Origin of the sequence: Neisseria sp. HMSC073G10, assembly GCF_001812605.1 — a bacterium.
GTDB lineage: Bacteria > Pseudomonadota > Gammaproteobacteria > Burkholderiales > Neisseriaceae > Neisseria > Neisseria subflava_A.
Window position 1 is genome coordinate 19,649 of sequence record NZ_KV809528.1, and the last position, 55,677, is coordinate 75,325.

The 55,677-nt window shown below is 49.9% G+C and carries 57 protein-coding genes, 1 other RNA gene and 1 pseudogene (1 of these 59 running past the window's edge); 29 read left to right on the top strand and 30 right to left on the bottom strand.

Features of this window, described 5'->3' with window-relative positions; all coding sequences use genetic code 11:
* Window positions 1-60: 60 nt before the first annotated feature.
* From efeB to efeU, 3 genes are all read right to left on the bottom strand, one after another.
* On the bottom strand, window positions 61-1,326 hold the full coding sequence (gene efeB / locus HMPREF2865_RS06045) for an iron uptake transporter deferrochelatase/peroxidase subunit (protein ID WP_070646416.1): 1,266 nt from the start codon (window positions 1,324-1,326) through the stop codon (window positions 61-63).
* Between the two features lie 134 nt (window positions 1,327-1,460).
* On the bottom strand, window positions 1,461-2,627 hold the full coding sequence (gene efeO, locus HMPREF2865_RS06050) for an iron uptake system protein EfeO (protein ID WP_070646418.1): 1,167 nt from the start codon (window positions 2,625-2,627) through the stop codon (window positions 1,461-1,463).
* 12 nt (window positions 2,628-2,639) lie between these two features.
* Complete coding sequence (gene efeU, locus HMPREF2865_RS06055) at window positions 2,640-3,464, bottom strand: iron uptake transporter permease EfeU (protein ID WP_049322979.1); 825 nt, start codon at window positions 3,462-3,464, stop codon at window positions 2,640-2,642.
* Window positions 3,465-3,846: 382 nt separating this feature from the next.
* Between efeU and HMPREF2865_RS06060 the strand changes: the two genes are divergently transcribed.
* From HMPREF2865_RS06060 to HMPREF2865_RS06070, 3 genes are all read left to right on the top strand, one after another.
* Window positions 3,847-5,022 (top strand): cytochrome-c peroxidase, encoded by a 1,176-nt coding sequence (locus HMPREF2865_RS06060; protein ID WP_070646420.1) that lies wholly within the window; start codon window positions 3,847-3,849, stop codon window positions 5,020-5,022.
* Between the two features lie 139 nt (window positions 5,023-5,161).
* Complete coding sequence (locus HMPREF2865_RS06065; protein WP_094192864.1) at window positions 5,162-5,491, top strand: FKBP-type peptidyl-prolyl cis-trans isomerase; 330 nt, start codon at window positions 5,162-5,164, stop codon at window positions 5,489-5,491.
* Between the two features lie 126 nt (window positions 5,492-5,617).
* Complete coding sequence (locus HMPREF2865_RS06070; RefSeq protein WP_003686612.1) at window positions 5,618-5,866, top strand: BolA family protein; 249 nt, start codon at window positions 5,618-5,620, stop codon at window positions 5,864-5,866.
* 145 nt (window positions 5,867-6,011) lie between these two features.
* Here the strand turns inward: HMPREF2865_RS06070 and HMPREF2865_RS06075 are convergent, their stop codons facing one another.
* A complete protein-coding gene (locus HMPREF2865_RS06075; RefSeq protein ID WP_070646422.1) occupies window positions 6,012-6,806 on the bottom strand; it encodes a class I SAM-dependent methyltransferase in 795 nt (264 codons plus the stop codon).
* Window positions 6,807-6,861: 55 nt separating this feature from the next.
* Entirely contained in the window at window positions 6,862-7,608 is a 747-nt protein-coding gene (bioH, locus tag HMPREF2865_RS06080; RefSeq protein ID WP_070646425.1) for a pimeloyl-ACP methyl ester esterase BioH, read from the bottom strand.
* On the opposite strand from bioH, the gene HMPREF2865_RS06085 reads away from it, so the two are divergent.
* From HMPREF2865_RS06085 to rnpB, 7 genes are all read left to right on the top strand, one after another.
* Window positions 7,607-8,323 carry a ComF family protein gene (locus HMPREF2865_RS06085; protein WP_070646427.1) on the top strand — a complete coding sequence of 239 codons (717 nt, stop codon included), beginning with the start codon at window positions 7,607-7,609 and terminating at the stop codon, window positions 8,321-8,323. The genes bioH and HMPREF2865_RS06085 overlap by 2 nt on opposite strands.
* A 64-nt stretch (window positions 8,324-8,387) precedes the next feature.
* Entirely contained in the window at window positions 8,388-8,852 is a 465-nt protein-coding gene (gene trmL / locus HMPREF2865_RS06090) for a tRNA (uridine(34)/cytosine(34)/5-carboxymethylaminomethyluridine(34)-2'-O)-methyltransferase TrmL (RefSeq protein WP_070461542.1), read from the top strand.
* A 49-nt stretch (window positions 8,853-8,901) separates the two neighbouring features.
* Window positions 8,902-9,621, top strand: coding sequence for a septal ring lytic transglycosylase RlpA family protein (locus HMPREF2865_RS06095; RefSeq protein ID WP_070646429.1), 720 nt, complete (start codon window positions 8,902-8,904; stop codon window positions 9,619-9,621).
* Between the two features lie 98 nt (window positions 9,622-9,719).
* Entirely contained in the window at window positions 9,720-10,304 is a 585-nt protein-coding gene (ruvA, locus tag HMPREF2865_RS06100) for a Holliday junction branch migration protein RuvA (protein WP_070646431.1), read from the top strand.
* Between the two features lie 13 nt (window positions 10,305-10,317).
* Window positions 10,318-10,551, top strand: a complete 234-nt coding sequence (locus HMPREF2865_RS06105; protein ID WP_070646433.1) for a methionine-binding protein — start codon at window positions 10,318-10,320, stop codon at window positions 10,549-10,551.
* 54 nt (window positions 10,552-10,605) lie between these two features.
* Window positions 10,606-11,313 (top strand): hypothetical protein, encoded by a 708-nt coding sequence (locus tag HMPREF2865_RS06110; protein ID WP_070646435.1) that lies wholly within the window; start codon window positions 10,606-10,608, stop codon window positions 11,311-11,313.
* A 53-nt stretch (window positions 11,314-11,366) separates the two neighbouring features.
* Window positions 11,367-11,728: RNase P RNA component class A (gene rnpB, locus HMPREF2865_RS06115), an RNA gene on the top strand.
* Between the two features lie 105 nt (window positions 11,729-11,833).
* Here rnpB and HMPREF2865_RS06120 read toward each other — a convergent pair.
* Together HMPREF2865_RS06120 and HMPREF2865_RS06125 are read right to left on the bottom strand one after the other, a co-directional pair.
* Window positions 11,834-13,156, bottom strand: a complete 1,323-nt coding sequence (locus tag HMPREF2865_RS06120; protein WP_070646437.1) for a murein transglycosylase A — start codon at window positions 13,154-13,156, stop codon at window positions 11,834-11,836.
* A gap of 89 nt (window positions 13,157-13,245) precedes the next feature.
* A complete protein-coding gene (locus tag HMPREF2865_RS06125) occupies window positions 13,246-13,818 on the bottom strand; it encodes an RDD family protein (RefSeq protein WP_070584504.1) in 573 nt (190 codons plus the stop codon).
* A 241-nt stretch (window positions 13,819-14,059) separates the two neighbouring features.
* On the opposite strand from HMPREF2865_RS06125, the gene asd reads away from it, so the two are divergent.
* Window positions 14,060-15,175, top strand: coding sequence for an aspartate-semialdehyde dehydrogenase (gene asd / locus HMPREF2865_RS06130; RefSeq protein ID WP_070646439.1), 1,116 nt, complete (start codon window positions 14,060-14,062; stop codon window positions 15,173-15,175).
* A gap of 89 nt (window positions 15,176-15,264) precedes the next feature.
* Here asd and HMPREF2865_RS06135 read toward each other — a convergent pair whose 3' ends face one another.
* Window positions 15,265-16,062 carry a factor H-binding protein gene (locus tag HMPREF2865_RS06135; protein ID WP_070646441.1) on the bottom strand — a complete coding sequence of 266 codons (798 nt, stop codon included), beginning with the start codon at window positions 16,060-16,062 and terminating at the stop codon, window positions 15,265-15,267.
* A gap of 196 nt (window positions 16,063-16,258) precedes the next feature.
* On the opposite strand from HMPREF2865_RS06135, the gene HMPREF2865_RS06140 reads away from it, so the two are divergent.
* Window positions 16,259-16,741 carry a dihydrofolate reductase gene (locus HMPREF2865_RS06140; protein WP_070646443.1) on the top strand — a complete coding sequence of 161 codons (483 nt, stop codon included), beginning with the start codon at window positions 16,259-16,261 and terminating at the stop codon, window positions 16,739-16,741.
* 83 nt (window positions 16,742-16,824) lie between these two features.
* On the opposite strand, the gene HMPREF2865_RS06145 is transcribed toward HMPREF2865_RS06140, so the two are convergent.
* Entirely contained in the window at window positions 16,825-17,091 is a 267-nt protein-coding gene (locus HMPREF2865_RS06145) for a DUF3079 domain-containing protein (protein ID WP_003686685.1), read from the bottom strand.
* Between the two features lie 166 nt (window positions 17,092-17,257).
* Here HMPREF2865_RS06145 and HMPREF2865_RS11660 point away from each other — a divergent pair, with 166 nt between their 5' ends.
* Entirely contained in the window at window positions 17,258-17,713 is a 456-nt protein-coding gene (locus tag HMPREF2865_RS11660) for a GNAT family N-acetyltransferase (protein WP_283120648.1), read from the top strand.
* Between the two features lie 574 nt (window positions 17,714-18,287).
* Here the strand turns inward: HMPREF2865_RS11660 and HMPREF2865_RS06155 are convergent.
* Window positions 18,288-18,767 carry an SMI1/KNR4 family protein gene (locus HMPREF2865_RS06155; RefSeq protein ID WP_070646446.1) on the bottom strand — a complete coding sequence of 160 codons (480 nt, stop codon included), beginning with the start codon at window positions 18,765-18,767 and terminating at the stop codon, window positions 18,288-18,290.
* Between the two features lie 15 nt (window positions 18,768-18,782).
* Window positions 18,783-18,986, bottom strand: a complete 204-nt coding sequence (locus tag HMPREF2865_RS11670; RefSeq protein WP_283120654.1) for an HNH endonuclease — start codon at window positions 18,984-18,986, stop codon at window positions 18,783-18,785.
* Here HMPREF2865_RS11670 and HMPREF2865_RS12370 point away from each other — a divergent pair.
* A pseudogene (locus tag HMPREF2865_RS12370) lies at window positions 18,972-19,073 on the top strand (N-acetyltransferase); the annotation flags it as partial. The gene HMPREF2865_RS11670 and the pseudogene HMPREF2865_RS12370 overlap by 15 nt on opposite strands.
* Before the next feature lie 69 nt (window positions 19,074-19,142).
* On the opposite strand, the gene dinG reads toward HMPREF2865_RS12370, so the two are convergent.
* Both dinG and HMPREF2865_RS06165 read right to left on the bottom strand, forming a co-directional pair.
* Window positions 19,143-21,293, bottom strand: coding sequence for an ATP-dependent DNA helicase DinG (gene dinG / locus HMPREF2865_RS06160; protein WP_070646447.1), 2,151 nt, complete (start codon window positions 21,291-21,293; stop codon window positions 19,143-19,145).
* A 164-nt stretch (window positions 21,294-21,457) separates the two neighbouring features.
* Window positions 21,458-21,676, bottom strand: a complete 219-nt coding sequence (locus HMPREF2865_RS06165; protein ID WP_141752525.1) for a DUF2061 domain-containing protein — start codon at window positions 21,674-21,676, stop codon at window positions 21,458-21,460.
* A 128-nt stretch (window positions 21,677-21,804) separates the two neighbouring features.
* Between HMPREF2865_RS06165 and HMPREF2865_RS06170 the strand changes: the two genes are divergently transcribed.
* Window positions 21,805-22,755 (top strand): D-2-hydroxyacid dehydrogenase, encoded by a 951-nt coding sequence (locus tag HMPREF2865_RS06170; protein WP_070646449.1) that lies wholly within the window; start codon window positions 21,805-21,807, stop codon window positions 22,753-22,755.
* Between the two features lie 85 nt (window positions 22,756-22,840).
* On the opposite strand, the gene gnd is transcribed toward HMPREF2865_RS06170, so the two are convergent.
* Window positions 22,841-24,289 carry a decarboxylating NADP(+)-dependent phosphogluconate dehydrogenase gene (gene gnd / locus HMPREF2865_RS06175; RefSeq protein ID WP_070646450.1) on the bottom strand — a complete coding sequence of 483 codons (1,449 nt, stop codon included), beginning with the start codon at window positions 24,287-24,289 and terminating at the stop codon, window positions 22,841-22,843.
* Window positions 24,290-24,772: 483 nt separating this feature from the next.
* Here gnd and ggt point away from each other — a divergent pair, with 483 nt between their 5' ends.
* The gene (gene ggt / locus HMPREF2865_RS06180) at window positions 24,773-26,542 is read left to right on the top strand and encodes a gamma-glutamyltransferase (protein ID WP_070646451.1); all 1,770 of its coding nucleotides are present in this window, start codon (window positions 24,773-24,775) and stop codon (window positions 26,540-26,542) included.
* A 238-nt stretch (window positions 26,543-26,780) separates the two neighbouring features.
* Here the strand turns inward: ggt and lpxC are convergent, their stop codons facing one another.
* On the bottom strand, window positions 26,781-27,695 hold the full coding sequence (gene lpxC / locus HMPREF2865_RS06185) for a UDP-3-O-acyl-N-acetylglucosamine deacetylase (protein WP_070646452.1): 915 nt from the start codon (window positions 27,693-27,695) through the stop codon (window positions 26,781-26,783).
* Between the two features lie 649 nt (window positions 27,696-28,344).
* Here lpxC and gap point away from each other — a divergent pair.
* The gene (gap, locus tag HMPREF2865_RS06190; protein WP_049335677.1) at window positions 28,345-29,349 is read left to right on the top strand and encodes a type I glyceraldehyde-3-phosphate dehydrogenase; all 1,005 of its coding nucleotides are present in this window, start codon (window positions 28,345-28,347) and stop codon (window positions 29,347-29,349) included.
* 96 nt (window positions 29,350-29,445) lie between these two features.
* Here the strand turns inward: gap and tsaA are convergent, their stop codons facing one another.
* Window positions 29,446-30,120 (bottom strand): tRNA (N6-threonylcarbamoyladenosine(37)-N6)-methyltransferase TrmO, encoded by a 675-nt coding sequence (gene tsaA / locus HMPREF2865_RS06195; RefSeq protein WP_070646453.1) that lies wholly within the window; start codon window positions 30,118-30,120, stop codon window positions 29,446-29,448.
* 170 nt (window positions 30,121-30,290) lie between these two features.
* Between tsaA and HMPREF2865_RS06200 the strand changes: the two genes are divergently transcribed.
* The 5 genes from HMPREF2865_RS06200 (at window position 30,291) to HMPREF2865_RS06220 (ending at window position 34,490) form a co-directional block, all read left to right on the top strand.
* On the top strand, window positions 30,291-30,926 hold the full coding sequence (locus tag HMPREF2865_RS06200; RefSeq protein ID WP_070646454.1) for a nicotinamidase: 636 nt from the start codon (window positions 30,291-30,293) through the stop codon (window positions 30,924-30,926).
* A gap of 47 nt (window positions 30,927-30,973) precedes the next feature.
* Window positions 30,974-31,942, top strand: a complete 969-nt coding sequence (gene waaC / locus HMPREF2865_RS06205) for a lipopolysaccharide heptosyltransferase I (protein ID WP_070646455.1) — start codon at window positions 30,974-30,976, stop codon at window positions 31,940-31,942.
* Between the two features lie 182 nt (window positions 31,943-32,124).
* On the top strand, window positions 32,125-32,874 hold the full coding sequence (locus tag HMPREF2865_RS06210; protein ID WP_003686610.1) for an electron transfer flavoprotein subunit beta/FixA family protein: 750 nt from the start codon (window positions 32,125-32,127) through the stop codon (window positions 32,872-32,874).
* Between the two features lie 10 nt (window positions 32,875-32,884).
* A complete protein-coding gene (locus HMPREF2865_RS06215) occupies window positions 32,885-33,817 on the top strand; it encodes an electron transfer flavoprotein subunit alpha/FixB family protein (RefSeq protein ID WP_070646456.1) in 933 nt (310 codons plus the stop codon).
* Window positions 33,818-33,878: 61 nt separating this feature from the next.
* Window positions 33,879-34,490 (top strand): IMPACT family protein, encoded by a 612-nt coding sequence (locus tag HMPREF2865_RS06220; protein WP_070646457.1) that lies wholly within the window; start codon window positions 33,879-33,881, stop codon window positions 34,488-34,490.
* A 54-nt stretch (window positions 34,491-34,544) separates the two neighbouring features.
* Here the strand turns inward: HMPREF2865_RS06220 and HMPREF2865_RS06225 are convergent, their stop codons facing one another.
* Complete coding sequence (locus tag HMPREF2865_RS06225) at window positions 34,545-34,856, bottom strand: DUF4298 domain-containing protein (protein ID WP_049349195.1); 312 nt, start codon at window positions 34,854-34,856, stop codon at window positions 34,545-34,547.
* 140 nt (window positions 34,857-34,996) lie between these two features.
* On the opposite strand from HMPREF2865_RS06225, the gene purD reads away from it, so the two are divergent.
* Window positions 34,997-36,268, top strand: coding sequence for a phosphoribosylamine--glycine ligase (purD, locus tag HMPREF2865_RS06230; RefSeq protein WP_070646458.1), 1,272 nt, complete (start codon window positions 34,997-34,999; stop codon window positions 36,266-36,268).
* Window positions 36,269-36,340: 72 nt separating this feature from the next.
* Window positions 36,341-36,910 carry an L-threonylcarbamoyladenylate synthase gene (locus HMPREF2865_RS06235; RefSeq protein ID WP_070646570.1) on the top strand — a complete coding sequence of 190 codons (570 nt, stop codon included), beginning with the start codon at window positions 36,341-36,343 and terminating at the stop codon, window positions 36,908-36,910.
* Window positions 36,911-37,295: 385 nt separating this feature from the next.
* Here HMPREF2865_RS06235 and HMPREF2865_RS06240 read toward each other — a convergent pair whose 3' ends face one another.
* Window positions 37,296-37,736, bottom strand: a complete 441-nt coding sequence (locus HMPREF2865_RS06240; RefSeq protein ID WP_070646459.1) for a surface-adhesin E family protein — start codon at window positions 37,734-37,736, stop codon at window positions 37,296-37,298.
* Window positions 37,737-37,946: 210 nt separating this feature from the next.
* Between HMPREF2865_RS06240 and purB the strand changes: the two genes are divergently transcribed.
* Window positions 37,947-39,317 (top strand): adenylosuccinate lyase, encoded by a 1,371-nt coding sequence (purB, locus tag HMPREF2865_RS06245; protein WP_070646460.1) that lies wholly within the window; start codon window positions 37,947-37,949, stop codon window positions 39,315-39,317.
* A 129-nt stretch (window positions 39,318-39,446) separates the two neighbouring features.
* On the opposite strand, the gene msrAB is transcribed toward purB, so the two are convergent.
* Window positions 39,447-41,015 (bottom strand): bifunctional peptide-methionine (S)-S-oxide reductase MsrA/peptide-methionine (R)-S-oxide reductase MsrB, encoded by a 1,569-nt coding sequence (msrAB, locus tag HMPREF2865_RS06250; RefSeq protein WP_070646461.1) that lies wholly within the window; start codon window positions 41,013-41,015, stop codon window positions 39,447-39,449.
* Window positions 41,016-41,160: 145 nt separating this feature from the next.
* On the opposite strand from msrAB, the gene ftsY reads away from it, so the two are divergent.
* Entirely contained in the window at window positions 41,161-42,693 is a 1,533-nt protein-coding gene (ftsY, locus tag HMPREF2865_RS06255; RefSeq protein ID WP_141752526.1) for a signal recognition particle-docking protein FtsY, read from the top strand.
* A 157-nt stretch (window positions 42,694-42,850) separates the two neighbouring features.
* On the opposite strand, the gene HMPREF2865_RS06260 is transcribed toward ftsY, so the two are convergent.
* From HMPREF2865_RS06260 to HMPREF2865_RS06280, 5 genes are all read right to left on the bottom strand, one after another.
* Window positions 42,851-43,747, bottom strand: coding sequence for a polyprenyl synthetase family protein (locus HMPREF2865_RS06260; protein WP_070646462.1), 897 nt, complete (start codon window positions 43,745-43,747; stop codon window positions 42,851-42,853).
* Complete coding sequence (locus HMPREF2865_RS06265) at window positions 43,731-43,958, bottom strand: exodeoxyribonuclease VII small subunit (RefSeq protein WP_003681131.1); 228 nt, start codon at window positions 43,956-43,958, stop codon at window positions 43,731-43,733. Before HMPREF2865_RS06265 ends, HMPREF2865_RS06260 begins: the two co-directional genes overlap by 17 nt.
* A 135-nt stretch (window positions 43,959-44,093) precedes the next feature.
* Window positions 44,094-45,950 (bottom strand): ribonuclease catalytic domain-containing protein, encoded by a 1,857-nt coding sequence (locus HMPREF2865_RS06270; protein ID WP_070646463.1) that lies wholly within the window; start codon window positions 45,948-45,950, stop codon window positions 44,094-44,096.
* Between the two features lie 107 nt (window positions 45,951-46,057).
* The gene (locus HMPREF2865_RS06275; RefSeq protein WP_070584461.1) at window positions 46,058-46,978 is read right to left on the bottom strand and encodes a patatin-like phospholipase family protein; all 921 of its coding nucleotides are present in this window, start codon (window positions 46,976-46,978) and stop codon (window positions 46,058-46,060) included.
* 99 nt (window positions 46,979-47,077) lie between these two features.
* Entirely contained in the window at window positions 47,078-47,695 is a 618-nt protein-coding gene (locus HMPREF2865_RS06280) for a tellurite resistance TerB family protein (protein ID WP_070646464.1), read from the bottom strand.
* A 150-nt stretch (window positions 47,696-47,845) separates the two neighbouring features.
* On the opposite strand from HMPREF2865_RS06280, the gene rsgA reads away from it, so the two are divergent.
* Window positions 47,846-48,712, top strand: coding sequence for a ribosome small subunit-dependent GTPase A (gene rsgA, locus HMPREF2865_RS06285; protein ID WP_070646465.1), 867 nt, complete (start codon window positions 47,846-47,848; stop codon window positions 48,710-48,712).
* 108 nt (window positions 48,713-48,820) lie between these two features.
* On the opposite strand, the gene HMPREF2865_RS06290 is transcribed toward rsgA, so the two are convergent.
* The 6 genes from HMPREF2865_RS06290 to HMPREF2865_RS06315 form a co-directional block, all read right to left on the bottom strand.
* A complete protein-coding gene (locus HMPREF2865_RS06290; protein ID WP_049349216.1) occupies window positions 48,821-49,015 on the bottom strand; it encodes a hypothetical protein in 195 nt (64 codons plus the stop codon).
* 23 nt (window positions 49,016-49,038) lie between these two features.
* A complete protein-coding gene (gene metG / locus HMPREF2865_RS06295) occupies window positions 49,039-51,096 on the bottom strand; it encodes a methionine--tRNA ligase (RefSeq protein ID WP_070646466.1) in 2,058 nt (685 codons plus the stop codon).
* 127 nt (window positions 51,097-51,223) lie between these two features.
* Window positions 51,224-52,477 (bottom strand): UDP-N-acetylglucosamine 1-carboxyvinyltransferase, encoded by a 1,254-nt coding sequence (gene murA / locus HMPREF2865_RS06300; RefSeq protein WP_049333045.1) that lies wholly within the window; start codon window positions 52,475-52,477, stop codon window positions 51,224-51,226.
* A 196-nt stretch (window positions 52,478-52,673) separates the two neighbouring features.
* Window positions 52,674-53,591 (bottom strand): permease-like cell division protein FtsX, encoded by a 918-nt coding sequence (gene ftsX, locus HMPREF2865_RS06305; protein ID WP_003747810.1) that lies wholly within the window; start codon window positions 53,589-53,591, stop codon window positions 52,674-52,676.
* On the bottom strand, window positions 53,588-54,238 hold the full coding sequence (gene ftsE / locus HMPREF2865_RS06310) for a cell division ATP-binding protein FtsE (protein ID WP_003681151.1): 651 nt from the start codon (window positions 54,236-54,238) through the stop codon (window positions 53,588-53,590). The genes ftsX and ftsE overlap by 4 nt, the downstream gene beginning before the upstream one ends.
* Window positions 54,239-54,486: 248 nt before the next feature.
* Window positions 54,487-54,969: a TlpA disulfide reductase family protein gene (locus HMPREF2865_RS06315; RefSeq protein ID WP_049349226.1), complete on the bottom strand. Its 483-nt coding sequence runs from the start codon at window positions 54,967-54,969 to the stop codon at window positions 54,487-54,489.
* A gap of 169 nt (window positions 54,970-55,138) precedes the next feature.
* Here HMPREF2865_RS06315 and arsC point away from each other — a divergent pair, with 169 nt between their 5' ends.
* Both arsC and HMPREF2865_RS06325 read left to right on the top strand, forming a co-directional pair.
* A complete protein-coding gene (arsC, locus tag HMPREF2865_RS06320; protein WP_004519164.1) occupies window positions 55,139-55,498 on the top strand; it encodes an arsenate reductase (glutaredoxin) in 360 nt (119 codons plus the stop codon).
* 25 nt (window positions 55,499-55,523) lie between these two features.
* Window positions 55,524-55,677 carry the 5' portion of a YdcF family protein gene (locus HMPREF2865_RS06325; RefSeq protein WP_070584448.1) on the top strand. Its footprint extends 503 nt past the window's final position, so only the first 154 of its 657 coding nucleotides appear in the window; it begins with the start codon at window positions 55,524-55,526; the stop codon falls past the right edge of the window.

Here is a 55,677-nt window from a genome sequence, read left to right on the forward strand (position 1 = left end):
TCTGAAATCTGGAAATCAGGTTTCAGACGGCCTTTTTATCTATTCAAACCATCGGAGGATTTATACGCCCAAAAGCTCTTTGCCGAGGAAGCTGCCTTTTTCGACACCCGGCAGGACAAAGAAATAGCCGCCGCCAAACGGGCTGATGTATTCCTCCAGCGGCTCGCCGTTGAGCAGGTTTTGCACGAAGATGAAGCCGTCGGCAAGGTTGGCCTGATAGCAGATGAACACCAAGCCGACATCGAGTTGGCCGTTGGCGGCTAGGCCGCGCGAGTAGTTGAAGGCGCGGCGGTAGAGCAGGTGTTTTTTCATGAACTCTGGGTCGCGCGGGTTGGCAAGGCGCATATGGCTGTCTTTGGGCGTGATTTTGCCGTCTGGGTCTTTGGCAAAATCGGCGGTGTCGCCCTCTTTTTTACCGTCCATGGGCGCACCACTGTATTTGCGCCGGCCGAAAATATCGGTTTGTTCCTGCATCGGGGTGCGGTCCCAAAACTCGACAAAGTGGCGGATGAGGCGGACGGCCTGATAGCTGCCGTTTTTCGCCCATGCCGGTTCGTCCAAGCTGTTGGCGGCAACGCCCGTCCACAGGACTTGATCGGCGACTTTGGGATCTTCGACTTTGGGATTGCCGGAGCCGTCGCGGAAACCTAAAAGGTTGCGCGCGGCAATGGCGCCGGGTTCGGCTTTAGGGAGCCAACCGTCTATGCTCCAACGGATCACGGCAAACTGGGCGGTGTTTTTGATGATGTCGCGCAGGGCGGCTTGGCAGGTTTCGGGGGAAAACGCGCAAATTTGCAGGCTGAGGTCGCCGTCGCACCAAGATTTTTGGAGTTTGTCGTTGGGGAAGTCGCGCATTTCTTGCAGGTGTTTCGGCTTTTTGTCTTTGAGGCCGAAGCGGTCGTCAAAGAGGCTGCTGCCGACGCCGACGGTAACCGTCAATCCGTCGGGGCGGAATTGTTTGCCGAGGATGCCGCTGCCCGCAGGCGGGAGCTTGTCGTCGCCGTCTTGGTATTCGCCGCCTTGGGTGAGGAATTCGATGTGGGCGGTCAGGGCGCGGAACAGGTTTTCAAGTTGTTTGGCGTCTTTGGCGGTAACGTCAAAGGCACACATGATGCCGAAGAGCTGGTGTGGCGTGACGATGCCTGCCTGATGCTCGCCGTAACACGGATAGGCCAGCTCGGAATGTTGGTTGTTTTGGGTCTCGGCGGCGGCTTCGCCTTGTTTTTTGCCGGCAAAATAACCGGCAACGCCGATGGCGCCGGCGGCAAGGGCAGTTTTGAAAAGGGTTCGTTTTTCGGGTTGTGCCGGTTGTTTGTTTTGGCTCATGGTCTGCTCCTTGGCAGGGAACGGAAAGATTGCAATCGTGTGAAGTAAGGTTGGTTTTCAAGCATATTTGTGTGGGCGGCAATAAGATTCAGACGGCCTTTCAATATCCAAAGGCCGTCTGAAAACGCGTTATCTTATTTCAAACCCAAAATGCCGCGCAGTTTGGCCAAATCTTCTGCCAAGGCATTAATCGGCGCCTGCAGGGCTTTGCGGTCTTCTTCGCTCAGTTTGTCGTACAGCTCGAAACCGTTCGGGGTTTTGTATTTCGCCAAAATGTCTTCAACCTGTTTGAAGTTGACATCGGTTTTTTCCAACAACGCTTTGTCTTTGGCTTCGATCAGCGGACGGAACAAATCAACGATTTTTTTGGAGCCTTCCACATTGGCTTGGAAGTCGCTCAAGTCGGTATGACTGTAACGGTCTTCTTCGCCGCTGATTTTGCTGCCGGCCACTTCTTCAATCAGTTCGGACGCGCCGCCGACCACCTTACCCGGAGGAAACGCCAATGCGTCGATTTCTTTTTGCAGTGCTTCGACATCGGTCATCAGTTTGGCTGCAATTTCCTTCACGCCGGATACGTCTTTTTCTACCCAAAGGGCGTGTTCGATACGGTGGAAGCCGGTAAATCCGGCATCTTTCGCACCGTCTTTGAAGTCGTCTTCACGCGCATCGATGACGGGGTCGAGTTCGCTGAAAAGCTCGGCAATCGGTTCGATACGTTCGTAATGGACGCGGGTGGCGGCAAACAGGGATTTCGCTTTTTCGATGTCACCGGCTTTAACGGCTTCGGTAAAGGTTTTGGTTTTCGCCACCAGCTCTTTAACCTCGCCTTGAACGTAAGCTTTATAGTCGGCGAGCGGTTGGGACAGTTTTTCCAAATCCGCTTCGTTGGCAGTGTCTTTGAAGCCGCTGTCGGTGACAATCAGCTTACCGCGCGGATTGGTCAACAGGCCGCAAGTCATTTCGTATTCGCCCGGCAGCAGGGTAACGGTCATTTTGTCGGATAAACCCGGGGCGATGTTTTCACGCTCGTCCACCACCATCACGCCTTTCAGGATTTCCCATTCCAGCTTGCGGCCGCTGTCGTTTTTGATGTTGAACACGACTTGGCCGCTGGGGACGGTCAATTCCATCGGTTCGCAGGCAGTATCGTTCACGCCGATATTGACCGAACCGTCGGCATTGGCGGCAGCGGATGCGCCTGAAGCGGCAGGCGCGGCTTTTTCGGCTTCAGGCGGCTGACACGCGGTCAAACCCAGAGCCAACATTACGGACAAAGCAGTCAGATTGAATTTTTTCATTTTCATTCCTTTTTATTTAGTTAACGTTTTTGCCGGCGCGCTGCCGCGCAAAAACCAAATCATGACGGGAACCAGATACAGCAGCCAAATCAGGACTTCGCCTTCGGTCGGGTGGTCGGTATAACCGAAGAAACCGCCGAGCAGCACGCCTAAAGGGCTGTCTTCATGCAAATATTTCGATGTGTCGAAAGCAATATCCTGCATCACATTCCATACGCCGGCCTCATGCAGCGCGCGAAACGAACCGGCCAGCAGACCGGCCGCCACTACAATCAAAAACGCGCCCGTCCAACGGAAAAATTTCGCCAAGTTCAGGCGCATACCGCCCTGATAAATCAGCGTACCGATGACAACCGCCACCAACAGCCCTAATACCGCGCCTATCGGCATAGACCACGTCGGGCTTTGCTGGAACACGGCCAGCAGGAAAAACACGCTCTCTAAACCTTCGCGCGCCACAGCCAAAAACGCCATGCCGACTAAGGCCCACCCCTGGCCGCTACCGCGGTTCAAGGCCGACTGAACAGAATCCTGAAGATGTTGTTTCATCGAACGTGCAGCCTTTTTCATCCACAAAATCATGTACGTCAGCATGGCCACGGCCACCAGGCCGATGACGCCGACCACCAATTCCTGTTCTTTTTGCGGAATCTCGCCAGTAGCGGAATGAATGCCGTAACCAATACCCAAACACATGACCGAAGCCAAAAACACGCCCAGCCAAACCTTCGGCATCAGCTCGCTGTGTCCCGACTGTTTCAAAAAACTGGCAACAATACCGACGATCAGGGCGGCTTCGATGCCCTCGCGTAACATAATCAATAAAGCAATCAGCATAAAAAAACTCTAAAGTGAAACGTTCATTTATTAACGCATTTATAACGCTTTATGCTTAATAACGCAAATTATTTTTATTTTTTAATAACCCCATATTTATTAAGATTTTTTAAAATAGAATAACGGACGTAATCAATAAAAACTAAAAGGCCGTCTGAATTTTATTTTTTCAGACGGCCTTAATTTATCTAAGCAATTGTAAATAAATAATAAAAAAGTTCCATAGTATAAATTTCCCTATCAGTGATATTTTCAAAATTTATCAAATTTAAAAGGTTGATTTACAACAAAAATTAAAACCACCTTATCTTTTATAGTTGGCATATTGCTGGTGCAATCAGCAATCCATGACATAACAAACGCATAACAAAGGAACCCTCCTATGCCACGTTTAAAACTCCACCAAATCGCTTTGGCTTTGGCCGTTTCTGCCGCGTTGACCGCCTGCGGCGAGAAAACGGCTCAAACAACCGAAACCCCTCAAGCGGCTTCTGCCGCGAGCGCTGCCGATGCTGCCGCAAGCACCGCCGCTGTTTCGGCCCCTCAAAATTCCGCCGATGTTTCTGCCGAAGACAAAGCCCTGTTGGAACGCGCGCAAACCGTGTTCAAACCTTTGCCTGATGCGGCCGAAATGCAAAAAATCCGTCCGTTTACCGAAGAGCAGGTCAAACTCGGCCAACAACTTTGGTACGAAACCCGCCTGTCCAAAGGCAACACCGTCAGCTGTAACTCCTGCCACAACTTGGCAACTGCTGGCGTAGACAACATGCCGACCAGCGCGGGCCACAAAAGCCAATTCGGCGCCCGTAACCCCCCGACTGCCCTGAATGCCGCCTTGTTGGGAAGCCAATTCTGGGACGGCCGTGCCGCCGATGTGGAAGAACAAGCCGGCGGCCCATTGCTCAACCCGGTTGAAATGGCCAACGCGACCGAAGCCGATGCCGCCGCCAAAATCGCCGGTATCCCTGAATACCAAGAAAAATTCAAAGCCGCATTCCCTGAAGACGGCGCGGTTTCCTTTAAAAACATCACCACTGCATTGGGCGCGTTTGAACGTACCCTGCTGACTCCGACCCGTTGGGACGACTACCTGAAAGGCAACGTATCTGCCCTGAGCGAACAAGAACGCAAAGGCGTACGCGCATTTATGGACAACGGCTGTATCGCTTGTCACAACGGCGTCAACTTGGGCGGTACCATGTTCCAAAAATTCGGTTTGGTGGATGGTCCTTACTGGAAACACATCGACGATCCTAAACACGACAAAGGCCGTGCGGACGTAACCAAAAAAGCCGAAGACGAATTCTTCTTCCGTGTTCCCGGCTTGAGAAACGTCGAACGCACCTATCCATACTTCCACAACGGCAGCGTTTGGGAATTGGATAAAGCCGTCAACATCATGGCAAAAGCCCAATTGGGTAAAACCCTGGCTCCGGAAGAAACTGAAAACATCGTTGCCTTCTTGAAAGCCCTCTCCGGCAATGTTCCTGAGTCTGCCCGAACCATGCCTGAGCTGCCCGTCTCCCACGATGTCAAATCCCAACCTGACAACAAATAAGGTTTAGCACAAAACAAAGGCCGTCTGAAAATCCGTTTCAGACGGCCCTTTTGTTGCCGGCCATATAGGCGCATTTGTTTCACGATTCCACACAATATGGTAATCTTGAGCCGATTTTCACCATACATCCGAAAGGAACATCATGAGCCTGATTATTGAAGACTTGCAAGAAGGCCACGGCAAAGAAGCCGTCAAAGGCAAAGAAATCACCGTACATTACACCGGCTGGTTGGAAGACGGTACCAAATTCGACTCCAGCCTCGACCGCCGTCAACCGCTGACCATCACTCTGGGCGTCGGCCAAGTAATTAAAGGTTGGGACGAAGGCTTCGGCGGCATGAAAGAAGGCGGCAAACGCAAGCTGACCATTCCTTCCGAAATGGGCTACGGCGCACACGGTGCCGGCGGCGTGATTCCTCCGCACGCAACTTTGATTTTTGAAGTCGAGCTGCTGAAAGTGTACGAATAAGCATTTGACGCTTCAAAAGACCGAGGCCGTCTGAAACCCGAAGTTTGGTTTTTCAGACGGCCTGTTTTTATCAAGATTCGGTATAATGCCCTCTTTTACAAGCAAACCATTTCCCAAGGAACCCCCATGCTTTTACCCGAACAAGTCAAAACCCTGATTGAAGGCGTTACCCCTTGCGAACACGTCGAAGTCGAAGGCGACGGCCATCACTTCTTCGCCGTAATCGTTTCCTCCTCATTTGAAGGCAAAGCCCGCCTCGCCCGCCACCGCCTGATTAAAGACGGTCTCAAGCCGCAACTCGAAAGCAACGAATTGCACGCGCTGTCGATTTCCGTTGCCGCCACTCCGGCCGAATGGGCTGCCAAACAGGCTTAATTTGGAATCAAACAAAAGGCCGTCTGAAAACTTTTCAGACGGCCTTTTTCATACATATCAAACAGCGCAGGCAATCGATACAAACGCCAAACCGCATTCCACAATACACAATCGCAATGTAAACCCTACCGGCACAACCGCCAAACTAGCCCTGCCGTTTCGGGAAAAACTGCACCACGTTCTCTCCTTGCGGCAACATCAATTTCTTCACGGCATGGCCGTACACGGTTTCAAGCGTGATGTTCAGACGGCCTTCGTTGGCAAAAATCTTATCCACAGCTTCCTTGGCCGCCTGCGGATTGCTGAACTTCAACGCATTCCACAATCCCAAGGTTTCCATGTCCTGCCAAAACGTCCCGGCTTTTTTATAGCTCAACTCAAGCTTGGCCGTGTCGGTTACCGGATCGTAAAAGCCGTTGTCGGCGAGCATATCGCCCAAATCGTGCATATCAATCAGCGTGGGCGCTTCGCATTCGATGCCTTCATGGTTCAGACGGCCTGTTAGCTCGCTCAGGCTGTCGCGGCCAAAGTGCGTGAAAAACAATAATCCGTCGGTTTTCAAAGCAGCGGCCCAGTTTTTCAATACCGGCAAAATATCATCGGCGCGGCTGAGGCTGAGGTTGGCCCACAACATATCGGCGGATGCTTCGGGCAACGGCGCGGTCAGGGCTTGGCAATGCTGCGGGATGGTTTTGCCGGTCAGCTTCTGCCAGAAACCACCTTTGCGCGTGGCGGCGGCGGTTTTCAAAAAATCGGCATTCGGATCGTATTCTTCAAACACGGCGTCGGGATAACGCGCGGCCAGCAGGCTGCGGCTGATGTCGGCATCGGCACCAATCAGCATGATGCGTTTGGGTGCATTGCGGACCAGTTGCAGGCGCTCGTCGGTGTCTTGGGCGAGATGGCGGTGAATCTGCCAGCGTTTGTCTTGTTCGGTCATGGTGGGTCGTGTCAGCGGGCTTTGCCCAGCAATGTTTTTATGGTTTAAGTCTGTTTCAGACGGCCTTTTCGACAAAATTGCGGTAGGTTTCGGCAAATTCGTCGGCATGGCTTAAAAAGGGCGCGTGTGCGGCTTTGTCAATAAGGACCAGCTCGCTGTTGCTCAAATAGCGGTGTAAATATTCGCCCATGCGCGGCGGCGTGATGGCGTCTTTCTGTCCAAACACCAGCAATGACGGCGTTTGAATCAGCGACAACAGCGGACGCGCATCGGCATGGTTGACCGCTTCAAGCGCGGCCTGTAAGGCGGAGGGCGTGCCACAGCGCGCCAAATCGGGCAATACCCGGTTTAAGATTTCGCCGGAATGGGGCGTGTGCAGCAGTTGCAGTTGTAGAAACTGTTTAATATGTTTGGCATAATCCTGCTGAAATGCGCCGACCATCTTGCCCAAGGCAGGTTGCGCCAAGCCTTCGGGATAATCCGTGTCGGCAGTCAATCGGGCAAAACTTGCCGTCAGGCAGAGCGATTGGATTTTGTCGGGATAAAGCGCGGTCAGATACAGGGCAACCAGTCCGCCCAGCGACCAGCCGAGAATGTGTGCCGGCGTGTCGATTTGTCCGGCGAAGGCTTCGGCAACGGCGGCAATATCAAACGGCTCGGTAAAAGGCGCATCGCCGTGTCCGGGCAAATCAAGCGCGCGGACGTCCCAATCGGCAGGCAGGCGCGGTATCAAATCGTCGAATACATGGCGGTTCGCCGCCCAACCGTGTATCAGATAAACTTTTTTGGCGGAGTGTGGCATGAATGTTCTTTCTTGGTGGCGCAGTTTGAAACAGCTCAATGCGCGATGTTGCGTATTATGCCACGATTCCGTTTCAGACGGCCTTTGCAGAGGCTGCGTAAACGATTTGACGGAATATTTTATCGACGCAGCACAAAGCTGCCCTTTGTGTTTCCGCCATGTCGCGGGCGGGGCAGTGTGCGGCAGTTGTCAGAAAAAGCCGCCCGCATTTGATAGAATGTGGGCCTCGCTGTATTACGAACCACCCGTCAGCAGCATGATACGCGAGCTGAAACACTTGGCCGATTTGGGCATGAGCCGTCCGTTGGCGGATTTAATGTGCCAAAACGCACCGGACTGGCTGGCGACGGAACACTTTGATTTTGTCCTGCCCATGCCTTTGAGCAAAGAGCGGCGGCTCAAGCGCGGATTCAACCAAAGCGAGGCGTTGACGGATATTTTGGCAAAACGCTACGGCTGGACGCTGCTGCCGCGCCACGCAGTTTTCAGACGGCATGGCGAGCCGCAAAGTACGCTGAAAAGCGACGAACGTCTGCGAAATATCAAGAATGCATTCAAAATCAAAGCCGAATTGCCGAAGGCGTGTAATATTCTGTTAATTGATGATGTTTTCACCACCGGCTCGACTTTAAACGAATTGGCGAAAACGCTGAAAAAATCAGGCGCAGGTAAGATTTTTTGCTGGAGTTTGGCGCGTCCGCCAATGAAAAAATAGCTTAAAGTTTTTGACACCCATGGAACATTTCGGCATTATGCCACTCTATAAGTGATTGATTTATATGTTTACCATAGTTTTGTACCAACCCGAAATCCCGCCCAATACGGGCAATATTATCCGCCTTTGCGCCAATACCGGTGCCGATTTGCACTTGGTCAAACCGCTTGGTTTCCCTCTGGATTCGTCCAAAATGAAACGCGCGGGTTTGGATTATCACGAGTTTGCCAAACTGACGGTACATGAGAATTTCGATGATTGCCTCAAGGCCCTTGAAGGCCGTCGCATTTTCGCGCTGACCACCAAAGGCTCTACTCGCCCCGACGAAGTTTCCTTCCGCGAAGGCGACGTGTTGCTGTTTGGTCCCGAAACGCGCGGCCTGCCTGCCGAAGTTCTCGACAGCCTGCCTGCCGGACAAAAAATCCGCCTGCCGATGATGCCCGACAGCAGGAGCATGAATCTTTCCAATACCGTCGCCGTCATTCTGTTTGAAGCATGGCGACAAAACGGTTTTGCCGGCGGCGTATAACAGGCTGTCTGAAAACCGCTGCGTTATCAACTCAAGAACGGAACCCGTTTTGACTTTTACTAAAAAAACCCTCCTTTCCTTAGCCGCCACCACCATCGGCGTCCTCTCCATCAATGCCGCCGTCGCCGACAGCGTGGTCCGAGTCGAAAAACTGCATCCTTCTGCCAACCGCAGTTACAAAGTTGCCGGCAAACGCTACACGCCGCTGACCAAAGTTTCCTCTTTCAGCCAAACCGGCAAAGCCTCATGGTACGGTAGCCAATTCCACGGCCGTAAAACTTCCAGCGGCGAGCGTTACAATATGAATGCCCTCTCCGCCGCCCACAAAACCCTCCCTATTCCCAGCTACGCACGTGTGACCAATATGCAAACCGGCAAAAGCGTCATCGTCCGTGTCAACGACCGCGGCCCTTTCCACGGCAACCGCGTCATCGATGTTTCCAAAGCCGCCGCCCAACAATTGGGTTTCATCAACCAAGGCACAGCCAACGTCAAAGTTGAACAAATCATCCCCGGCCAAACCGCCGCTCAAACCATTATTACCCCAAACAACAAAGAATTTTTTGTTGATTTGAAATCCTTCGGTACCGAACGCGAAGCGCAAGCCTATTTGAACCAAACCGCACAAAGCCTGCCATCCGACAGCAAAATCACGCTTGAAAAACGCAACTACGAATACGTTGTCAAAATGGGGCCGTTCAGCAGCCAAGAACGTGCCGCCGAAGCAGGCGAACGCGCCCGTCATCTGAACCTGGCATCCGCCATCTGATTTCATCCGCGTTACCGCTGAAGTTTGATACAATACAAGGCCGTCTGAAACCCGATTGCAAGGTTTCAGACGGCCTTTTTTAATCACAGGGGAACACCATGATCAGCAGGCTCACAGGCAAATTGATTGAGAAAAATCCGCCACAGGTCGTTATCGACGTCAACGGCGTCGGTTATGAAGCCGACGTTTCCATGCAGACTTTCTACAACCTGCCCCCCGTTGGCGAAACCGTCCATCTCTACACCCAGCTTGTCGTCCGCGAAGATGCACATTTGCTGTTTGGTTTCGCCTCAGCCGAGGAACGCGCCACCTTCCGCCAACTGGTCAAAGTCAGCGGCATCGGTGCCAAAACCGCATTGGGCATTTTATCGGCCATGAATGCCGACGAGCTGGCGCAAGCCATCGCCGAAGAAGACGTCAAACGCCTCTCCTCCGCCCCCGGTATCGGCAAAAAAACCGCCGAACGCATGGTGTTGGAACTGCGCGGCAAACTCGTGTCCCATACCGTTTCAGACGGCCTGTTTGCCCCTGATGCCGTTGCCGACGAAAGCCAAGACATCATCAACACCCTGCTTGCCCTCGGCTACAACGAACGCGAAGCCAAAGCCGCCACCAAAGGCATTCCCAAAGGCACGGAAGTCGGCGAAGGCGTACGCCTGGCCTTGAAAAACCTGCTCAAATAAGGCCGTCTGAAACATGAAAACCGCCGTCCTGAGTGTCGCTTTGCTTCTAAGCGCGTGCGTCTATACCGAGACCCCGTACGGGCGCACCGCCGTCTTGGACCTGCCCGTCCACTCGCAAACCACCGTCAACAAAACTGTGACCATCAACGCCCCGCCCGGGACGACCGTCATCTATCAAGACAGCGAACCCGTCCGCAATTACCCGGCCTATCCCGTTTATCCCCACCGGGTTTATCGTTATCGATAAACAACGCTGACCGTTTGAAACCATATATTCAGACGGCCTGTTGAGAGACCAACCATGAAATACATCCTTCCCCTGCTTTTACTCCTGAGCGCCTGCACACCGGATACCAAGACCACGGATGCCGCATTCGCCCCCAAAACACACGGCTTCGAACACCGCCTGACCGAAGGCGAAAAACTGTTGACCCAAGCCCTCATCAAACAAGACCTCGCCGCCTACTTCAAACACGAAACCGGCGGCGCATTTGCCGAACAAGCCCCCTTATTCTCGGCCCAGCAACTTGCCGAACAGAAAAACATCCCCCAAAACGATGCCATCGGCGTTTACGGCAAAATCATCAAAACCCAAGGCCGCACCGCCTGGCTGCAAACCGACAAGCAAACCCTCAAACTCGATTTGGCCGAACCGCTGCAAGAAACTCAAGGCGAAGTTACCCTTGTCTGCCAACACGAAAACACCGCATTCCAAGACTGCCAAACAGAAGAAAACTTTGCCCGACGCTTTACCGAACAAATTTTCTCGGCGGTCGAGTCCGGACGCGTATCCGCCCAAACAGACGCACCAGCCGAAGAAATCATGGCCGGCCGCCTCATCCCGTTTTTAAGTGCCGCCAGCGACTTTACCGGCAACTTCAAAGCCTGCGCCACCACCATGACCGAATACTGCACCAGCCGCCTGGCACGCGAAATGCCCGAATCCGCAGTCCGCAAAAAAGCACAGGAATTAGGTTTGACCGAAATAGCATTTAAAAAGAAAAAATAAATATTTAGGCCGTCTGAACCCTATGGCGGCTGTGTTATAATCCGCGACTCATACAGGTCGGACAGGCAGTCGCCGCGTATCGCGTAAGGCATACGGGGAGGAAAGTCCGGGCTCCACAGAGCAGAATGCCGGCTAACGGCCGGGCGCGGCAACGCGACGGAAAGTGGAACAGAAAGCAATACCGCCGATGATTGCCTTCGGGCAAAACAGGTAAGGGTGAAAAGGTGCGGTAAGAGCGCACCGTGCATTTGGTAACAAAGCGCAGCAGGCTAAACCCCATTCGGAGCAAGACCAAACAGAACGCGATGACGCTGCTCGCCGAGCGTTCGGGTAGGTTGCTTGAGCACACCAGCAATGATGTGCCTAGAGGAATGACTGTCCGCGACAGAACCCGGCTTACCGTCCGAGCTGTATGTCCCCATACCGCGGCAGGTTTTAAAAACCTGCTGCATTTTTATGAAATAAAAAGGCCGTCTGAAACCTGAATCTTGGTTTCAGACGGCCTTTTTTAAACCGCTGTTTATGGTCGGTATTCCGGTTTCATGCCGTTGGGCAGGAGCTGCCATACATAGCCTGTGGTTTTCATTTTGCCGGCCACTTCGCCTGCTTCGTCGCCATAGCCCCAGAAATAATCCACACGGACCGCACCTTTGATCGCGCTGCCGGTATCTTGCGCCATAATCAGGCGGTTGAGGGCTTTTTTGGTGATCGGGTGGGCAGTGGCGACAAACAGCGGTGCGCCAAGCGTGATGTAGTGGCGGTCGATGGCACCGGCGTATTCGCCCATCAACGGCGTACCTAATGCGCCCACCGGGCCTGAATCACTGCTGCCGGTCAGCTCGCGGAAGAAGACGTAGCTTGGGTTTTGTCCCAAAACTTCGGCAAGGCGGCCGGGGTTTTGCTTCATATAGGCCTTGATGCCCTGCATGCTGGTCTGACCCAGCGGCAGATAGCCTTTATCCGCCATATAGCGGCCGATGGAAACATACGGATGTTCGTTTTTATCGGAAAATCCGACACGGATGTATTTTCCGGACGGTGTTTTCAGACGGCCTGAACCTTGAATGTGCATAAAGAAAAGTTCGACCGGATCATCTGCATAACCCAAAATCGGCGCTTTGCCGTTAAGCGCGCCGCCGTTGATTTGGCTGCGGGTGTAGTAAGGAACAAAACGGCTGCCTTCAAAACGGCCTTTCAGCGCAGTGCTGCGTGCTGTAATCGGGAATCTGGACAAGTCGGCCGTGTATGTGCCGCTGTTGTCGATGACGCCGCTATTTGGGCCGGTTTGGCGGATGCGGACGGTGGCTTTGCTGCCTCTCAAGTTTGCAGCCAGCGGAACGGAAACAAAATCGTTCGGAATGCCGTAAATAGGGAAACGGGATTGGCTCGTGGATTTGTCGTCGCCGCGCAGGACCGGTTCGTAATAGCCGGTAATGGTGCCGGCAGGATTGCCGCCGTTATCGACGCGCCATGCGGTGAAATAGCGCTCAAAAAAGTGTTTGGCTTGGAAATGGTGCACCGGTGTTTGCATGGCTTGGATACAAACGTCCTGCCAGCCTTGGCGGTTTTTAAGTTTTTCACAGCCTAAGCGGAAAGATTGCAGGCTTTTGGCGAAGTGTTGGGTGCTCCAGTGCGGCAGTTCGTTGTAGGAAACAACGGTGTAGTTTGCTCCTCCCCCGCTTACAGTCGTACCGATGAGATCAGGCGTACCGGTGGGGCGGTCAGGACCTTTGATAACGCTGGTGTCGGTTTCGGGAAGGTTTTTAATGCTTTTGCTCGGGCAGGCGGCAAGAATGGCTGCAGCAATGCTGACGAGCGTGATGCGGTACAGATGTTTTTTCATGGAATCAATAGCGTGTCGAAAGGCCGTCTGAAAGCTATTTTTCAGACGGCCTATGTTGGAAAGTGCTGATTTTAACATAAAAAAGCGATTTATCGGCGCGGCGGCAATTTGACGACAACCGTATCGGCCAGCATATCGTAGAGCGTGCGACGGTTGCGTTTGACGGAGAAGAGCATGATGAAGTTGATGAAAGTCATAAGCAGAGAAACCAAATCTCCACCTGTTTCATTTACTGCCAACATTACCGCAATGACTATAATACCGACAATGAATGACCAAGCCACTTCGCGTATCAAAACCGTACCACCAAAACCCGGATTGCTACCGTCACTTTTTAACACCCGGATGCCCATAATTTTTTTACCTAAAGACTGACCGTCTCGGCTCATGTAATACAGTTGGAAGATACCAAAAACCAAATAGACAGCCAAAGAAATAAAAAATGTTATGACTGCATAGTCAGGGGTATTAGAAAGAGAAGACTCCGAAACTAATTCTTTGCTTTCATCAAAAGTGAAAACTACCATCACAATGAATGGTACCCATATCAAAAAAGTAAACAGATTATTCAACAAATATGCCGCAACCCTCGCCCCCGGCGAAGCAATATGGACATCTACTATTTCTGTTTTAGGCAAATCCGACAAATTGATTTCGCTCATTTAATCTTCCTCTGTGCTATTTAATGAGATGCAATTTCATTGCCATCTTAACCTATTTTCCCATCATTCTAAAAATTTTTGATAAAAACCTTTACATTTTCCGCAGACGGCGTTAAAACGTTTGTTTTCCCCTTTGTTATAGTGGGTTAACAAAAGTCTGAACAAAACGGCAGGCGATGCCGTTCCGATTTTTGTTAATGCACTATAAACTTATCCGGATTTTCTTTGTAAGGAGTAACACATGAAAGTAGGTTTCGTCGGCTGGCGCGGTATGGTCGGCTCTGTTTTGATGCAGCGTATGAAAGAAGAAAACGACTTCGCCAACATTCCCGAAGCGTTTTTCTTTACCACTTCCAACGTCGGCGGCGCTGCCCCTGATTTCGGTCAGGCAGCCAAAACATTGTTGGATGCCAACGATGTTGCCGAATTGGCAAAAATGGACATCATCGTTACCTGTCAGGGTGGCGATTACACCAAATCCGTCTTCCAACCCCTGCGCGACAGCGGCTGGAACGGCTACTGGGTTGACGCGGCTTCTTCCCTGCGCATGAAAGACGACGCTATTATCGTCCTCGACCCTGTCAACCGCAACGTTATCGACAACGGCCTCAAAAACGGCGTGAAAAACTACATCGGCGGCAACTGTACCGTTTCCCTGATGTTGATGGCTTTGGGCGGTTTGTTCCAAAACGATTTGGTCGAATGGGCAACCAGCATGACCTATCAAGCCGCTTCCGGCGCAGGTGCGAAAAACATGCGCGAACTCATTAGCGGCATGGGCGCGATTCACGCCCAAGTGGCAGACGAACTTGCCGATCCTTCCAGCGCGATTCTCGACATCGACCGCAAAGTGTCCGATTTCCTGCGCAGCGAAGACTATCCGAAAGCCAACTTCGGCGTACCGCTCGCCGGCAGCCTGATTCCGTGGATTGACGTGGACTTGGGCAACGGCCAGTCCAAAGAAGAATGGAAGGGCGGCGTGGAAACCAACAAAATCCTCGGCCGCAGCAACAATCCGACCATAATCGACGGTTTGTGCGTACGCATCGGCTCTATGCGCTGCCACAGCCAAGCCCTCACTCTGAAGCTGAAAAAAGACCTGCCTGTTTCCGAAATCGAAGCGATTTTGGCAGGCGCGAACAACTGGGTGAAAGTTATCCCTAACGAAAAAGAAGCCAGCATCCACGAGCTGACGCCCGCCAAAGTTACCGGCACACTGTCTGTTCCTGTCGGCCGTATCCGCAAACTGGAGATGGGTGGCGAATACATCAGCGCATTTACAGTTGGCGACCAACTCTTGTGGGGTGCTGCCGAGCCGTTGCGCCGCGTATTGCGCATTATCTTGGGCAGCCTGTAATTTAGGTTGGCATGAAAAAAGCAACGGTTTGGGCCGTTGCTTTTTTTGTCACAAAAAGGCCGTCTGAACCTTTCAGACGGCCTTGTTTCCTATTCTTTTTTACCGGCCAAACCGATTTCTTTGGTGGAATCGCCAACTTTGATTTGCGCCTTACCGGCAATTTCTTCAGCCTGCGGGCCGAAGAGCTTCAAATCGTAACGGCCGTTTTCGATACCGTTCAAACTGGTTTTACCGCTGATGGCGGCTTTGCCATTGTTATTGGCAATACTTGCGGCAAGCAGGTCGACATTATTGTGGGAAGCCATGCTGCTGATTTTGCCGTAACCTTGTTTTTTATCGAAATCGACGATGTATTTCAGACGGCCGCTGCGGTCGTCGCCGTTAAACGCGATACCTGAATACTGATAGCTGCCTTGTTTGGGCAAATTGCGATATGCAGTTTCATCGCCTTGGACTTCGCCGACGGTGAATGTGTATGTATCGAGGTTTTGCAGCTTGCCTGCGTCATCGGCTTTTTGTTTGGCGTAACGCGCAGCAACAGTAGAATAATTTTGTTTATACACTTGGAAGTCGCCCGTTTCCAAAGTGATGACTTGGCCGTTTACCTTAATTTTTTGGGCGTAGTCGTAAGAGGACACTTTATCGGTTTTCAAAAAGCCGGTATCGAGTTTGTCGCCTTTTTGCAGGTTTTGCGTTTTACCGTTGGCCGTCAGCTCCAACGTACCGTTTTCAGGGACGGATTCGTTCAATTCAACGGACAACACGCCTTTCGGATGCGGATTGAGCGGCTCGGTTACGGCATTCGACAAACCGCTTGTTGCGCCGCCGCAGGCAGCCAACATCAAAGACAGGGAAGCAGTCAAAGCAGAAATGCGGAGGGTTTTCATCATTTTTTCCTTTCCTTTTTTATTTGGTATGATATTTATCATATACCTAAAAAAATGAACAATAAATGATTTTTGTCAAAATTAATATTTTGAATATTAATTTTATAAATATTGAAACATTTTTAAAACAACGGATATTCCGTTAATCTAGTATCCCTTCCTCTATAATCATTTTATTTTGCAAACGGATTTCATCATGCCGAAAATCACCCTTATCGCCGCCTACGCCGCCCGCCGTTGTATCGGCATCAACAACACCATGCCTTGGCATTTGCCCGAGGATTTTGCCTTTTTCAAATTCTACACCACCGGCAAACCCGTCATTATGGGCCGCAAAACATGGGAATCACTGCCGCGCAAGCCGCTGCCCGGCCGTCAAAATATCGTCATCACCCGCCAAGATTGTCAGGCCGAAGGCGCGCAAACGGCAGCCTCTTTGGAAGATGCGCTGGCTTTGTGTCAGGGGGCTGAAGAAGTCATCATCATGGGCGGCGCGCAAATTTATGCACAAGCCCTGCCGATTGCCACGGATTTGCGTTTGACCGAAGTCGGTTTGGATGTGGACGGCGATGCGTTTTTTCCTGAATTTTCCGCAGAAATATGGCAAGAAGCCTCTCGGGAAAACCATGTTTCCGCCAAAGGCATCGAATACGCATTTGTGCATTATGTGAGGGTATAATCCGACAACGCAAAGGCCGTCTGAAACCCTGTTTTTCAGGTTTCAGACGGCCTCTTTTATCTCGTTTGTTTACGGCATACCGTTTAAGCCGTTTTATTTTTCAAAGGCAGCTTGATATGCGGTTTGGCCGGCTTGGGCGCTTCTTTCAGTCCAAGTTCGATTTGCTGCTCTTCGCTCAACAAATTGCTCCAGTCGCCTTTTTTATACCAGTCGCGGCCGTCCAACTCGATGGGATGTTGGATGCGCTCGCAACCGTTGCCGCATTGCAAATCGTCTTCTTTGCAGTATTTGTCGCAACCCCAGCAGATACGCTCGGGATTTTTCGGGAAAATGGGAAATTTCTTGGCCATGGTGTTCTTCTTTTGTTTGTGTGCGGTACGGGCAGAATTATAAGTGATTTGAATGGGGCTGGCGGCGGGTTTATCGTGTTTTACGCTGATTTTTTAAGATGTGTTAACCTTTCAGACGGCCTATACTGTAAAACTATCCCTATGCGGTACAACAAGAGGACCAAATATGAACATATGCCGTCTGAAGCCTGAGTTTGTCGAGCCTTTAGCCCTCGCGCTATTTGAGGAATGGCACGATTTTGCGCCGTGGTCGTCTCTGGACAAAATCCGTGCATATTACGCGCAGTGTCTTAATGGGGATGATTTGCCGCTGGCGTTTGCGGCTGTGGATAACGAAGGGCGGCTGATGGGTTCGGCGGCATTAAAACGGTTTGATATGGAGTGTTTTCCCGAATACGAATATTGGCTGGGCGATGTGTTCGTTTTGCCGCAATTTCGCGGTTTGGGCGTAGGCAGGCAGCTGGTTTCGTTTTGTCTGGATAAAGCACGCGAACTGGGTTTGCCGCATCTGTTTCTCTATCCAGCCGCTGCTTTTGTTGTTGCTGCGTTCGCTGCTGCTTTGTTCGGCGGATTGGAGTGTGATATCGTTATCGGCAATCAGGCCGGTTCCTGCTTTACCTGAAACATCCGATCCTGTGATGTTGATATTGGATTGTTCGCCTGCACCTCCGGCAATAAGGGTAGTTTTACCGCCTGCTTGAATTTGGCTGGCTTGGGCTTGATTTACTTGAACTTGGGTGGTTTGTCGGTTTTGCTGTTCGCCGTAGGTTATGGAAATGCTGACTTCTGCTGCTGCAACCGCTGCTTCTAAATACCGCTTGGGCAAGGATATACGCGGTTTTTTGTCATGTGCTTAATTCTTCTTGCTTGGTTTTTTCGGTGAGTTGATTTTCTTTTTTTACACAGGCAATAGGCACTTGGTGGTGCATGGGATTGATACCACAACCAAGTGATAGCACCGGGTGCTTCGCTTTCGTTATATGGCTCACTGGGATAGAGCTTGGGTGAGAGAATGTTTAGGGGGGAGTGGGCATAGTTTAGAGTTACGATTAGTTAAAGTAAAAAGGAAAGGTAAGTGGTTTTAAGGCAGCCTGAAACGGAGTTCAGCGAAACCAAAACCGCGTGTGCATGAATGCACATCCTACCATTTCACTTTTTTGGTTGGTTACACAGGCTATGCTGGTTAGTAGTGCCAGTTAATCTACATCTTGATAAAGTTTATCTATAAAACTATCAAAATCAGGTGCGATGGGAACTGTAATCATCTTGGTATTACCTAGTTCATCTTCGTAAAATTCATCATGATACATAAGTACGATGGATGGATTACTTGAATTTCTACGGTAATCAAAACAAATATAATCGCCATTTGCACTTATTCCAAATGCAACAACTTGGTTTCCATAGCCATATTCATTATCAATGCATGAATAGGTATAGATATTTTCATGACAGGAGGCATCTTTTTTATATCCTAAAAATAAAATATTTCTGTCATCTGTATTCTTATTATTATCAATAAAAATAAAACAATCTTCTTCGGGATATAAATAATCATGTTCACTTATCAAATATATATACGATCTAGGGAATGTTACACCTAAATTTTCTGCAAATTTTTCAATGATTGAAGCAGAAACTTTTCCTTCATCTCTCCAGATATTTAATTTTTTCATTATTCATTTCCTTGATTAACGTCCTTTTTTTAATGCATTTTGACCAGTATGTCTAACTGCATCATGTATTTCCAATGGTAATAGCTGCATGTTATTTGGTGCACTTTGTGCATTATGATGCCAAATATATCCATTAATAGTCCGTTTTCCAGCCATAATATCTTCTAACTGTGTGCTAGTAAAATTTGATTTAGGAATTACCCCACGCCGGATGTGCAAGCCGTGTATGAAAAGTTCGGCTGGAAAGAAATCACGCAGACTTGGCACAACGGGGAAACCGTATCCGTCATGAAATTGGATTTATAGCTTGAAAAGAATAAAAGGCCGTCTGAATATTTGGTTTCAGACGGCCTTTGTTTCTTAAATTATCTACAACTACCCTATCCGCTTAAACGGCGGCAGACAGGCCAATAATTGTTGGCCGTAGCGTTGCGTTTTGACGCGGTTGTCAAGGATGGTGACGCGGCCGTAATCCTGTTCGGTACGGATAAGGCGGCCGACGGCTTGGATCAGTTTGATGCTGGCTTCGGGCACCGTGATTTCGATAAAGGGATTGCCGCCGCGTTGTTCAATCCAACGGTTTTGGGTTTTCTCGATGGGGTTGTCCGGCATGGCAAACGGCAGCTTGGCAATAATGACTTGCACGCAGGCCGTGCCGGGCAGGTCGAGGCCTTCGGCAAAACTGTCGAGGCCGAAAATAATGCTGGCTTTGCCTTCGGCAATGGCTTGATGGTGCCTCTGTAAAAGAACGGCCTTGGGCAACTCGCCCTGCACAAGCAGAAGCGGCAAGTATTCGTCAGGCAGGCGCAAGGCGACATCCTGCATTTGCTTGCGCGAGGAAAACAGCACCAGCGTGCCGATGGCTTCAACCGGCGAAACCAGCTTCGGCAACCATTCGACAATGGCGGCCGTATGCGCATCAGGGTCTTTGGGGCTGGCTTGAACCGGCGGAATATACAGCTCGCCTTGCGTATCGAAATTAAACGGGCTTTCCAATGCAAGCGTGGTGGTTTCGGGCAGCCATAATAGGCCGGTTTGGCGCAAAATCAGGTTGAAGCTGCCGAGCGATTGCAGGGTAGCCGAAGTCAGCACCGCACCTGCCGCGCGCCGCCACAGATTGTTGGCAAGATGGGATGCGCTGCTGATGGGGCTGGCATTGAAAATGTAGTCGTTTTTGTCGTCGGCATGGCGGGTTATCCATTTCGCCAACGGCTCTTCGCCCTCAATGGGAACGGTGGAGAGCAAATCCCAAACCGCGCTGATTTGTTCGATACGGGCGATAAAAAGGCCGAACTCGCTGGTCAGGCGGTCAATGAGCGCGCCGTCCTGCTCTTTTTCGCGGCGTGCAGCAGAAAGCGCATCGTTCAGGCCGACAACGTGTTTGAGCAGGCTACGCGCAGCAATGGCCGTATTGGAAACTGTGGTTTCCAGGCCTTCGGGGATTTTGCCGTCTTCCCACAGCCAAGTCGGTTCGTTGTGTTTCCGCCTGTCGTTTTCAGACGACACAAAACTTAAAGACGGCTCTTCCGCTAAGTGAAACTGCCATTCGTGCAGGCTGTCGAGCAAGGATGTGGCAGCTTCGTCGGCAAGGTTGGCAAGTTCGGCTTTATCGGTCAGCGCGGCAATTTTGCCGGTCAGCTGCGGCAGTTTTTCCAGCGTCCAAACGGCAATATTCCATGAATGTTCGGCGGCAAAACGGCTGAGGGCTTTTTTGGGCAGGTGGTGCGCTTCGTCTATGCAATAGAAACTGTTTTCGGGCGCAGGCAGAATCACGCCGCCGCCCATGCTGATGTCGGCAAGCAGAAGATCGTGATTGGCAACGACGACATCGACGGTTTCCAAGACATCGCGCGCCAGGTAAAACGGGCATTCCGGACGGTTGGGACAGGCGGATTTCAGGCAACCGTGGCGGTCGTTGGTCACTTTGAGCCAAATCGCGTCATCGATTTTTTCCGGCCAAGTGTCGCGGTCGCCATTAAAGCGGCGGGCGGAAAATTCATCGGCAATGTCGCGCAACAGATTCAATTCTTCCGGCTTGGGTTTGCTGTCCCACAACACTTCCGGCGCTTCAAAGCCAAGCAGGTTTTGCTGGGCGTTGTTTTGCGTCAGTTGATAGAGTTTGTAAGGGCAAAGATAACGGCCGCGCCCTTTGGCAAGCGCAAAGGTCAGCTCCAAACCGCTTTTTTCGACCAGAAACGGTAAATCGCGGTCAACCAACTGCTCCTGCAAGGCCACCGTCGCGCTGCTGACAATCAGCCGTTTGCCGCGCGTTTGCGCCATGATGCCGCCGGCCAAAAGATAGGCCAACGATTTACCCACGCCGGTCGGCCCTTCGATCACGGCAATGCTCTCGCCCTCGCGTTTGGGCGCTTCTTCGCCTTCTTCACGCGTCAACGTCCGCGAAAAAGCGTTGGCAATCGCCGCAATCATTTCCCGCTGCGAAGCGCGCGGACGGAAACCGGGCAGGTTTTTGCCGATGTTTTGGTAATGGTCGCGGATGGCGTTTTTTTCTAAATCGGTGAGCATTGAGGCCGTCTGAATGGGTTTGCAAGAATAGCGTATTTTAGCATTTTTACCTTCATGAAGCCTTCGTAAAGTCTTACCCTATTTTAGGGTTTGGCATTTTGATGGCGATGGACGAACCGCAAAAACATAATCGGTTTTAATCAAGCAAAAGGCCGTCTGAAACTTTAGCCGCACTGATGCAGAGGCACCCACAATTTTTGCTTTTCGGATTTGTTTTTCTCGTAGCGGTTCCATGCTTTTTCGTGAAAATAAAAGACGATGGTATTGACGATGGGTTCAACCAAAGCGACCGCGCTGGAAACACCGATACTGCCGGTCAGAATATAGGCGACACTAAATGCGACGCTGAAATGCAAAATAGCAAATGTAATGGTTTTAATCATGCTGTTTTCCTGATACATTGATGTTTTAATCGCTACATAATAATTATTATCAACTAACGCGTATATTTTAAATCCTTTATCCTAATTTAGATTTTATAAATCGATATTTTATTTCTGATAGGAATTTTATGAACCCGCTCCATATTGTCGTCCTCGACCGCGATACCCTCGTCAACCGCCCGTTTGATTTTGATTTTCCACATACATTGAGCAGCTACGGCACAACCGAAGCGCACGAAACGCTGGAGCGCATCCGCGGCGCGGACATTGTGATTACCAACAAAGTCGTGATTTCCGCCCAAGCATTTGCCGAAAATCCACAACTCAAGCTGGTTGCCGTTACGGCGACAGGCGTCAACAATGTGGACGTTGAGGCTGCCAAACAAAACGGCACGGCAGTGTGCAATATCCGCGCTTACGGCAATGAATCCGTGGCGGAACACGCGTTTATGATGATGATTACCCTGATGCGCAACCTGCCTGCCTATCAGCGCGACGTTGCGGCAGGCTTGTGGGAAAACTCGCCGTTTTTCTGCCACCTCGGCGCACCGATGCGCGATTTGAACGGCAAAACGCTGGCGATTTTCGGGCGCGGCAATATCGGTAAAACACTGGCAACTTATGCACAGGCTTTCAAAATGAATGTCGTGTTCGCCGAACATAAAAATGCCCAAAACGTCCGCGACGGCTATGTTTCCTTTGACAAAGCCATCCGCTCCGCCGATGTCGTATCGCTTAATTGCCCGCTCACGCCGCAAACGGCCAATATGATAGGCGAAGCCGAATTGCAGCAAATGAAACCCGGCGCCATCCTCATCAACTGTGGGCGAGGCGGCTTGGTCGATGAAGCCGCTTTGGTTGCGGCGTTGAAATACGGCCAAATCGGCGGAGCAGGTTTTGACGTATTGACACAAGAGCCGCCGCGCGACGGCAATCCTCTGCTGAAAGCCCGACTGCCCAACCTCATCGTCACGCCACACATTGCATGGGCAAGCCAAGAAGCCGCCAACCGTCTGTTTGACATCCTTTTGGACAACATCAACCGCTTCGTGGCCGGCAATCCGCAAAATCTGGTTTAATCTATGGAAAACCTGTTGATAAGGTTGTGAACAATTTTAAAGGCCGTCTGAAATACTCAGACGGCCTTTTGTTTGCCCGGGCAAATTAAATATCGTATGTGGTTGAAGCAGTATCGCCGCCCTTGCCTGTCCAATTGGTATGGAAGAACTCGCCGCGCGGTTTGTCGGTACGCTCGTAAGTGTGCGCGCCGAAGTAGTCGCGTTGCGCTTGCAGCAGGTTGGCCGGCAGACGCTCGGAAGTGTAGCCGTCAAGGAAGGTAATGGCGGAAGCCATACAAGGCATCGGAATACCGCACTCGATCGCTTTGGCGACCACTTTACGCCATGCAGGCAGACAGGTTTCCAATACGCCTTTGAAATAAGGATCGGAACCCAAGAAGACCAAATCAGGATTGGCTTCGTATGCGTCGCGGATGTTGCCCAAGAACGCGCTGCGGATGATGCAGCCTTCTCGCCATAAGAGGGCAGTATTGCCGTAATTCAATGCCCAATCGTTGTTTTCGCTGGCTTCGCGGATCAGCATAAAGCCTTGTGCATAAGAAATGATTTTGGATGCCAACAGGGCTTGGCGTAGGGCTTCGACCCATGCGGCTTTGTCGCCTTCAATCGGGGTAATGGTTTTGCCAAACAGGCTGTTTGCTTGGGTGCGTTGGTCTTTAAACGCGGACACGCAACGTGCAAATACGGCTTCGGAAATCAGGGTCAACGGGATACCCAAATCGAGGGCATTGATGCCGGTCCATTTACCTGTACCTTTTTGACCTGCGGTATCGAGGATTTTTTCGACCAAAGGTTCGCCGTTTTCATCTCTGTAACCCAAAATCACGGCGGTAATTTCGACCAGATAAGAATCCAGTTCGGTTTTGTTCCACTCGTTGAAGATTTGGTGCATTTCGTCATAAGACAGGCCCAAACCGTCTTTCATGAATTGGTAGGCTTCGCAAATCAACTGCATATCGCCGTATTCGATGCCGTTGTGCACCATTTTGACGAAGTGGCCCGCACCGTCGCGGCCGACCCAGTCGCAGCAAGGCTCGCCTTGAGGCGTTTTGGCGGAGATGGCTTGGAAAATCGGTTTGACAGCAGGCCATGCGGCTTCGTCGCCGCCAGGCATGATAGACGGGCCGTGACGCGCGCCTTCTTCGCCACCGGATACACCGGCACCGATAAAGCGGATGCCTTTTGCCGCCAGCTCGTGTGTACGGCGGGTGGAATCAGGATAGTTGGCATTGCCGCCGTCAATAATGATGTCGCCTTCGTCCAAAAGCGGAACGAGTTGCTCGATAAAATCGTCAACAACAGAACCAGCGCGAACCATCATCATGATTTTGCGTGGTTTTTCTAATTTATCAACCAGATCTTGCAGTGAATATGCGCCGATAATATTGGTATTTTTGGCTGCGCCGTTTAAAAAATCATCTACTTTGCTGGTCGTACGGTTGAATGCGACAACTTTAAAGCCGTTGTCGTTCATGTTGAGAATCAGGTTTTGCCCCATTACGGCAAGGCCGATTACGCCAATGTCGCCCTTCATTTTGTGAAACTCCGTTATTGATTAATTTTATCAAGCGTAACTCTAGCTGATTTACACGTTTTTAACAATCCTTAACTTTTTAATTTTTTGAAAAGATGCCTTTACGTTTCAGATGGCCTTTGCCTTTGGGAAAACAAACTATAAATTAGATTTTAAATAATAAATAGAAAATGATATTGAGTGCTGCCACAGCTTGTTGATAACTTTGATTACAAAAAAATTTTCAAATACTTAGCTGATATTTTTTGATGAGGATAAAGTAAGGTTGGCCTTGTTTGCAGATGTGGATAAATTTTTCCTGCTGCTTCATTCTGTGGGTAACTTTTTGCCTGTGCACAATCTTAGCTTGTTTTATACTTTTCCAATCGGAACTGATTAACTAGAGAAATAGTCAAATGGTTTTTTATTTCAAGCTATTTTCATATTTCCTTTTGTTTAAGTTGGAAAAAGGCCGTCTGAAAATATTTCAATAAGGATGTGTATATGAAGTTTTCCTTTAGTATTAACCTGTTATCTGTTTTGATTTTGGCCGCTTGTGCGCAACAGCCGGTTCAAAAGCCTCAAGTTGCCCTGCCCTCTGTATCTGTGGATAACCATGCACCGGAGCAAGGAACAGGGCTGACGGAGCAGAAATTAATCCGCGCCAAACATTATATGGCGGCATCTGCCAATCCGCTGGCAACTGAAGCCGGTTATGAAATTTTGAAGCGCGGCGGCAGTGCGATAGATGCGATGATTGCCATGCAGACAACTTTGGGACTGGTTGAGCCGCAATCTTCCGGATTGGGCGGCGGTGCGTTTTTGGTGTATTGGGACAATAAGGCGAAAAAGCTGACGACGTTTGATGCCCGTGAAACAGCGCCAAAAGCGGCAACACCGGAACTTTTCTTGGACGAAAACGGCAAACCGATGGGCTTTATGAAAGCTGTGGTCGGCGGCCGTTCGGTCGGTGTGCCGGGGATCCCGAAGCTGCTGGAAGATGTCCACAAGCGTTACGGCAAATTGCCGTGGGCAAGTTTGTTTGAGAAACCGATTACTTTGGCGGAACAAGGTTTTGCCGTTTCTCCACGCATGGCGAAATCCATCGAGCAAAATTTGGAACCCTTGCAACGTTATCCGCAGACCGCCGCCTATTTCCTGCCTAACGGCAAGCCTTTGGCAGCGGGAACGGTTTTGAAAAATCCTGAATTTGCGCGTTCCGTACGCTTGTTGGCGGAAAAAGGCAGTGCGCCGTTTTATCAGGGGGCGCAGGCACAGAATATTGTCCGTGCCGTTACCGGCGCCGTGGATAATCCCGGCAAAATCAGCATGGCGGATTTGAAAAACTATCAAGTTATCGAGCGTAAGCCGGTTTGCGCGCCGTATCGTGAATATGAAGTCTGCGGCATGGGCGCGCCAAGTTCGGGCGCGATTGCTTTGGGCGAGATTTTGGGCGTATTGCAGAATCAGGATATGAAGGCGTTGGGTACGGAAAATATCCACAGTTGGCGCTGGATAGGCGATGCATCGCGGATTGCGTTTGCCGACCGTGATTATTATGTCGGCGATCCCAAGTTTGTGAACGTTCCGACCCGTGCCATGATTTCTCAAGCTTATTTGAAACCGCGTGCCGAAGAAATCCGCAAAGCTGACAAGGCATTGGAAATTATTCAGGCAGGCAAGTTTGGCAAGGCATACGCGCAGGGCATGGCGGTCGAGCTGCCGTCCACCAGTCATTTGGTGGTTGTGGATAAAGACGGCAACGTTGTATCGATGACGACTTCGATTGAAAATGCCTTTGGTTCGGGGCTGATGGCAAACGGCTATCTGCTTAACAACGAATTAACCGATTTTGCCTTCAACCCTGTCAGAGAAGACGGTAAAACGGTGGCAAACAGCGTGGCCGGTGGCAAACGTCCGCGTTCTTCGATGGCGCCGACCATTGTGATGAAAGACGGTAAGCCTTATATGGCGGTCGGTTCTCCAGGCGGCAGCCGCATTATCGGTTTCGTTGCTAAAACGTTGGTGGCGCATATCGACTGGGGCATGGACATTCAGACGGCAATTTCACTGCCGAATATGCTCAATCGTGGCAGCCAGTATGAAATCGAGGAAAAAACCGCTGCGGTGGATAAAGCGGCTGCGTTGGAAAAATTGGGCTACAAAGTCCAAATCCGCGATTTGAATTCCGGCGTACAAGGGATTGTGATCGGCAAAGACGGTTTGCTCGGTGGCGCCGACCCGCGACGCGAAGGCAAAGTCATGGGCGATTGATATTGTCGGTTTGACATGAAAAAGGCCGTCTGAAATCTAGTTGTTCAGACGGCCTTTTAATTTGGGAAAATATATGGATAAGATGTGTATAAGAATAACATTAAATTTTAATATTTTTATTTTTCAATAAGATAAAAGGGGTGAATATGTGGATAATTACTTGTGGAAAACGACATGATTTAGGCCGTCTGAACCTTTCAGACGGCCTTTTTCATTGGACTGCGTTATCTATTTACTATCAGGCTGCCGGCAGCTCGTGGAAAGCGGTGGGTAAGTCTTCGTCATCGGCAAACTCAACCCATTCGTAAGCGGTTTCATCTGCCAAAACGGCACGCAACAGCGCATTATTGATGGCATGGCCTGATTTGTAACCTTCAAATGCACCGATAATCGGATGGCCGACAATGTATAAATCGCCAATCGCATCCAGGATTTTGTGGCGGACAAATTCATCGGGATAACGCAAACCTTCCGGATTCAAAACATCCATGTCGTCAATCACGATGGCGTTGTTCAAATTGCCGCCCAGTCCGAGATTATGGGCGCGCATCATTTCCACTTCGTGCATAAAGCCGAAGGTACGGGCGCGGGCAATCTCATCGATATAGGATTTTCCTGCAAAATCAATCTCGAAAGTAGGTGCGCTGCGGTTGAATACGGGATGATCAAATTCGATGGTTAAAGTAACTTTAAAGCCGTCATAAGGCGTAAAGCGCACCCATTTTCCGGTTTCTTTGATTTCAATGGGTTTGAGGATTTTTAAAAACCGTTTTTGGGCTTTTTGATCGATAACGCCCGCATCTTGCAAAAGATAAATAAACGGCAGGCTGGAGCCGTCCATAATCGGAATTTCAGGCGCGTTTAATTCAATCAAGGCATTATCGATGCCATAGGCAGACAGAGCTGACATAATGTGTTCAATCGTGCCGATGCGCACGCCTTTATCGGTAACGATGGTTGAAGAGAGGCGGGTATCGTTGATCAAATAAGGATTCAATTTGATTATTTCTCCCATTTCTCCACTTAAATCGGTACGGCGGAATGAAATACCGCTGTTTTCTTCGGCAGGATGCAAAGTCAGAGCGACCCTTTCGCCCGAATGCAGGCCGACGCCGGTAACGCTTACTGATTTGGCTAAAGTTCGTTGCAGCATAATTGCTTCCTTTAAAAAAGTCTGATGGGCAAATGATACGTTAAAAAGGAAAAAACAAGCCATCATTTTTAATAGTATTTGCCAATATGGATGTTTTGCGAGAGAAACCTCTAGATTTAAATTATCCACAATAGTATGTGAAATTGAAGTGGGTAATTTGGGTTTTATCCACAGATAAATAGAAAAACTAAGATTCTATCCTTTTTTATTCCGGCATTCAGTTGGGGTTGGCCTCAAAGATAAAAAGTAACTATCAAATTGGTTTTAAAGAAAGTTATTCCGTTATCCACAGATAGTTTGGTTTTTCATCAAAATCATCATTTTAAAAATTAAAATATTATGATTTGAAGAAAACACTGAATGATCAACAAAAAAATGGCAAAATATGGAGGAATAGAACTAAGTTTATGATTTCCATAAGCTTATGAAACTTTTAAGATTGGAAAATGGTTTTTATGAAATAAAATATCAAAAGCTAGAACTAATCCGATTTGCCTGATATTTTCCTACAAACAAGAATTTTATGTTTTCTTTATTTAAATCAAACAACTTAAAAGTAATTATCTGTAATCCTAGAAAGTAATTTTATTTCAGGATACAATGGACTTACTGAAAAATTTTTCCCATTCCATCTAATAGGAGTAGCAAAATGAGTATTAAAGTAGCGATTAATGGTTTTGGCCGCATCGGTCGTCTGGCATTGCGTCAAATTGAAAAAGCCCAAGGTATCGAAGTCGTTGCTGTTAACGACTTGACTCCTGCCGATATGCTGCTACACCTCTTTAAATACGACAGTACTCAAGGCCGTTTTGAAGGCTCTGCTGAATTGAAAGATGATGCGATTGTTGTTAACGGCAAAGAAATCAAAGTATTTGCCAATCCTAATCCTGAAGAATTGCCTTGGGGCGAGCTGGGTGTGGACGTTGTTCTCGAATGTACCGGTTTCTTTACTAACAAAACCAAAGCAGAAGCCCATATCCGTGCCGGTGCGCGCAAAGTTGTGATTTCTGCCCCTGGCGGCAATGATGTGAAAACCGTTGTATACGGCGTAAACCAAGATATTTTGGATGGTAGCGAAACTGTTATTTCAGCCGCTTCTTGTACGACTAACTGTCTGGCCCCTATGGCTGCGGTATTGCAAAAAGAATTCGGTATTGTTGAAGGCCTGATGACCACTATCCACGCTTATACCGGCGACCAAAACACCCTTGATGCACCACACCGCAAAGGCGACTTCCGACGTGCCCGTGCCGCTGCATTGAATATCGTACCGAACAGTACCGGTGCCGCTAAAGCCATCGGCTTGGTTATCCCTGAATTGAACGGCAAACTTGATGGTTCTGCCCAACGCGTTCCTGTTGCTACCGGCTCTTTGACCGAACTGGTTTCTGTTCTCGAACGCCCTGTTACCAAAGAAGAAATCAATGCAGCCATGAAAGCTGCCGCCAACGATGCTTTAGGCTACACTGAAGATCAAATCGTTTCTTCCGACGTTATCGGTATTGAATACGGCTCACTCTTCGATGCGACTCAAACCCGCGTGATGACAGTTGGTGACAAACAATTGGTGAAAACCGTTGCTTGGTACGACAATGAAATGTCTTACACTTGCCAATTGGTTCGTACCTTGGAATTTTTTGCCAGCAAAATCTAAAGGATAACAGGCTGAATCAATCAGTCTGTGGATAATTAAAAGGCCGTCTGAACATTTCAGACGGCCTTTTGTTTGTAGATAGATTCAATTGGTAATTCAGATTGTGGATAGTTTAATCACTGTGGCACATTTGTTTTCTATCCTAAACTGTACTTCATAATCCGCAATATTCATCACATAAATACGTTCGGGAATATCTTGATAGGCAGGGCGAGGATCTTGGGCGATGCTTTGTTCAATGAGATGTTTTTCTTCTGTGGATAAATGTTCCGCAAGCGTACTTTCTGCCCAAACAACGTTCAATTCTTCAGGTTTGCCGCTGACAAAGCCTGATGATGCGTCAGGTTTGGATTCGACAAACGGGATGTAGGGTTTGATATCAACTACCGGAGTACCGTCCAATAGGTCTGCACCGCTGCAATAGATGCGGACAGGTTTGCCTGTTTCGATGTGTTCGAGTTTCAGTAGGGATAAACCGAGATGATTGGGGCGGTGCGGGCTGCGTGTGGCAAATACGCCCATTTTTTGTTTGCCTCCGAGTCGTGGCGGACGCACCATTTGCGCCCAACCTTCATCCAATACGCCGTGGAAAATAAAACTTATCCACGCATAGTCGAAATCTTCCAAGCCCCGAACGCTGTCTGCGGTAAATTCAGGAGTAAGTTCAATGCAAATTTCTGCCGCAGGAACCAAACCGGGTTGGCGGGCAATGCCGAATTTTTGTTTGTAGGGAGAATGAACGGTTGCAATAGGCGTAATCGAATAGGACATAATCTGAAGATAAATATTCTGTGCAAACTGTCATCATATCACAGATGTTTTCCCACATTTTGCGGTAGTAATTTGTTATAATACAAAGCATTTATTCCAAATGTCCGTACATTGGCAATAAATGAATAATTTAAATTATTTAAAATAAAATCAATAGGTTATATTAATCCATGATTGTTTCTATCGATGTAGATGCACAAAAAACGTTTACGCCTTTGTGTCCGAAAGAATTGCCTGTTGCCGAAGGTCATCTGATTGCGGATGAACTCAATGCCCAAGCTGCATTGGCGGATTTACGCGTGATGACGAAAGATGCGCATCATGTTGCGGCAAAATGGCTTGTGGATAATCCTGTTGATATGTTAAAACCGACGGGTTTACCCGATGCGGATTTGACTTGGGTGTCACATGCGATGGTTGGAACATATGGCTATGAATTGTTGGATGGCCTGCCTTCAGCCAAGGAATACGATTATTGTGTTTGGAAAGGCATTGATCCTGAGTTACATCCTTACGGCGCATGTTTTCACGATATTGAAGAAAAGCTCAGTACAGGTTTGATCGAATGGTTGCGCTGTCAAAATGCAGATACAGTTATTGTCGGCGGTTTGGCAACGGATTATTGTGTGAAAACAACGGTTTTACAGTTGCTTAAAGGCGGAGCTTGGAAAGTCATTGTCAATCAGGCGGCTTGCCGCGGTATTGCTCCGGAAACGGTTGAATCTGCATGGCAGGAAATGCATTCTGCCGGGGCTATTATTTTAGAAAACGCCGAAGAAATAAGAAAATACATTAATAATCAATAAATTATATTTTTAAATTCTGTTGTTTCACGTGAAACATTTTCCAAAATATGAAGATTTTACTTGTCCGCTTGTCCAGTATGGGCGATTTAATTCATACGTTGCCCGCAGTTGAAGATTTGGCGCGACAATGTCCTGAGGTAGAGCTCCATTGGCTGTGTGAGGCAGGGTTTGCAGATATTGCCCGCTTACATCCTTTTGTCAAAAAGGTTCATGTAATGAAATGGCGGCAGTGGCGCAAACACCTTTTTCAGGCTGAAACGTGGCGTGAAATAGGCCGTCTGAAAACGGATTTACAGGCTGAATCTTTTGATTTTGTTTTAGATAGTCAAGGACTGATTAAAAGCGCATGCTTTGCCAAAATGGCAAAATCCCCTATTTACGGTTTAGATAAACACAGCACGCGTGAAAGTTTGGCTGCCTTTGCATACAGTAAAACATTTGCCGTGCCGAAAGGCAAAAATGCGGTCTGGCGAAACCGTGAATTATTCGCCCAAGTATTTGGTTATACAATGCCTGAGACGCAGGTATTTGGTTTGTCGGTTCCTGAATTAGGCCGTCTGAAAAATTTGCAATCCCCCTATTACGTTGCTTTGCATGCAACCAGTCGAGACAGTAAATTATGGCCGGTAGAACACTGGCGTGCATTATTGAAAAAGTTGAATGAAGAACAACAATGCAATGTATATTTGCCGTGGGGAAATGAAACCGAAAAAATGCGTGCCGAACAGATTGCAAGCGATTTACCGTCTGCTTCGGTTTGCGACAAAATGAATTTATTACAGGCTGCATTTTTATTGAAAAACGCAGAGGGTATTATTGGCGTAGATACCGGACTACTGCATCTTGCCAATGCACTGGAAAAGCCTGTTGTAGGAATTTATACAGATACAGATCCGGCCAAGACCGGCGTTCAAGTTTCGGCTTATGCAAAAAATTTAGGCGGTATTGCTCAAATTCCCAATGTTGACGAGGTTTATAAAACCTTGATGGATTGTGTTGCAGCATACGGTAAATAATTGCTGGGGGTGGATTTATTTTCTGAGTAAATGCTTTAGAAATGATATAATTCCGCTCTATTTGCCAAGATTTATACAAATTTGGTTTTATCATGTTGGTGAAAACCGAATTGGATTTTATATAAAGAATGTATCAAAAGCAGTATGCTAGATTTGATGGACATTCTTTTTAGGAGAATTGAATGAAAGCACTGGTCGCAGTAAAGCGCGTAGTGGACTATAACGTCAAAGTTCGTGTGAAAGCCGATGGTTCCGATGTGGATATCGGTAATGTCAAAATGTCGATGAACCCGTTTGATGAAATCGCGGTAGAAGAAGCTGTCCGTTTGAAAGAAGCCGGAAAAGTAAGCGAGATTGTTGCTGTTTCTCTTGGCGAGAAAAAATGCGAAGAGACGTTGCGTACTGCTTTGGCGATGGGTGCCGACCGTGCGGTTCATGTTGAGACTGATGCGAAGTTGGAGCCTTTGGCCGTTGCAAAATTGCTGAAAGCTGTTGCGGATAAAGAAAATCCGCAAATTTTATTGCTGGGCAAACAGGCAATTGACGATGACGCCAACCAAGTTGCCCAAATGCTGGCTGCGTTGTTGAATGCGGCTCAAGGTACTTTTGCATCAAAAGTGCAAATTGAAGGCGAAGAAGCATTGGTAACCCGTGAAATTGACGGCGGCGAAGAGACTGTTGCATTGAAGCTGCCTGCGGTCATCAGTGCAGATTTGCGTTTGAACGAACCACGCTTTGTCAAACTTCCTAATATCATGGCGGCAAAGAAAAAACCTTTGGAAAAATTAAGTCCTGCCGATTTGGCTGTGGATATTTCTCCGCGTTTGAATACCGTGAAATTTGCCGAACCTAAAGCACGTCAAGCCGGTGTGAAAGTGGCTGATGTTGCCGAGTTGGTTGAAAAGCTGAAAAACGAAGCCAAAGTGATCTAAGGAGTATGAAATGAGCGTATTGATTATTGCGGAACATAATAACCAACATTTGAATCCTGCCACTTTGCATGCGGTAACGGCTGCCACCAAATTGGGTAATGTAGATTTATTGGTTGCCGGCAGTAATGCTGCTGCGGTGGTTGAAGAAGTGAAACAGGTTGCAGGCGTGGCGAAAGTTTTGGTAGCCGATGCGCCCTATTACGCTGAAGGTTTGGTAGAAGAATTAGCGCCTTTGGTTGTTAAACTGGCTGTGGATTACCGCTATGTGGCTGCGACTGCAACTGCGTTTGGTAAAAATCTTCTGCCCCGGGTTGCTGCCCTATTGGATGTGCCACAAGTTTCGGATTTAACTGAAGTTGTGGATAACTCGACATTTGTCCGTCCGATTTATGCCGGTAATGCATTTGAAACCGTTCAATCCAATTCTGAAAAACTGGTGCTGACTTTCCGTGCAACCGCATTTGATGCTGCCGGACAAGGCGGTAATGCAGAAGTGGTCAATGTTGAGGCAGCGCCTGCTCAAAACCTGAGCCGTTTCGTAAACCGTCAACTTTCCCAGTCTGACCGCCCTGAATTGACTCAGGCAAAAGTGATTGTTTCCGGTGGCCGTGCATTGGGCAGTGCTGAAAAATTCAATGAAGTGTTAACTCCATTGGCGGATGCTTTGGGTGCAGCGATTGGTGCATCCCGTGCGGCAGTGGATGCCGAGTATGCGCCAAACGATGCCCAAGTCGGACAAACCGGTAAAGTGGTTGCGCCGCAACTATACTTCGCTATCGGTATTTCTGGTGCTATCCAACACGTTGCCGGTATGCAGGACAGTAAAGTGATTGTTGCCATCAACAAAGATGCTGACGCTCCGATTTTCAATGTGGCAGATTACGGCTTGGTTGGTGATTTGTTTGAAGTTGTGCCTCAACTGACTGAAGCACTGAAAAACTAATGTTTCACGTGAAACGTTCAGACGGCCTTTTATAACAAAGGCCGTCTGAAAATATTTTGGCATGATTACGACCTATAAAACCATTACCACACTGACACAGGCTGAATTTAAAGATAAAGGCAGCCGCTTCATCGCGTACGCCTATCCGATTCGCACTTTGGCCGATGTGAAGAAGTATCTCGACCCATTAAAGGAAGAGCATCACAAGGCGCGACATTGGTGCTACGCCTATCGATTGGGTGTGGATGGAATGCAGTTTCGTGCAAACGATGATGGAGAACCGTCCGGAAGCGCAGGCCGCCCTATTCTGGGGCAGATTGATTCTGTCGGCGTAACGGATGTGTTGGTTGTAGTTGTGCGCTATTTTGGAGGTACGCTATTGGGTGTTCCCGGTCTGATTCATGCTTATAAGGAATCAACAGCTCAGGCATTGGCGATAGCTGAAATTGTTGAAAAGAATGTCGAAAAGACAGTTTGGTTGAAGTGTGAATATCCTGTTTTGAATGAGGCTATACGGATTGCCAAACAATATCAGGCCGATATTGTGGAACAGGATTTGCAGCTGGATTGTAAGTTAACAGTGAAAATAGCGTTGGCCGATTATGAAACCTGTATTGCTGCTTGGAAAAATACGCGCCAAATTGAAGTAGATACTGAACAGCCGTTTGAATAAAAGGTCGTCTGAACATATTTGAGAAATCAAAAGTTTCAGACGGCCTTTGATGTTTTAGCCTTGGTATCTGTCTAAAGCATTTACGCTTGAGCGCAGGTGTTCCCAAGCCAGTTGATGAAATTCCCCCAGTGCGTTCCATAGGGCATCTTCGCTCATAATGCTGTATTCGCCCTGTGTACGCAAATCAACATCTGCCCCTTCTTCAATGGCTTGATGGCATGCTTGGTATTCGTTGGTATAGAATTCATCCATGTCCTGCATAAGGCTTGCAGCATGTTTCCAGCGGGCGATATCTGCTTCTAGTTGCGGCAGTAATTCGCACCATTCGCGGTATTTGCTTTGAATTTCGTCAATACGTTTTTGCATGATTTGTCCTTTCGTTGTTTGAAATTAGAGTATGGTTGTCTTGGTGCAATATTATTCTTAATTTGAAACAGCTATGCAAGATGGAACAATATTCCATCGATTGAATTTTATTTACAACATCTATTCTTCAAGGAGATGGTATGAAATTGCTCGTTATTGGTAATGGTGGACGTGAACACGCACTGGCTTGGAAATTGGCGCAGTCGGCTAAAGTAGAAATTGTCTTTGTTGCACCCGGTAATGCCGGAACGGCAATTGAGCCTAAACTGCAGAATATAGCGTTGACGGCGCATCAAGATTTGATTGATTTTTGCCGTAATGAAAATATTGCCTTTACCGTAGTTGGCCCTGAAGCGCCTTTGGCTGCGGGTGTGGTGAATGACTTCCGTGCTGCCGGATTGAAGATTTTTGGCCCGACTCAATACGCGGCCCAGCTGGAGAGCTCAAAGGATTTTGCTAAAGCGTTTATGGCAAAATATAACATTCCAACCGCGCAATACCAAACCTTTGAAAATGCCGATGCAGCACATGATTACGTCAATCAAAAAGGTGCGCCAATTGTTATTAAGGCGGATGGTTTGGCTGCCGGTAAAGGCGTGATTGTCGCCATGACTTTGGATGAAGCCCATGCCGCTATTGACGATATGTTGTTGGGCAACAAAATGGGCAATGCAGGCGCGCGTGTCGTGATTGAAGATTTCCTGCAAGGCGAGGAAGCAAGCTTTATCGTTATGGTGGACGGCAATCATGTTTTGCCGATGGCAACCAGTCAAGACCATAAACGCCTGTTGGATGACGACAAAGGCCCTAATACCGGCGGTATGGGCGCATACAGCCCTGCTCCGGTGGTAACGCCTGATGTGTACGAGCGCGCGATGAATGAAATTATTTTGCCGACCGTGGCAGGTATGAAAGCAGAAGGTCATGAGTTTACCGGCTTTTTATACGCGGGCTTGATGATTGATAAAACCGGTGCGCCTTATACCATTGAATTCAACTGCCGTTTCGGCGACCCTGAAACCCAGCCGATTATGAGCCGTTTGGATAGCGATTTGGTGGACTTGGTTGAAGCGGCAATCGACGGCAAATTGGATAGTGTTGCTGCCAAATGGAATCCGCAAACTGCAGTAGGCGTGGTGTTGGCCGCACAAAATTATCCTGACTCCCCGAAAAAAGGCGATGTGATCTTCGGCTTGGATAAGTCCAATCAAATCGGTAAAGTTTTCCATGCCGGTACTGCAACGAATGAAAAAGGAGAAGTTGTAACCAACGGCGGCCGTGTATTGTGTGTAGTCGGTTTGGGCGATGATGTTGCCCAAGCTAAAAGCAAGGCTTATGAGGCATTGGAAACAATCCGTTTTGACGGTATGCAATACCGTAAAGACATTGCCGATAAAGCCATCAACCGTTAATAATGAATAGAAATAGGCCGTCTGAACACAGATTGTCCGACAATCTCAGTTTCAGACGGCCTTGGTATGATGATGATGTTTCCCAGAATTTTATCGGCTGCAGCCCAACGCAGGCTGCAGGCGCATCTTAAAAAAGGCGGTTTGGTCGCCTATCCTACCGAGTCTTGCTATGGCTTGGGCTGTGTCCCTACTTTGCCTAAAGCACTCAATCAACTGATTCATCTGAAAAAACGACCGCAACACAAAGGCATGATTGTCATTGGCCATAGCTTGGAACAGTTGCAACCTTTGCTGCAAAGGCTGTCTGAAAATATCCAAACCATGCTGCATGAAGCATGGCCTGCTCCGAAAACTTTTTTATTGCCGGCCGGAAAAAAAGTATTGCCTTCATTGCGGGGAAAAGGACGCAGTAAATTGGCTGTCAGGGTTCCTGCGCACGCAGGTGCAAGGCGTTTGTGTCAGGTTTTGGAAATGCCTTTAGTCTCTACTTCATGCAATCGTGCAGGCAAACGGGCATGTAAAACGGAAAGGGAAGTCAGAAGACAGTTTGGCAGGAAAGTCTGGGTTGTAGGCGGATTGATAGGTAAGCAGAAAACGCCCAGCCAGATTATTGACGGAGAAACAGGGGCAAGGCTGCGTTAAAGAAGGGCTGTATCATCAAAGGAAAGGTATTTATTTGGAGAAGCAAATTTTTTCCAAAAGATTGGAATACCTTTGTGAAAAGTATTTAGCGCAGAGCCAGTTTGATGCATAGCAGTCTGTAAATACAGATCGATTAAGCAGATAGTAAGTCAGTAAATAGAGTATAAAGCAGTATTTTGTGAAATGCTCTTGCAAAGAATGAAGTAAATTTTGAGCGTAAATGAATCGCTGTAATAAATTATTTTTGAATAAACAAATTTTGTGGATAAATTTGAAGATAAATTTCCATAAAAATATAAAAAGGCCGTCTGAAACTTGATATTCAAAGCATTCAGACGGCCTTTTAAATATTTAAACTGTGGATAACTTTGTGAATAAGTGTGGATTAAAGCTTATGTCCGCACACAGTTTCGTATTGTTTTTCAGTAATCGTGCCGCTCATGACGCTCATTGGACGGATGCTGGTCGGCGTATAGCTTTGGTTGGAAATCACCCGGCCGTGTTCATCCATCAGTTGCAGCGCTGCCAGACGATAGGTTTTGTTTGAGCAATGAATTTCCCAGCTGCCGATAGCCGTTTTATAGGCCGGGGTGTTAACGAAACGTTCCTCTTTCAGTTTGGAAACGGTTTTTTTATCGCGGAAAGTAACCAGTGCGCCATTTCTTTTAATGCTGCTTCTATCAATGGCTACTTTGATATTGCCTTCAGAGATGGTGCCGATGTTGGTCCAGCTGCCGCCGCCGCTCGATGTGGTGGTTGTTTCACAGGCACTCAATATCAAAGCCGCAAATACGGTGGCAGCTAGAGAAAAACGTTTGATATTCATAAAACCTCATTATTTACAGAAAGTCAGCCGATATTATCCGTGAAGATGGCATATATCGTAAATCAATTTTGCAAAGTTGAACCTCTGAAAAGAATTTTATGAAAAATACGCTGAAAAGGCCGTCTGAAACCTGTCTTTCAGACGGCCTTGCAGTGTAAAATCATGTATAATTGCAAACAATTTGGTTTTCATCCCATAGGAAGATCCGACATGATTAACCCTATCGCTGCACTTTCCCCATTAGATGGCCGCTACGCCAAATCCGTTGAAGCATTGCGTCCGATTTTCTCCGAATACGGCCTGATGCGTGCGCGTGTCAAAGTTGAATTAAACTGGCTCAAAGCCCTTGCCGCCGAGCCTAAAATTGTAGAAGTTCCTGCTTTCAGCGATTTTACGCTTGCCGAAATCGACAAAGTGATCGAAAACTTCTCGCTTGAAGATGCCGCTGCCGTCAAAGCCATTGAGGCGACCACCAATCACGACGTCAAAGCCATCGAATATTGGCTTAAAGAACGCTTCTCCGGCGTGCCTGAAGTGGCTGCTGCCAGCGAGTTCATCCACTTTGCCTGCACCAGTGAAGATATCAACAACCTGTCCCACGCTTTAATGCTGCAAGAAGCGCGTGAGGCTGTTTTGCTACCGAAACTGGCCGAAATTATTGAAAAACTGACCGGCATGGCGCATGAGTTGGCTGCCGTCCCGATGATGAGCCGCACGCATGGCCAGCCTGCTACACCAAGCACACTGGGTAAAGAAATCGCCAATGTCGTGTACCGCCTGCAACGTCAGTTTAAAAACCTGCAAGCGCAAGAGTTCCTCGGCAAAATCAATGGCGCAGTCGGCAACTACAATGCCCATATGGTCGCTTATCCCGATGTGGATTGGGAAACCCATTGCCGCAACTTTGTTGAAATCAGCCTCGGCCTGACCTTCAACCCCTACACCATACAAATCGAGCCGCACGACTATATGGCGGAATTCTTCCAAGCCATCAGCCGTGTCAACACGATTCTGATCGACTTCAACCGCGATGTTTGGGGCTATATTTCTTTGGGTTACTTCAAACAAAAAGTCAAAGCAGGCGAAGTCGGTTCTTCCACCATGCCGCACAAAGTCAATCCGATCGACTTTGAAAATTCCGAAGGCAACCTTGGTATGGCCAATGCCGTATTGGGCTTTTTGTCCGAAAAACTGCCGATTTCCCGTTGGCAGCGCGACCTGACCGACAGCACCGTATTGCGCAATATGGGCGTAGGCGTGGGCTATACCGTATTGGGCTTTGCCGCCCATCTGCGCGGTCTGAACAAGCTTGAACCGAATCCTACCGCCCTTGCTGCCGATTTGGACGCTACTTGGGAGCTGCTGGCTGAGCCGATTCAAACCGTAATGCGTCGTTACGGCGTAGCCAATCCTTACGAGAAACTGAAAGACCTGACACGCGGTAAAGACGGCATTACGCCTGAAGTGTTGAAACTCTTTATCGAGTCGTTGGAAATTCCGGCAGAAGCCAAAGCCAAATTGCTTGAGCTGACCCCTGCGTTGTATGTGGGCAAAGCCGAAGAGTTGGCAAAACGAATTTAAAAGGCTCTTGTAGGGCGCACTTTCTTAGTTATTGAGATTTTTTGATAGATAAGAACCAGCTTTCTACATCCGACAAATTAAAAAGGCCGTCTGAAATCTTTTTCAGACGGCCTTTTTCGATTCAATCCGTTATTTCACTTTGTCTTTCAATGCGCCGTAGCCGGCAGCGTCCATTTCTTCCAAAGGAATGAATTTCAAACTTGCGCCGTTGATGCAGTAGCGCAGGCCGCCTTTGTCTTTCGGGCCGTCGGGGAAGACGTGTCCCAAGTGCGAATCGGCGACATGGCTGCGCACTTCGGTGCGGCGCATGTTGTAGCTGAAATCGTCGTGTTCGGTAACGGCGGAGGCATTAATCGGGTGGGTGAAGCTCGGCCAGCCGCAGCCGGAATCGAATTTGTCGGCAGAGCTGAACAGGGGTTCGCCACTGACGATGTCCACATAAATGCCGGGTTTGAACAAGTGGTCGTATTCGTGGCTGAAGGCGTATTCGGTCGCGCTGTTTTGGGTAACTTGATATTGCTCTTCGGTCAGAAGGCGTTTGAGCTCGGCAGCGCTGGGTTTTTTATACGTTGCCGCGTCAAAGCCTTTGCCTTGCGGGGCGGCTTTGGTTTTGCCCGGCAGCGGTTCGTCGGCTTTGCGGATGTCGATGTGGCAGTAGCCGTTGGGGTTTTTAATCAGGTAATCCTGATGGTATTCCTCGGCGTCGTAGAAGTTTTTCAGCGGCTCGTTTTCGACGACGAGGGGCTGTTGGTATTTTTGCTGCTCGCGTTTGAGGGCGGCGGCGATGACGGCTTTTTCGGCAGGGTCGGTGTAGTACACGCCGCTGCGGTATTGCGTGCCGATGTCGTTGCCCTGTTTGTTGAGGCTGGTTGGATCAACGACGCGGAAGAAATATTGCAGGATATCGTCTAGGCTGAGTTTGTCGGCATCATAGGTGACTTTAACGGTCTCGGCATGGCCCGTATCGCGGTAGGACACGTCTTCGTAGCTTGGGTTTTCCGTTTTGCCGTTGGCGTAGCCGGATACGGCGTCAATCACGCCGTCTATGCGTTGGAAATAGGCTTCCAAGCCCCAAAAGCAGCCACCGGCGAGGTAGATGGTGCGCGTATTCATGATTGCTGAATCCTTTTTCTGTGTGTCGGGTTTGTAAAATGTGTTTTTCAGACGGCCTAAATCGGCATCGGGATCGCGGATTAACGCCAATGCCTGCGCTTCGTTGATGCTGCCTTTGACGATGCGCTGCACGTCGCCGTCTTTGCCGATTAATGCCCACGAAGGGTAAACACTGATATTCAGGCTTTGGGCGATGGTGCCGCCGTTGTCGGTAACGACGGGCAGCTTAGGATAATTCAAACCGGCATACCATTTTTGAAAGTCGCCGTCTTTTTTCTCGTGTAGAAAACCGGGCGAGGCAATGGTAATCAGGTTGGCAGAACCGAATTTTGCATCTTGCGCCCATTTTTCGGTCTGCCCCAGTTCGGACAAACACAAAGGACACCAACTTGCCCAAAATTTAATCAGGGTAGGTTTGTCTTTTTTCAGGAAAACACTGGCAGGGCGGTTGTCAGGGGTTTTTAATGAGGACAATGCCTGCGGTACGGTTGCGGCTTCGGTATCCATCATTTTGGATGAGCAGGCGCCAAGCGCAAGCAGGCAGCCGAACTTGGTGCAAAGTGAAAATAATGTGCGGGGATTCATCTCTATGTTTCCTTTATGGATGGTTTGTTTTGTTAGACGCTGGAAATGCCAAAACCTTACAACCTTGATTTTCAGACGACCTTGCCACGTAAAATACGCTACAATACTCCCTATTTCAAGTTTCTAAAATTAAAAGGAAAATTTAATGTTCAGCTTCTTCCGTCGCAAGAAAAAACAGGAAACTCCGGCTCCTGAGGAGGCTCAAGTTCAGGAAACCGCAGCAAAAGTAGAATCTGAAGTTGCTCAAGTAGTTGAAAATATTAAAGAAGATGCCGAATCTTTGGCAGAAAGCGTCAAAGGGCAGGTCGAATCAGTTGTCGAATCGGCTGTTGAAACTGTCAGCGAAACCGTTGAGCAGGTTCGGGAAGCTTTGACCGAAACGCCGTCTGAAACAGTCGAAAAAGTAGAAGAACACGTTGAAGTGGCAAAAGAAGCGGCCGTTGAAACCGTCAGCGAGGCTGTTGAACAGGATCAAGAAACCGTTGCCGAGATGCCGGCTGAAGCGGCTGAGGCTGCTGAAGAAGCAGCAGAACAGGCTGCGGCGGCAAAAGAAGCAGCCGTTGAAACCGTCAGCGAGACTGTTGAACAGGTAAAGGAAACCGTTGCTGAGATGCCGTCTGAAGTGGCCGAGGCTTTCGAGGAAGCAGCAGAACAGGCCGAAGCAGTCAAAGAAGAAGCTGTTGAAGCAGTTAGCGAAGCTGTCGAGCAAGTTCAAGAAGCCGTTGCGGAAACACCGGCTGAAGCCCCTGCTCCGGCAGAAGAACACAAGCTCAGTTGGGCTGCGCGTTTGAAACAAGGCTTGACCAAATCGCGCGACAAAATGGCAAAATCGTTGGCCGGCGTGTTTGGCGGCGGACAGATCGACGAGGATTTGTACGAAGAGCTGGAAACCGTGCTGATTACCAGTGATATGGGCATGGAAGCCACCGAATACTTGATGAAAGACGTGCGCGACCGCGTCAGCCTCAAAGGCCTCAAAGACGGCAACGAATTGCGCGGTGCGCTGAAAGATGCGTTGTATGACTTGATTAAGCCTCTGGAGAAACCTTTGGTCTTGCCGGAAACCAAGGAGCCTTTCGTGATTATGCTTGCCGGTATCAACGGCGCAGGTAAAACCACGTCTATCGGCAAACTGGCCAAATACTTCCAAGCCCAGGGAAAATCTGTGTTGCTGGCGGCAGGCGATACTTTTCGTGCCGCCGCGCGTGAGCAGCTTCAGGCTTGGGGCGAGCGCAACAATGTGACCGTGATTTCGCAAACCACAGGCGATTCCGCAGCCGTTTGCTTCGATGCCGTCCAAGCCGCCAAAGCGCGCGGCATCGACATCGTGCTGGCCGATACAGCAGGCCGTCTGCCGACCCAGCTTCATTTGATGGAAGAAATCAAAAAAGTGAAGCGCGTGTTGCAAAAAGCCATGCCTGATGCGCCACATGAAATCATCGTCGTGCTTGATGCCAACATCGGTCAAAACGCCGTCAACCAAGTCAAAGCCTTTGACGAAGCTCTGGGTCTGACCGGCCTTATCATAACCAAACTCGACGGTACGGCCAAAGGTGGTATCCTTGCCGCCCTTGCCTCCGACCGCCCTGTTCCTGTCCGCTACATCGGCGTAGGCGAAGGTATCGATGATTTGCGTCCGTTTAATGCCAAAGCGTTTGTGGATGCCCTATTGGATTAAACAGATAGGCTGAGGCTTTGTGAACGCAGTTTGCGGGGGATTTCTGAGCCGTATTTTGAAAGGCTTCGCATTCGGTTGATACCAGCCAAACAGGCTGTTAAAAAGGCCGTCTGAAACCTAAAATCAGGTTTCAGACGGCCTTTATTGATTTGCAGATTTAGTTTTTCCGTGCGGTAACAAACTCGGCCAGTTGGCGCAGGCGCAGGGCTTTGTCGCCGAATGGCTCGATCAGGGCAACGGCTTCTGCAATCAGCGTTTCTGCATAAGTACGCGCAGCGTGCAGGCCCATCAGTTTGACGTAGGTCGGTTTGTCGTTGTCCGAGTCTTTGCCGGCGGTTTTGCCCAAGGTGGCGGTATCGGCTTCGCAGTCCAATACATCGTCGATCACTTGGAAAGCCAGACCCAATTTGGCGGCGTAGTGGTCTAAGGTTTGGATTTGCGCCGGTGTTAAGTCTGGGCAGGAAAGTGCGCCTAAGGCCACGGCCGCGCGGATGAGTGCGCCGGTTTTGAGGCTGTGCATCTGTTCCAATTCAGCCTGATTCATGGCTTTGCCGACATTGGCAAGGTCGATGGCTTGTCCGCCCGCCATGCCGAGGCTGCCCGATGCTTGGGCCAGCGTGGACAACATGGCAAGCTGGCGTTCGGCAGGCAGGCCTGTCGGACGGCTCAGTACATCAAAGGCTTGGGTTTGCAGCGCATCGCCGACCAAAAGGGCGGTTGCTTCATCGTATTGCACATGGCAGGTCGGTTTGCCGCGGCGCAGGCTGTCGTTGTCCATCGCCGGCATATCGTCATGAACCAACGAATAGACGTGCACCATTTCGATGGCCGCCATCGCCTGCTCGACGGCATTTTGGTTTGCTTCGCCCAATTCGGACGCGGCAAGCACCAAGAGCGGGCGCAGCCGTTTGCCGCCGCCGAGGGTAACGTAACGCATGGCTTCGTGCAGCGTGTGCGGCACTTGGCTTTCAGACGGCAAGAAATGCGCCAGCAGCAATTCGGTTTGCGCTTGGGCTTTTTGCTGCCATGTTTTGAGTTCATTCGCCGGGTTCAAGGTTCAACTCCTTCAGTTCGCCGGCATCCAAGACTTGCAGTTTCTGCTCGACTTCCGCCAATTTGGTTTGGCAGTATCTGACCAATTCGTTGCCTTCCTGATAGGCGGCCAGAGCGTCTTCCAGCGGCATTTCGCTGCTTTGCATGGCCTGGGTCAGGGTTTCGAGGCGGGATAAAGCTTCTTCAAAGGATTGGGGGGCGTTTTTTTTCATGGTTTGAAATGATGGGCAGAAAAGGGGAATTGTAGCATTTTTAGATGATGAAGGCCGTCTGAACTGGGATGAAAACGAAATCAAAGATTTCTGTTTCTTTGTTCAGACGGCCTTTTTTCAAACGGAATAACGTTATCAGCCCGGTAAAACGGCTTTTTGATAGTTGAGCGCGATAAACTGCTTCTCGGCATCCAATTCAGTGATTTTGAACAATGCCTGCGATTTAGGCAGCGCGTCAAATGGAATACCGGTCGCGCGCGTGACCAGCGGCAGGCCTTCAATGCGGACGAGGTCCTCTTTGAGGATGGTGGCCGTCAGCTCGCTCGTGCCTTGCTGTTGCAGGTACACGAGGCTCCAGTAGGCTTCCATTTGGCGTTGGAAGTCGGCGTAGGCTGTATAGGCGGCATCAAAGTCGCGCAGCGCGGCGAAAAGCTCGGCATCGCTGTTTTGATACAGCGGCTCGGCAGTATCGTCTATCAGGCTGATCAGCTGCTTTTGGTTGATGTAGTCGGCGGCGCGGCGCAGCGGCGAGGTAAACCAGCCGTAATGCTGCACGCCCATGCCGATGTGCGGCTCGGATTTGGTGCTCATGCGCACTTTGCCTGCCGGTTGGACGCGGAAAAGGCCGGGCAGCTCGTTTTCGTCCAGCATTTGCGCCCAAGTGCTGTTGGCAAGAATCATCATCTCGCTGACCAGCGTATCAATGGGCGAACCGCGTTCGCGGCGGACGACGGATACGTTGCCTTCCTCATCCAATTCGATGCTGTAATCGTATTGCGGCGCACGGTCGGGCTCGTATTTGCCGCGCGCTTTTTGCAGGGCGATGGCGAATTGATAGAACCAAATCAGGTCTTGATGGTGGGCAAACATCATTTCGCCTGCTTTGTCCAAGCCGGTTTCGGCGTTGAAATGTGGCTCGATGGTTTGAATGCGCAGGTTTTCGGCGATGTTGACCGCTTCGATTTTGCAGGTCGGCGCGCCGACGTTGAACTCGCTGTCCACATCGAAATAAATGCTGATGGAAGGGCGGTATGCACCTGCATCAAGGCTGAACGCGGCAATCCAGTTTTCGGGCAACATGGTGATTTTTCCGCCGGGGAAATAAACCGTGCTCAAGCGGTCCATGATGTTTTTTTCCATTTTGTCGCCTTGTTTAATGGCAAGCGACGGTGCGGCGATGTGGATGCCGACGCGTTTCATGCCATTGCCCAAATCGGTCAGGCTTAAAGCGTCGTCCACTTCGGTGGTCGATTCGTCATCAATGGAAAAGGCGGTAACGTCAGCCTTAGGCAAGTCAGGCATTTCAGGAAGCGGAAGGTCGGGGAAGCCTGTTCCTTTAGGGAAGTATTTGATTTCAAACCCGTCTTGCAGGTATTGCGGAATGGACGTAATGCCGCCCGTTTTTTTCGCCAGTTCGTAGGCCGAGGTTTTCAATGCATCGGCGGCTTTGGTAAAGGCTTTGTAGGTCAGCGACTGCTTGTCGGGCGCGTGCAGGATGGTTTTCAGATCCGCTGCGATTTCAGACGGCATCTCGCCGCGTTTCAAGGCTTCCGCCCAAGCGTCGATTTGCGCGTCTTGTTGTTTTTTGCGTTCGATGGCGGCAAGCGCTTGTTTTAAGGTTTCTTCGGGCGCGGCTTTGAACACGCCTTTGGCTTTTTTGTAGAAATACATCGGCGCGGCGTACAGCGCAATCAAAGTCGCCGCCAGCTCGGTTTTGGTCGGCGCATGGCCGTAATATTCTTCGGCGATGGCTTCGGCGGTAAATTCCTCTTCGCCGCATACTTCCCACAATAAATCGGTGTCGATATCCGCCGCCTGTGCCTGCGCGTTTTCCAAAAATGCCGCCATATCGCCGTCAAACTCGGCAAAAACATTGTTTGCTTTCACTTTGGTGCGTTTGCCGTGTTGGGTATCGACTTGGTAGGTGGCGTCGTTTTTTTGGACGATGGAGGCAACTTTGAATTGGCCGGACTCTTCGTAAAAGATATTCATTTTTTAGGATTTTATGATTTGTAGGAAACGCGTGATTTTAGCAGATTTGCACAAGAAAGGCCGTCTGAAAAACATACTTTCAGACGGCCTGTTCAAACGGCGGATGATTAATACTGATATGCCGCCAGTTTGCGTTTGATTTCAGGCAGGGCGGCGCGTGCGGCCTGTTCGCCCAGTTGGATGGCGCGTTGTTTTTGGTCAAAGCCGCCAACCGAACCCAGCTCCAAAACCTGCGGTTTGATGACCACATTGGCTTGGCCCAATTCTTGGCGCAAGGCGGTTTGGCTCATCACGTTGAAGGTTTGGTCAAGATAGGAGAACATACCTTGGCTGACGTTTTTGGCCGGACGGGCGGAAATATCGACGGCAATGATGAAGTTTGCGCCCATTTTTTTCGCCGCGCTGACCGGTACGGGTTGTGACAGACCGCCGTCTACATATTTGCGGCTGCCGATAACGACAGGTTGGAATACGTTTGGAATCGACGCAGAAGCTCGGACAGCTTGTCCGGCATTGCCTACGTTGAACACCACCGGTTTGCCGCTTTCAAAATCGGTCGCAACGGCGGCAAATTTGATGGGGAACTGCTGCATCGGACGGTTGCCGACTTTGCGGTTGATGTAGTTTTGCAGTTTTTCGCCTTTGATGAAGCCGCTGGTGGACAAGGTCAAATCCACCAAATCGGTTTTACCCAAAATTTCCGCTTCCAATTCGAGGCGGTCGGGTGACATTCCCGAAGCGTACATACTGCCGACAATCGAGCCTGCGGATGTACCGGTAACGATTTTGACCGGAATATTGTTTTCTTTCAAAACCTTAATAATCCCGATATGGGCAAAGCCTTTGGATGCGCCGCCGCCCAAAGCCAGCGCAACCGTGGCTTTCGGTTTGGGTGCAGTATGCGAAACCGTATTTTGACCCTGCGTAGAAGGTTTGGATTGCGGCGCGTTGCCACTCGGACAGGCAGCCAATACCAAGACGGACGAAGCGGCTAAAAACGTTTTGAATGTGGAAAAAAGTTTGTTCATGTTCAGACAGTCTTTAATATGTCGAAAGGGTTATTTTACTCTGAAATTAAGTTGAAAGGCCGTCTGAAATCAGGTTTCAGACGGCCTTTTAAATCAAGCTCAAGCCAATTCGAGCTGTTTTTCCAAACTTTCGACCAGTTGGTCGTCCAAATTCAAAGCTTGGGACAAACGGCTCAGGAACACGATTTCCTTGCGCGACAAGTCCGCGCAGACCAATCGGGCCGCCAGATAAGTTTCAGCTGCCAAAGCCTCGTCGCTGCCAACCGAAGCGGCAATTTGCTCGATAGAGGCCGGTTGCTCATATTCCGCCTGCAACCATGCCGCCGTTTCCGCATCGCTGCCGCTTTCACGCTCAATGGCCGCGCGTTCCGCATCGTCAATCAGGCCGTCTGAAGCCGCCGCCGCAATCATCGTTTGCAAAATCACACGGCTGTGGTTTTCACCAATCAGACCGGCAGGTTGGAACGCACTTTGCGGCAATTCGTCCTGCTGGCGGTTTTGTTTCCAGTTTTGATAGCCTTTATAAGCCAGAAAACCCAAAGCGGCGACTGAGCCGGCCTTGACCAGCTTCTTCGCATTTTTCTTTTTCAACAGCATCGATGCCAAAGCACCCGTCAGCGCGCCGCCGCCGAAAGAATTGAGCGGGCTGTCCGCCACCGCTTTGCCGCCTTTTTGAGCCGCACCCAAAACCTGATTGAGCAACTGACTGAAATCCATAAAAAATCTCCTGAAAACAAATACATTGCAAATATAGGGCAGAAACACCAAAAAACCAAGCCAAAGAAAGTTAAAAGGTGCAAACAAGTTTTCAGACGGCCATAGCCGACTTTCGGTACAATCACACCATTCCAAACAATAAACCCCATCATGACCGATACCGCCCAAATCATTACCAGCTATGGCCGCCGCTATATTGTCCGCACCCCCGACGGCCAAACATATGACGCCACCACCCGCAAAAAACGCGTCGATTTCGCCTGCGGCGACCAAGTCCGCATCAGCCCCATCAACGGCGAACAAGTCGTGATTGAAGACTACCTCCCACGCGAAAGCCTGCTCTACCGCCAAGACGCGTGGAAAACCAAACTGATTGCCGCCAATGTTACCCAACTGCTCATCGTAACCGCCGCAAGCCCCTCACCCAGCGAAGCCCTGTTGCAACGCGCCCTCCTCGCAGCCGAAGCGGCCGGTATCGACGTCGTTATCGTCCTCAACAAAGCCGACCTCCCCGAAACCGCCCAATGGCGCGAGAAACTCAAATTCTACGAAACCCTCGGCTACTCCGTGGTCGAAACCAACGCATTGGAAAACGCCGACATCCTGCGTCCCATTTTAGAAGGGCACACCAACATCCTGCTCGGACAAAGCGGCATGGGCAAGTCCACCCTGACCAACGCCCTACTCGGCAACCAAGCCGCCCGAACCGGCGACATTTCCACCGCGCTCGACTCCGGCAAACACACCACCACCCACGCCCAACTATACGATTTAAACGTAGAAACCCGACTCATTGACTCCCCCGGCCTGCAAGAATTCGGCCTGCACCATCTCCAAGCCGCCGATTTATTGCAATACTTCCCCGACCTGCGCCACCTCATCGGACAGTGCCGTTTCCACAACTGCACCCACCGTGCCGAACCCGGCTGCGCCGTCAAAGCCGCTGCCGAATCAGGCGAAGCCAAACCCGAGCGTATCGAATTTCTGCAACGCGTTACCGATGAATTATTGAAATAAAGTTTTAACGGAAATAAGCGTTTGGATAAATAAAAAGGCCGTCTGAAAAATTCAGACGGCCTTTTGTTGAAGCATAACCAAATTTACCTTTCAACCGGTATCGCTACCTTAGCGGGAAAGAGAAGGTGCTTTTCGTGGCGGATTGATCATGAGAAGCACGGCTTCTTCAATTTGTTTGTCCTCCCGATCATGGAGCTCTACCGGAAACTTCAGACGCAACACTGTAACAATAGCGCCAACCGATAAGCCTGCATCATGAAGCAACTCAATTTCTTTAAGTACCGGTGCGGAAAGGTTTAACATGGTTTCTCCTTAAGATTTGATACTTAGCCCACTTTATCCCCGGGCTGTGCGCCTGCGTCAACGTCGAGGAGCTTCAGTTTGCCCTCTGCCGTGGCGGCGGAGAGGATCATGCCTTCGGATACGCCGAATTTTGCCATTTTGCGCGGGGCGAAGTTGGCGACGGCAATGACCATGCGGCCGTTCAATTCGGCAGGATTTGGGTAAGACGCGGCGATGCCGGAGAAGATGATGCGTTTTTCAAAACCGAAATCGAGGTCGAATTTCAAAAGTTTGGTGCTGCCTTCGACGGCTTTGCAGTTCAGTACTTTGGCGACGCGCATGTCGATTTTCATAAAGTCGTCAAAGCTCGCTTGTTCGGCGACTTTTTCGTATTTGCTCTCTTCGGCGGCAGGCGCGGCTGCGGCGGCGATGCTTTGTTTATTGGCTTCGATTAAATCGTCCACTTGTTTTTGCTCCACTCGTTGCATTAAATGTTCGTATTTGTTGATGGCGTGTTCGCCCAAGGTTTCGCGTGTATTTGCCCAAGTGATGGCTTCCAAATTCAGGAATTTGGCGGCGTTTTCGGCCACTTTCGGCAAGACGGGGGCGAGGTAGGCGGTCAACATGGTAAAGGCGTTGATGAGCTCGCTGCATACTTCGTGCAGGCGTGCGTCTTGGCCTTCTTGTTTCGCCAGTTCCCAAGGTTTGTTGGCATCAACGTATTCATTGACAATGTCTGCCAAGGCCATGATGTCGCGCAGGGTTTTGGCGTATTCGCGGCTTTCGTAGCATTCGGCAATGGCTTCGCTTTGTGCGGTCAGTTTTGCCAGCAATTCGCTGTCGGCAACGTCTTTCAGACGGCCTTCAAAGCGTTTGGCGATGAAACCTGACGCGCGGGCGGCGATGTTGACGTATTTTCCGACGAGGTCGCTGTTGACGCGGCTGATAAAGTCTTGCAGGTTCAAATCGATGTCTTCGATTTTGCTGTTGAGTTTGGCGGCGATGTAGTAGCGCATCCACTCGGGGTTCAGGCCTTGTTCCAGATAGGATTTGGCGGTGATGAAGGTGCCGCGCGATTTGGACATTTTTTGTCCGTCCACGGTCAAAAAGCCGTGTGCGTACACGCCGGTCGGGGCGCGGTGGCCGGAGAAATGCAGCATAGCAGGCCAGAACAGGGCGTGGAAATAGAGAATATCTTTGCCGATGAAGTGGTACATCTCGGTTTGGCTGTCGGCTTTGAAGTATTCGTCAAAATCGATGCCGATGCGGTCGCACAGGTTTTTAAACGACGCCATGTAGCCGACGGGCGCGTCCAGCCAGACGTAGAAGTATTTGCCCGGCGCATCGGGGATTTCAAAACCGAAATACGGCGCGTCGCGGGAAATGTCCCAGTCGGACAGGGTGGTTTCTTCGCCTTCGCCCAGCCATTCTTTCATTTTGTTGAGGGCTTCGGGTTGCAGATGAGGCTTGCCGTCGTGCGGATTGTTGCCGGAAGTCCATGCTTTGAGGAAGTCGGCGCATTCTCCCAGTTTGAAGAAGAAGTGTTCGGATTCGCGCAATTCGGGTTTGGCACCGGAAACGGCGGAATACGGGTTGATCAGTTCGGTCGGGGAATAGGTCGTACCGCAGACTTCGCAGTTGTCACCGTATTGGTCTTGGGCGTGGCATTTCGGGCATTCGCCTTTGACGAAGCGGTCGGGCAGGAACATTTGTTTTTCGGGGTCGAAAAGCTGCTCGATGACGCGGCTCTCAATCTTGCCGTTGGCTTTCAGCGCGCGGTAAATGTCTTGGGAAAACTGTTTGTTTTCAGGGGAATGGGTGCTGTAATAATTGTCGTAGCCGATGTTGAAACCGGTAAAGTCGGCGAGGTGCTCTTCGCGCACTTTGGCAATCATGTCTTCAGGCGCGATGCCTTGTTTTTGCGCAGCAAGCATCACGGGCGTGCCGTGGGTGTCGTCGGCGCAGCAGTAGTAGCATTCGTGGCCGCGCAGTTTTTGGAAGCGTACCCAAACGTCGGTTTGGATGTGTTCGACCATGTGGCCGAGGTGGATGCTGCCGTTGGCATACGGCAGCGCGGAAGTGACAAGGATTTTGCGTGTCATGGTTCGTGCTTTTAAAAACAATGGATAAAGATGTCGGGAATTATACCGCAAAACAATAGGCAAAGGCCGTCTGAAACCCGATTGCCGGTGTTTCAGACGGCCTTTTATTTATCGGCTGCGTATGGGATTAACCGCGTACGCGTTCGATTTTTGCGCCTACGCCGCCGAGTTTTTTCTCGATGTATTCATAGCCGCGGTCGAGGTGGTAGATGCGTTCGACGATGGTTTCGCCATCTGCGACCAAACCTGCCATGACGAGGCTGGCGGAGGCGCGCAGGTCGGTTGCCATCACGACGGCACCGGAGAGTTTTTCTACGCCTTTGATGTAGGCGGTGTTGCCTTCGGTGGTGATGTCTGCGCCCATGCGGTTGAGTTCGGGAACATGCATGAAGCGGTTTTCAAAAATGGTTTCTACCACGCGGCTGCTGCCTTCGGCAATGGCGTTCATGGCCATAAACTGCGCCTGCATGTCGGTTGGGAAGCCTGGGTGGACGACGGTGCGGATGTCCACGGCTTTGGGGCGTTGTTGCATGTCGATGGAAATCCAGTTGTCGCCTGCTTCGATGATAGCGCCGGCTTCGGTCAGTTTGTCCAATACGACTTCCATGGTTTTGGGGGCGGCATTGCGCAGGACGACTTTGCCGCCGGTCATGGCGACGGCGCAGAGGAAGGTACCGGCTTCGATACGGTCGGGAACGACGCTGTGTTCGCAGCCGTGCAGCTCTTTTACGCCTTCGATGGTCATGGTTGCTGTACCGATGCCGCTGATTTTTGCGCCCATTTTGACGAGGCATTCAGCCAAATCGACGACTTCGGGTTCGATGGCGCAGTTTTCGAGGATGGTGGTGCCTTCGGCAAGTGTGGCTGCCATCAGCAGATTTTCAGTACCGCCTACGGTCACGACATCCATGGTGACGCGCGTGCCTTTCAGACGGCCTTTGGCTTTGACGTAACCGTGTTCGATGGTGATTTCCGCACCCATGGTTTCGAGGCCTTTGAGGTGTTGGTCAACCGGGCGCGAACCGATGGCGCAGCCGCCGGGCAGGCTGACTTGGGCTTCGCCGAAGCGGGCAAGGGTCGGGCCCAAAACCAAGATGGATGCGCGCATGGTTTTTACCAGCTCGTAAGGTGCGCAGGTGTTGTTGACGGTGCCGCCGTTGATTTCAAATTCGGAGATGTTGTCGGTCAAAACGCGTGCGCCCATGCCTTGCAGCAGTTTTTGGGTGGTTTTGACGTCGGCGAGCATGGGTACGTTTTTCAAGCGTAAAGTGCCGGAAGTCAGCAGGCCGGCACACATCAGCGGCAGGGCGGCGTTTTTTGCGCCGGATACGATGATTTCGCCGTTGAGGGGGCCATTGGCAGAGATTTTGAGTTTGTCCACAGGATGTCTTTCGTTATTTGTCTGCACGGCTTATGCCGCACAAATGAAATGAGATGAATAATAAACCATCAATTATAAGGGATTATGCCCTTGCTGTTAGATTTGGCAGTATTAAATTTTCACAAGGTTTGTTTAAGTTGCGAAAGGATAAGATTTCAGGCCGTCTGAATGGTTCAGACGGCCTGTTTGCCAAGGCTTATTTTTTGGCTTTGAAGCCTAAGAGGTGTTGCGTGGTGGCCAGCCATGCGCCGAATACGCCCAGCGCGATGACGAAGCCGAATACCAGCGACACTTCGCTAAATGTGAAGAAACGCCAGCCGATGTTCAGGCCGTAGGGTTTGAAAATTGCGTCCACCAGCGGCCGTACTTCGGCCAAAAGCCAAGCCGACAAGCCCAAGCTGACGGCGGCGGAGAAAATACTCTGCCACATTGCCTGATAAAGGAAAGGACGGCGGATGAAGGAAGCGGGCGCCCCCAACAGCTTGGTGATTTCCAACTCTTCTTTGCGGCTGAGGATTTGCAGGCGGATGGTGTTGTGTGCCACCAAGACAAAGGCCATGCCCAAAGTCAGCGAGAGGAACCATAAAATCTTGCGGATAAATTCATTAATACGATAAAGGGTTTGTACCCATTCGGTATCCATGGTTGCCGATTCGACGCGCGGCAGTTTGGTAATGTCTTTATAGATGGCCTGCATCTGATCCGGAGAAGTGGCAGGGTCGGGCGTAACGATAAAGACATCGGGCAACGGGTTGCCATCGAGCATGGAAACGAGGTTTTGGTCGAGATTGGTCTGCAATTCTTCCAAACCTTCCTGCTTGCTGATAAAGCGGACTTTATCGATACGGCTGTCGCGTTGGAGCAGGTTTTTCACCGTATCGGCATCAGAACTTGCCGCATCGGTGTCCATATAAACCGTAATTTGCGGCGATTCGTTGAGTTTGCCCAATACGCTTTGTCCGCTTTGGATGCCCAAATACATAAACAGCGGCAAGGTCATGGCAACGGCAAGCATGAGCAGGGTCAGCAGCGTGCCGATGGGTTGGCGTAGAAGCTCTTTGAGCGCGGCGCGCGCTGATTCGACGTGTAGCGAGATGTAATGAATCATGCTCATGCGAGGCGTCCTTTCTGCAGGCGCAAGACGCGGTGGCCGTAATCTGCCATCAGCGTTTCATCGTGCGCCGCAACAATCACGGTCGTGCCTGCTTCATGGAAGGTTTTGAACAATTCCATAATATCCAGCGCATAGGCGCGGTCGAGGCTGGCGGACGGCTCGTCGGCAATCAGCAGGCTGGGTTGGTGAACCACTGCGCGCGCGATGCACAAGCGCTGTTGTTCGCCACCGGACAAAGTGATGGGCATATCGTTTTCGCGGCCTTTCAAGCCGACTTTCTCAATCGCAATACGCGCGCGCTCTTCCGCTTTGCGCGGCTGGTAGCCGCTAATCCGCAAAGGCAGGATAACGTTTTGCAAGACATTGCGGTCGTAGAGGATTTTGTGGTCTTGGAAGACAATGCCGATATGTTGGCGCATAAAGCCGATCTGATTGTCGCTCAAGGTGCCGAGGTCTTGATTATTGAACCAAACCTTGCCTTTGGTAGGCTTGGTAATGCCTGAAATCAGCTTCAAAATGGTGGATTTGCCCGAGCCCGAATGGCCGGCGATAAAAATCATCTCACCTTTGTTAATCTGGAAACTGACATTTTTCAGGGCTTCGAAACCGCCGGGATAGGTTTTGGAAACTTGTTCGAAACGGATCATGGGTTTTCCTGAAAATAGGGATTCAGACGGCCGGCGTCATCGATAGGGCAACATGCCGTCTGAAAAAATGGGGATATTCACAGATTATAAATATTTCGGCTGCTTTTTGATAGTGAAACCCCGGTTCTGCCGGCGGAGACACTGCCGGTTTGCAACACAAAGCAATATGGTTTGAAATAAAGGCCGTCTGAACGATTGGGTTTCAGACGGCCTCGGTATCAGCGTAGGTGAAGCACCTATCCGCTGTTTTATTTACATTTGGTTTTGGCCAAATTCACGGCGGCGGTCAGGCTTTTTTCGTTGACTTCGCCGGTGATGGTTTGTTTGTAGCCGCATTTCGGCGCTTCGACGACTGTGAAGGGCAGTACGCCGACGTTGTTGCCGTGGGCTTTCATGAAGTTGCGGCTGTTGGCGCCGGTGTAACGCCAAATCGGGTAGCTGACCGGCGTTTGTTTCAGGAACTTGCCGATGTTGTCGGTTGTATCCAGCGCGATGCCGACCATATCGACGCTGCCTTTTTTCTGCGCTTTGTACCATGCGGACATGGCGGGCATTTCTTTACGGCAGGGGCCGCACCAGGTTGCCCAAAGGTTGACCACGCGCACGGGGGCTTTGAGCGACTCCAGGCTTTGCGGTTTGTTGTCCTGCCAACCTGCCGTTTCGTCGGCGGCAAAGGCCGGCGCAGCGGTAAAAACGGTGGCGGACAAGAGAAGGGCGGTTAAGGCTTTCATGGTTGTATCCTTGAGGTTGCCAATCGAAATTGTGTTTATTGTAAAACGGTTTGGTGGGCATGCCTACCGATTCACATCAAGATATCAGGTAAAAAGTTTGAGTAAAAATCAGTTGCAGACGATAATAACCGCAATCATTGAATGATTTTGCAATAATACGGAGACTTTCATGCCGTCTGAATTCACACTTTATCACAACCCGCGTTGCAGCAAATCGCGTGCCGCGCTGGCTTTGCTCGAAGAAAAAGGCGTTGCCGCCGACGTAGTCAAATATCTGGATACCGCGCCCGATTTGGCGACTTTGCAGGATATGTTTGCCAAACTCGGCATCGAGTCGGTGCGCGGCATGATGCGCACGAAAGACGATTTGTACAAAGAATTGGGTTTGGACAATCCCGATTTGGACAATGCCGCCCTGCTTCAGGCAATCGCCGAACACCCTGCCCTGCTTGAGCGTCCCGTTTTGGTAACGCCTACGCGCGCAGCCATCGGCCGTCCGTTGGAAAACATTGCCGCCCTACTCGGCTGACGGGGTTGGATAAGGCCGTCTGAAGATGATTTCCCTGCTTAAAAGCCGCAATGGCTTGCGATACTACCTATTTCGCGGCCTTGCTTTGAGCGTTTTGTTGGTGTGCGGTATTTTTTTGAGTGGCACATGGCAGATTTACCGGACAGGTTTGCAAACCTTGCCGAAGGACGCTCATGCCG

Coding starts and splice junctions, on each gene's coding strand:
- efeB (WP_070646416.1), bottom strand. CDS start 1,326: ATGAGCCAAAACAAACAACCGGCACAACCCGAAAAACGAACCCTTTTC.
- efeO (WP_070646418.1), bottom strand. CDS start 2,627: ATGAAAAAATTCAATCTGACTGCTTTGTCCGTAATGTTGGCTCTGGGT.
- efeU (WP_049322979.1), bottom strand. CDS start 3,464: ATGCTGATTGCTTTATTGATTATGTTACGCGAGGGCATCGAAGCCGCC.
- HMPREF2865_RS06060 (WP_070646420.1), top strand. CDS start 3,847: ATGCCACGTTTAAAACTCCACCAAATCGCTTTGGCTTTGGCCGTTTCT.
- HMPREF2865_RS06070 (WP_003686612.1), top strand. CDS start 5,618: ATGCTTTTACCCGAACAAGTCAAAACCCTGATTGAAGGCGTTACCCCT.
- HMPREF2865_RS06075 (WP_070646422.1), bottom strand. CDS start 6,806: ATGACCGAACAAGACAAACGCTGGCAGATTCACCGCCATCTCGCCCAA.
- HMPREF2865_RS06085 (WP_070646427.1), top strand. CDS start 7,607: ATGAATGTTCTTTCTTGGTGGCGCAGTTTGAAACAGCTCAATGCGCGA.
- bioH (WP_070646425.1), bottom strand. CDS start 7,608: ATGCCACACTCCGCCAAAAAAGTTTATCTGATACACGGTTGGGCGGCG.
- trmL (WP_070461542.1), top strand. CDS start 8,388: ATGTTTACCATAGTTTTGTACCAACCCGAAATCCCGCCCAATACGGGC.
- ruvA (WP_070646431.1), top strand. CDS start 9,720: ATGATCAGCAGGCTCACAGGCAAATTGATTGAGAAAAATCCGCCACAG.
- HMPREF2865_RS06105 (WP_070646433.1), top strand. CDS start 10,318: ATGAAAACCGCCGTCCTGAGTGTCGCTTTGCTTCTAAGCGCGTGCGTC.
- HMPREF2865_RS06110 (WP_070646435.1), top strand. CDS start 10,606: ATGAAATACATCCTTCCCCTGCTTTTACTCCTGAGCGCCTGCACACCG.
- HMPREF2865_RS06120 (WP_070646437.1), bottom strand. CDS start 13,156: ATGAAAAAACATCTGTACCGCATCACGCTCGTCAGCATTGCTGCAGCC.
- HMPREF2865_RS06125 (WP_070584504.1), bottom strand. CDS start 13,818: ATGAGCGAAATCAATTTGTCGGATTTGCCTAAAACAGAAATAGTAGAT.
- asd (WP_070646439.1), top strand. CDS start 14,060: ATGAAAGTAGGTTTCGTCGGCTGGCGCGGTATGGTCGGCTCTGTTTTG.
- HMPREF2865_RS06135 (WP_070646441.1), bottom strand. CDS start 16,062: ATGAAAACCCTCCGCATTTCTGCTTTGACTGCTTCCCTGTCTTTGATG.
- HMPREF2865_RS06140 (WP_070646443.1), top strand. CDS start 16,259: ATGCCGAAAATCACCCTTATCGCCGCCTACGCCGCCCGCCGTTGTATC.
- HMPREF2865_RS06145 (WP_003686685.1), bottom strand. CDS start 17,091: ATGGCCAAGAAATTTCCCATTTTCCCGAAAAATCCCGAGCGTATCTGC.
- HMPREF2865_RS11660 (WP_283120648.1), top strand. CDS start 17,258: ATGAACATATGCCGTCTGAAGCCTGAGTTTGTCGAGCCTTTAGCCCTC.
- HMPREF2865_RS06155 (WP_070646446.1), bottom strand. CDS start 18,767: ATGAAAAAATTAAATATCTGGAGAGATGAAGGAAAAGTTTCTGCTTCA.
- dinG (WP_070646447.1), bottom strand. CDS start 21,293: ATGCTCACCGATTTAGAAAAAAACGCCATCCGCGACCATTACCAAAAC.
- HMPREF2865_RS06165 (WP_141752525.1), bottom strand. CDS start 21,676: ATGATTAAAACCATTACATTTGCTATTTTGCATTTCAGCGTCGCATTT.
- HMPREF2865_RS06170 (WP_070646449.1), top strand. CDS start 21,805: ATGAACCCGCTCCATATTGTCGTCCTCGACCGCGATACCCTCGTCAAC.
- gnd (WP_070646450.1), bottom strand. CDS start 24,289: ATGAAGGGCGACATTGGCGTAATCGGCCTTGCCGTAATGGGGCAAAAC.
- ggt (WP_070646451.1), top strand. CDS start 24,773: ATGAAGTTTTCCTTTAGTATTAACCTGTTATCTGTTTTGATTTTGGCC.
- lpxC (WP_070646452.1), bottom strand. CDS start 27,695: ATGCTGCAACGAACTTTAGCCAAATCAGTAAGCGTTACCGGCGTCGGC.
- gap (WP_049335677.1), top strand. CDS start 28,345: ATGAGTATTAAAGTAGCGATTAATGGTTTTGGCCGCATCGGTCGTCTG.
- tsaA (WP_070646453.1), bottom strand. CDS start 30,120: ATGTCCTATTCGATTACGCCTATTGCAACCGTTCATTCTCCCTACAAA.
- HMPREF2865_RS06200 (WP_070646454.1), top strand. CDS start 30,291: ATGATTGTTTCTATCGATGTAGATGCACAAAAAACGTTTACGCCTTTG.
- waaC (WP_070646455.1), top strand. CDS start 30,974: ATGAAGATTTTACTTGTCCGCTTGTCCAGTATGGGCGATTTAATTCAT.
- HMPREF2865_RS06210 (WP_003686610.1), top strand. CDS start 32,125: ATGAAAGCACTGGTCGCAGTAAAGCGCGTAGTGGACTATAACGTCAAA.
- HMPREF2865_RS06215 (WP_070646456.1), top strand. CDS start 32,885: ATGAGCGTATTGATTATTGCGGAACATAATAACCAACATTTGAATCCT.
- HMPREF2865_RS06220 (WP_070646457.1), top strand. CDS start 33,879: ATGATTACGACCTATAAAACCATTACCACACTGACACAGGCTGAATTT.
- HMPREF2865_RS06225 (WP_049349195.1), bottom strand. CDS start 34,856: ATGCAAAAACGTATTGACGAAATTCAAAGCAAATACCGCGAATGGTGC.
- purD (WP_070646458.1), top strand. CDS start 34,997: ATGAAATTGCTCGTTATTGGTAATGGTGGACGTGAACACGCACTGGCT.
- HMPREF2865_RS06235 (WP_070646570.1), top strand. CDS start 36,341: ATGATGTTTCCCAGAATTTTATCGGCTGCAGCCCAACGCAGGCTGCAG.
- HMPREF2865_RS06240 (WP_070646459.1), bottom strand. CDS start 37,736: ATGAATATCAAACGTTTTTCTCTAGCTGCCACCGTATTTGCGGCTTTG.
- purB (WP_070646460.1), top strand. CDS start 37,947: ATGATTAACCCTATCGCTGCACTTTCCCCATTAGATGGCCGCTACGCC.
- msrAB (WP_070646461.1), bottom strand. CDS start 41,015: ATGAATCCCCGCACATTATTTTCACTTTGCACCAAGTTCGGCTGCCTG.
- ftsY (WP_141752526.1), top strand. CDS start 41,161: ATGTTCAGCTTCTTCCGTCGCAAGAAAAAACAGGAAACTCCGGCTCCT.
- HMPREF2865_RS06265 (WP_003681131.1), bottom strand. CDS start 43,958: ATGAAAAAAAACGCCCCCCAATCCTTTGAAGAAGCTTTATCCCGCCTC.
- HMPREF2865_RS06270 (WP_070646463.1), bottom strand. CDS start 45,950: ATGAATATCTTTTACGAAGAGTCCGGCCAATTCAAAGTTGCCTCCATC.
- HMPREF2865_RS06275 (WP_070584461.1), bottom strand. CDS start 46,978: ATGAACAAACTTTTTTCCACATTCAAAACGTTTTTAGCCGCTTCGTCC.
- HMPREF2865_RS06280 (WP_070646464.1), bottom strand. CDS start 47,695: ATGGATTTCAGTCAGTTGCTCAATCAGGTTTTGGGTGCGGCTCAAAAA.
- rsgA (WP_070646465.1), top strand. CDS start 47,846: ATGACCGATACCGCCCAAATCATTACCAGCTATGGCCGCCGCTATATT.
- HMPREF2865_RS06290 (WP_049349216.1), bottom strand. CDS start 49,015: ATGTTAAACCTTTCCGCACCGGTACTTAAAGAAATTGAGTTGCTTCAT.
- metG (WP_070646466.1), bottom strand. CDS start 51,096: ATGACACGCAAAATCCTTGTCACTTCCGCGCTGCCGTATGCCAACGGC.
- ftsX (WP_003747810.1), bottom strand. CDS start 53,591: ATGAGCATGATTCATTACATCTCGCTACACGTCGAATCAGCGCGCGCC.
- ftsE (WP_003681151.1), bottom strand. CDS start 54,238: ATGATCCGTTTCGAACAAGTTTCCAAAACCTATCCCGGCGGTTTCGAA.
- HMPREF2865_RS06315 (WP_049349226.1), bottom strand. CDS start 54,969: ATGAAAGCCTTAACCGCCCTTCTCTTGTCCGCCACCGTTTTTACCGCT.
- arsC (WP_004519164.1), top strand. CDS start 55,139: ATGCCGTCTGAATTCACACTTTATCACAACCCGCGTTGCAGCAAATCG.